Origin of the sequence: uncultured Granulicatella sp., from assembly GCF_963528315.1 — a bacterium.
In the GTDB taxonomy this organism is placed as follows: domain Bacteria; phylum Bacillota; class Bacilli; order Lactobacillales; family Aerococcaceae; genus Granulicatella.
In genome coordinates, this window is the sequence record NZ_CAURVV010000009.1 from 1 (window position 1) to 56,925 (window position 56,925).

A 56,925-nucleotide genomic window follows, 5' to 3' on the forward strand; every position below is an offset into this window, starting at 1 on the left:
AAAAAGAGACGACTTAAGTCGTCTCAAAAAAGTCTAACTTTTTGGGGTCACTACACGCTAGCGAATCTCATGCCTAAAATTTGAGCCTTGGTCTCAAATTTTCCAGTAATAGAAGCCAAACAGGCTTCTATTACTACTGCTACTTTGGAAAGTCTTTGTTGTTTTTGTCATAAAATTTAAAACGGTTAAAATGATTTAGGTATATGACTTTTCTTATATAGCAAGGATGCTAGCAGGTTCTCAATTGAATCTCATGGCTAAAATTTCTACTTTAGAAAGTCATTTTTTTACTTTTTCAATTATTTTGTTCGTGTTTTAGTACATAATGCAAATCTTGTAGGTTTTAATGTTCATAAAACACAGTTTTTTTATTTACATTTTAGTCAAAATAAGTTAAAATATTTCGTGGTAACAGATATGAAACAAATGCTTATTTAAGGAGGTTACCTCATGTTTGAAATGAAAGTTTTTGATTATGAAGATATTCAATTAGTACCGAATAAATGTATTGTAAATAGTCGTTCAGAATGCAATACAACTGTTCAATTAGGGAAACACACTTTTAAAATCCCTGTAGTACCTGCGAATATGCAAACGATTATTGATGAATCAGTTGCAGAATTTTTGGCAGAAAATGGATATTTTTATATTATGCACCGTTTTGATGAAGAAGGAAGAATTCCATTTATTAAAAAAATGCATGAAAAAAATCTTATTGCTTCAATCAGTGTGGGTGTAAAACCTCATGAATATGAATTTATTGAAGAATTAAAAGAGAAAAATTTAATTCCAGATTATATTACCATTGATATTGCCCATGGCCATGCGAATTCAGTTATTGATATGATTGGACACATAAAAGAACATTTACCAGAAACATTCGTAATTGCTGGGAATGTTGGTACACCTGAAGCCGTTCGTGAATTAGAAAATGCTGGTGCAGATGCCACAAAAGTAGGTATTGGACCTGGTAAAGTATGTATCACAAAAATTAAAACAGGATTTGGTACAGGTGGTTGGCAATTAGCAGCTCTTCGTTGGTGTTCAAAAGCTGCCCGTAAACCAATTATTGCAGATGGTGGTATTCGTACTCACGGAGATATTGCGAAATCAATTCGTTTCGGTGCAACAATGGTAATGATTGGTTCATTATTTGCTGGTCATGAAGAATCACCAGGTAAAACAGTTGAAATTAATGGAGAACGATTCAAAGAATATTTCGGTAGTGCATCTGAATTCCAAAAAGGCGAACGTAAAAATGTTGAAGGGAAAAAAATTATTGTTCCTTATAAAGGATCATTAAAAGATACTTTAGTAGAAATGCAACAAGACTTACAATCATCAATTTCATATGCAGGTGGTTCAGACTTAGAATCAATTCGTAAAGTGGATTATGTAATTGTAAAAAATTCAATTTTTAATGGAGATTCTATTTAAAACGATTTTTATTATTCTGAATTCTAAAAACGATTCAATGAGTGATGTTGAATCGTTTTTTCTTTATTTTTTTAGTAAGATTTTTTGCTAATTCTTTCAAAAAAGGGTAGAATAAAAAAGTTGATAGAGGAGGATAATTCGTGAAAATAAAAAATATTTTGGGATTAAGTTTCCTTATGGCTTCACTATTATGTACAAGTGCTATTTTAGCAGAAGAAAATGATTCAAGTACAACAGAGGCTGTGCAAGAAACAACAGTAGAAACAGAATCAACCCAACAAGAAGATAAAACTGAACAAACAACGGTTGCTATTCCATTTAGACAAGATGTAATGGAAGCAATTGCGGAATATGGATATGGTGTTGAAGAACAGTATAGACCAGAAAGTACTATTATGGTCGATGCAGATACGGGAGAAATTGTATTCGGAAGTAATATTGATCAACCATGGGATCCGGCAAGTATTTCTAAAATGATGACTGCATATATGGCTTTTGAAGCGATGAAAGAAGGCAAGTTGTCATTAAATACAATTGTCACTGCAACAGAAGAAGATCGAGCGATTTCAACGATTGGAGAAATTAGTAATAATATTATTGTTGCAGGTGTGGATTATCCAATTGAAGAATTATTGTATATGATGTTTTATCCGTCTTCCAATGTTGCCACACTGATGGTAGCAAGAGCTACAGGGTTATCAGATACTGAGTTTTTAGATAAAATGAATGCTAAATTTAAAGAATGGGGCATGGAAAATACAAAATTCAATAATGCTAGTGGAGCAGTAGCTTCAGCATTTAGAGGATACTATACACCAGAAGGTTATAATAATAATCGATATAATCAGACAACTGCTAGAGATTTAGCAATTTTAGCATATCATTTCTTAAAAGATTTTCCAGAAATTACAAACTTTACAAAAAATCCATTAATTACGGTTATGGTGGGAACACCTTATGAAGAATCGTTTTACACTTATAATAGTTCTATCCCAGGAATGTACCAAGGATTTCCAGGAGTAGATGGATTTAAGACAGGTTCAAGTCCAAGTGCAGCATTTAACCATTTATTGACTGCTAAACAAGAAGATACTCGTTTTATTCAAGTTATTTTAGGAGTTGGAGCTTGGGAAGATAAAGATAATAGTTCTTTCTTTAAGAACCAAATAGGAAATGGATTATTGAAAAAAGCTTTTTCTGAATATGAAACGCAAACTGTGTTAAAAGCAGGAGAACATACCATTGATGGTGTAAAAGTTCAATTAGATAAAGATATTAAAAATTTAGTTCGAATTGGCGAAACACCTAAATTTAGTTTAAAAGAGGATAAGATTGTCATTGAAACAGACCTTCCTCGTATTACATCAAAAATTGAACCATTAGCTTATCCAGTAACTATTATTCCAGAAGAAGTAAAAGAAAATAAAGAGAATAAACAAAATACAACTGCAGAAGCTAAATCAGAATTAACTTTTAATTTTGAAGAATTTTTATTAAGTCTTTCTGATAAACCAATTTTATTAGGTGCAATTATTATTGGATTAGCATGTGTAATTAGTGCGATTATTGTTTCAATCGTATTTATTATTAGAAAGTAATGATTAACGATTTCCTTTTGGAAATCGTTTTTTGTATACAAAATAACTTTTAGGTATGAGACAGCTTTAGCTGGGCGTTCTTTTACGTAAAAACATAAAAGAGTATATGACAAGAAAACAAAATACTTTTTGCAGTAGCAGAAATATCAGAAGCCATAAAAAACGTATTTATGTCATATAACCAAAAATGCCTTTTCATAGTAGCATGAGTACTAGAAACCAGTTGGTTTCTAGTACAGGTAAATTCGAGACTATAGGCTCGAATTTTAGGCAAGAGACTCGCTGTAGCGAGGCTACTGCCGTCCTTTTGCTACTATACCAGAAAAGGCAATTAAAAATTATATTTTACTGTAAGGAATCGATAAACCTTCCAAATGCTTCTTGTCCTTCGGTTGTTTGTTTAAAGACGCCGGCATCTTCTAAACCACGTTCAAAAATTTCACCAACTTTTTGTCGAATCAAAGTTTCAACATTATCAGTTGTAATTTCTTCCTGGTCTTTAATTTCATTCGCCCATTTTTCATGCATTTCAGGCATTTGATGAGGTTGATCAAGTAAGTAGTTTTCAACTTCTTTTAGTTCAGTTTTTAAACGAGGAGGAAGAATCGCTAACCCCATCACTTCAATTAAACCAATATTTTCTTTCTTAATTGGATGTACATCCACATGAGGATGGAAAATGCCATCTGGATATTCTTCAGTCGTGCGATTATTTCTAAGCACTAAATCTAATTCATAAATACCATCACGAACACGTGCAATTGGAGTAATCGTATTATGAGGAGTTTCACCAGTAAATGCTAAAATATCAGAATCTTCATCTGAATAATTTCTCCATTTTTCTAAAATATGAGTTGCTAATTGAACAATTTGTTTTGTATCTTTACTTGCAAGTCGAATTACAGATAAAGGCCAATGTAACCGAGAAACAGTTCCATCAAATCCTTTAAATGTGTAATTTTCTAAAATTGGAGCAACATCCATTGGAAATACATGTCGACCAGATTGATAATGATCGTGGACTAAAATAGAGCCACCAACAATTGGTAAATCAGCATTTGATCCAACAAAATAGTGAGGAAACTGACGTAAAATATCCATTAAATTCTCAAATGAACGTTCTGTAATTTGCATCGGACGAGGTACTTGCGTTAAGAAAATAGAATGTTCATTAAAATAAGAATATGGAGAATACTGGAATCCCCAGTCTTCATGATTAATTTCTAAACGAATAATTCTATGATTACTTCGAGCAGGGTGGTTAAAACGTCCATAGTATCCTTCGTTTGTCATTGTTAATTGAGAAGCAGGATAACTAGATTGTTTTACCAATTTTGCTTGAGCAATTGCTTTTGGATCTTTTTCAGGTTTTGATAAATTAATTGTAATTTCTAAAGTGCCATATTTACCAGAATATGGGAATTGAATATTTTTAGCAATCGCTCTTGTTTGAATGTAGTGATTATTTTGGCTTAATTCATAAAAATAATCAGTTGCTTTTTCTGGATTTTCTTTATAATTTTTCCAAAAATTTTCATTTACTACGGATGGAAGAGGGGTCAATAAATTCATAACAGCTGCTTCAAACGCTTCTTTTTCAGGTAAAATATCTTCAATGACTCCTAATTCAATTGCTAATTCAATAATTTCATCTACCGAATCTTCTAAAGCTGGCAATTGATCTTGTGAAATATCAGTAGGTTTATAATCATCTAATTTTAATAGATGAAGTAATTGATTTGTTGTATAAATTTCGTCAACTGGATCTAATAATTTTTCCAGTTTAGCTTTTTCAATAAAATTTGTAATACTATGATACATATTCCTTTTTCTCCTAACCCATTTCGTTATTTTATATAAAAAATGCAATCGTTATCATTTCTTTCCCCATAAAAATGTAACGGCTTTTATATAAGCCTATTATAAAATGAAAGTATAAAAAAACAAACCATTTTTAGCAAAAAAACTAAAAATAGTTTGAAAAATCAAAAAACTCAAAATTTATTTGAAAAAAGCCCAAATATAATCAATAATCGCTGTTAATCCGTAAGTATATGCCGCCAAAGTAATTGGTTTACAAATTAAAATAATCAGTATGAATTTTTTATAACTCATTTTTGTTAAACCAGCAAGCATACATAGGAAATCATCTGGTGAAACGGGAAAAGCCATCATAAACGTAAAGAAGTAATCAAACTTATTTCCACGATTTAGCCATCCGATATAACGATGATAGGTGCTATCGTTCACCATTGATTTTACAAATAGTTGTCCATAAATTCGAGCTAAATGAAAAGCAATAATGGAACCAATGATAATACCGATATAGTTGTAGACATTTCCAATAAACATTCCGTAAATATAGACTCCAGCAATACTTGTTAAAGCACCTGGAATAATTGGAATAACGGTTTGCAAAATTTGTAATAAGATAAAAATAGGTGGACCCCAAATGCCCGCACGTTGCATGTATTCGCTAAGTGCTTCTTGGGAAGTAAACAACCCTTTTTGATAAGCCCAAATACAAAAGATAACTGTGGCAATTGCTCCAGCAACTGAAGAAGCATGCATCATTCTTTGTGCAAAGGGAGATAAAGGCTTACCTTGTTTAATTTGTGTTTCAGTCATAAATTCTCCTTCATTTCAAATGGTTTTCTACAGCTACTTTATCATAAAAGGCTTGCCATTGTTGGAGTACATTTTCTTTAGAGTAGAATTGTTCTCCTTTTTTAGATTTTTCGCAAGCATCTTGATAGAAAGCCTCATCTTGTTGTAATTGACGTAAAATTTCTTGGAATTGTACTTGAGAATTTCCTTTTAAGTAATAATCAAATAAAATAGGGCGATATTCTCTTAAATCTCTTAATAATAATGGGATATTTGCATTCATGGATTCTAAAATCGTCATAGGGAATAACTCTTCGAATGAAAGTTGTAACATTACATCTCCCATATTAAAGAACTCATTCATACGATTGCGTTCTACAAGCCCTAAGAAATGAACATTACTTGGTAATTCATCCATATGTTCCATAATTTCTTTTCGACCTTCTGAAATACCTTTAAATGCAAAATCACCTGCCCATACAAATTGGATATCTGGCATTTTTTTCGCTAAATCAATAAATTCTAAAACACCTTTTCTCATTTGTAATTGTCCTGCAGAGACAACGGTAAATTTATCTGGATCTAATCCAAAAGATTCTCGTAGAGTGGCTTTTGAACAATCCGTAATTTTATAAAAAGTATCACGTGATACAAAGTTTGGAATGTAAGTGATTCTTTCTTTTGGAATTCCATAATGTTCTAAATCTTCAATAAAACGTGGATTAACGGTTACTAAATAATCTGCTTGTTTATAAAATTGAAGAACATATTTATAAAATAATTCTTTAATCGGACGAGGTAAGGAAATACTTTTTTCTAAAGTTTCCGGTAAAAAGTGAACAGAAGCAATCATTGGACGGTTTTGTCTTGTGATAACAGATTTAATTAAAAAATCTGGATTAATCGTATGAATATGAGTAATATCATATGTTTTTAATTGATTCACTACGACTTGATAGTCTTTTAGACCTTCTGTTACGAGATTAATTTGTTCTTCTGTAGCAGATAGAACACCTTGTCCTTTTACACTATCTGCTCGTGTAAGCATATTGATCGTTAACATATTGACTCCTTTAAGAAACAATTTCGTTTACTATTCTACCATGAAATTAACAATTTGGAAAATAGCTATTGAAATCTTAAAAAAGTTTTGATATTTAAAAATTTTAACGATAACTTTTTGCCTTATGGATGATTTTTTTGTATACTAGATGAAGAGAAATCAAGAGAGGTTATTCATGAAGCGTCAAAAAAATAAACCTAAAGGTAAAGCATCTAAAAATTCAAAAGAAGCAATGACATTAGTGGATTGTTACTATATCCCAACAGCAATTGCAGAACATTTTTGCCTATTACGTGAGCATTGTGCGACCGAAGTAGAACAAACTTTACTACAGCACTTTGCAAAAGTTCAAAGAGAACAACGGGAAGACATTGGCGAAGTAATTGTTGCATATGATGAAGCTGGTGTATGTCATGGCGAGATTAGTTTAAGTCCAACTGAAATATCAAAATTAGAAAAAGAAATTTCAGCCGAGAGATTGGATAAATATTTAGAAATTTATTTCAAATAAGATATTTTAAATAATGGATGAAGTGTAATCTGTAACAACTCCTGTTGGAAATTCCTGCAGGAGTTTTTTTCTTTTTAAGTCGTGTGATTTGCCTCTACAACTAGAGCTTGATATCATCAAATAGAAAGGTAGGAGATACTATGGAATTAGGAATTCGTAATTTTACATTTAGAAACCCAACAAAAATTTTATTTGGAAAAGATCGTATTAAGGACATTGATGGAGAAATTCCAAAAGATGCTAAAGTATTAATTTTATATGGAGGAGGTTCCGTTAAACGCAATGGAGCCTTTGATCGTGCTGTCCAAGCATTAGGAAATCGTGAATGGGATGAGTTTGGAGGAATCGAAGCAAACCCAACTTACGAAACATTAATCAAAGCTGTTGCACGAGTAAAAGAAGAAGGTTTTACTTATTTACTAGCGATTGGTGGAGGTTCTGTCATTGATGGAACAAAATTTGTCGCTGCAGCAAGTGTTTTCGATGGTAATCCATTAGATATGTTTCGAGGCGGATTTGGAAAAGGGCTTCCTGTTACAAAGGCTGTTCCGTTTGGAACGATTTTAACATTACCTGCAACTGCTTCAGAAATGAATAGTGGAGCGGTAATTACCTTTGTAGAATTAAAAGCAAAAGTAAGTTTTAGACCAGATGTAACATTCCCTCAATTTTCAGTATTGGAACCTGAATTAACCTATACATTACCAAAACGTCAATTAGTCAATGGGGTTTTAGATACCTTTATTCATACGATGGAAAACTATTTAACATACCCTGTAGATGCAAAATTACAAGACAGATATGCAGAAGGGATTTTACAAACATTAATTGAAATTGCACCAACAGTCATTGATGAAGAAAATCATGACTTTGCAGCTAGAGCGAACTTTATGTGGTGTGCTACAAATGCATTAAATGGAACAATTTCTGCAGGAGTACCGACAGACTGGGCAACTCATGCTTTAGGACATGAAATTACATTAAATCATGGAATCGACCACGGACGTACATTATCAATTGTATTACCAGCTATGATGAAAGTTCGTAAAGAACAAAAATGGGACAAATTGATTCAATATGGAAAACGAGTTTGGGATTTGTCAGGAACACCTGAAGAAATCGTCAATGGTGCCATTGAAAAAACAGAAGAATTCTTTTCATCATTAGGAGCACCGATTCGCTTTAAAGATGTTTCATTAGATGAATCAGTGATTGAAGCATTAGTGGAAGGCTTAGGACGTCACGAGAAAATTCATTTATCTGAGCATCATAATTTAGAATTAGGAGATGCAAGAATCATATATCAAACTGCATTATAGAATGGGAAGGGAGCGAAAAGATGGCAAGTGAATTAATTGAAGAAAAGTTAAAACAATTGCCTGATTTACCAGGATGCTACTTGATGAAAAATCAAGAGGATGAAATTATTTATATTGGTAAAGCAAAAAACTTAAAAAATAGAGTTCGCTCCTATTTCCGTGGAGCACATAATACTAAAACTGAAAAATTAGTGAGTGAAATTCATCATTTTGAATTTATTGTCACAAAAACGAATAAAGAATCATTACTGTTGGAAATTAATTTAATTAAGAAATACCAACCTTATTATAATATTAAATTAAAACAAGGAACGATGTATCCTTATTTAAAAATTACAAATGAGCGAGATCCTCAACTAGTGATTACAAGTACTGTTGAAAAAGATGGAGGCATGTATTTTGGACCTTATCCGAATGTTTATGCTGCAACAGAAACTCAACAATTGATTCAAAAGATTTATCCATTGAGAAAATGTGGAAAGAATGAAACACGTGCTTGTTTCTATTACCATTTAGGGCAATGTATTGGCTGTTGCGATCATGAAGTTTCACCAGAAATTTACCAACAACAAAAGAAAAAAATTCAACGTTTTCTTGAAGGTGATGTAAAAGAAATTAAGCAAGATTTGCAAAAGAAAATGGATGAAGCTTCAGAACAATTAGAATTTGAACGAGCGATTGATTATCGAAATCAAATTCAATATATCGAAACAACCGTAGAGAAACAGCATATTATGTCTCAAGACTTTACAAATCGTGATGTATTCTCATTTTATATGGATAGAGGATGGATTTCTATTCAAGTCTTCTTACTCAGACAATCAACCATTATTAAGAGAGAAGCAGCTTTATTCCCTATTTATAATTCAGCGGAAGAGGAATTAACATCTTTTATCGTACAATTTTATCAAGAACAAAATCATATTTTGCCAAAAGAAATATTAGTACCAGCAGAAATTGATAAGGAGTTACTAGCTGAAGTATTAGAAGTCAAAGTTTTAACTCCTCAAAGAGGTCCGAAGAAGCGAATGCTTGATTTAGCGACACAAAATAGTGAAGTAGCTTTACTGGAGAAATTCAAGATTGATGAGAATAGTCAGCAAAAAACATTAGGTGCAGTGGAACAATTACGAAAAGCACTTGATTTAAGTCGATTAAGCGTCATTGAGTCATTTGACCACTCGAATATTCAAGGGACAAATCCTGTATCAGCAATGGTCGTTTATCGAGATGGAAAACCAGAGAAGAAAAGTTATCGAAAATTCAATATTAAGACCGTACAAGGGAGTCATGAATTTTTAACGACGCAAGAAGTTGTTAGAAGACGATATTCTAGATTATTAAAAGAACAGAAACCTTTACCGGATTTAATTTTGATGGATGGTGGAAAAGTTCAGATGAGAGCTGCGATGGAAGTTTTAGAAGATGAACTTGGATTATATATTCCGATTGCCGGAATGGTAAAGGATGAGAAACATAAGACTGCTCATTTACTGTATGGGGAAGATTATGAACAAATTGAATTAGATCCAACGAGTCAAGCTTTCCATCTTTTACAAAGAATTCAAGAGGAAGTCCATCGATATGCGATTACATTCCATCGTCAAGTACGAAGTAAAAATGCTTTTTCTTCGATTCTTGATGACATTGAAGGAGTTGGACCAAAAACTCGTACGAAATTATTACAGCATTTTAAAACGATGAAGGGAATCCAGGAGGCAACAGTCGAGGAGATTCAAAAACTAGGAATTTCTGAGAAAGTGGCAAAGAGAATCAAAGAATCAGTTAAATAGAATTATAGGGATTTCTCTGAAAGTTGTGAGGCCGCCAGCAGCCTCGCGAAGCGAGTCTCATGGCTAACATTTGAGCCTATGGTCTCAAATGTTGCCTTAAAAGCTTCCTGATGTCAGGAAGCTTTTATACCACAACTGCGATAAATCCCATGAGTTTCATTCATTAACTTTGGATACGTTTAGGATGTTCTTTACGTGAATATCCTTAATGTTCTTACGTGTGGCAAAGGCGCGCTTTGCGCTGTTTGCCTATTAGGAATATAATAAAGGGCTTTCTCTTGGGGGGGGAGGCCGCCAGCAGCCTCGCAAAGCGAGTCTCATGATATTTCACAACTGCGATAAATCCCATGTGTTCCAATCTGTACCTTTAATTGTTATAAAAAGTTTCAATAATGTTTAAGTGTTTATATAACAGATTTTTCAATCTGTTATATTTTTTTACAAAAATAGTAAAAAATGATTGATTTCCTTCTCAGTATGTGCTATTTTATGTTAGTCAAAAATATATGAAAAAAGGTAGGTAAAATCATGAACAAATGGTTTAAACTAAGTGCAGTTGCTGCAACATTATTTTTAGGAGCTTGTTCTACTTCAACAAGTACTACTACAAGCAAAGATACTGTATCACAAGCACAAAAGAATTGGGATGCAATTGAAAAATCAGGAAAGATTAAAGTTGCAACAGCGGGTACTTTATATCCACAATCATTCCATACAGATAAAGACAACTCTTTAACTGGTTATGATGTTGAAATCGTAAAAGAAGTAGCTAAACGCTTAAACTTAGAAGTTGACTTCACTGAAATGGGTGTTGACGGAATGTTAACAGCTTTAGATAGCGGTCAAGTGGATATTGCGAACTACTCAATCGAAGAAGGTTCAAAATATATTGATAAATATTTACGTACTGAACCTCATAAATATTCATTTACATCAATGGTAGTTCGTGAAAGCGACAATTCAGGAATTTATTCTTGGGCTGATGTAAAAGGTAAAAAAGCTGCAGGTGCTGCAAGTACAAACTATATGAAAATTGCTAAAAAATTAGGTGCAGAATTAGTCATCTATGACAATGTTACAAATGATGTTTATATGTCAGATTTAGTAAATGGTCGTACAGATGTTATCATAAATGACTACTATTTACAAAAAATTGCAGTAGCATTCGGTAAAGATACTTTCCCAATTAAAATTAACGAAGGTGTTTATGCAAACCCATATAGCGCAAGCTTCTCTATTAAATTAGGAAATGACGTTATCCAACAAAAATTCAATGAAGCATTAAAATCAATGAAAGAAGATGGAACTTTAACTGAAATTTCTAAAACATTCTTTGCTGGTGAAGATGTAACTCAACCAAAAGACTTGAAATTAGAAAAAATTGATTTTTCTGATGTAGAATAAGAGGCGATGACGATTGTTTAATCTTAAGTTAGCGATTCATAGTCTTTCCTTTGTATTAAGTGGTTTACAATATACATTAGGAATTGCTGGAGTAAGTTTTATTTTTGGAACAATCTTAGGTTTCATGTTTGTTTTAATGAAACGTTCGAACATAAGAATTTTAAGAATGATTGCTAATTTCCATGTTTCTTTTATGAGAGGAACTCCTACATTAGTATTTTTATTCTTATTATATTTCGGATTACCTTATTTAAAAATTCAACTTCCAGCTCTAGTCTGTGCAATCTTATGTTTTAGTATTGCAAGTAGTGCATATATTTGTGAAGTATTACGTTCTTCTATTGATGCAGTCGACTATGGACAATGGGAAGCTTCTACTTCCTTAGGATTGAATTATTTTCAAACATTAAGAAGAGTCATTGTTCCTCAAGCGTTTAGAATCTCAGTTCCACCTTTAAGTAATGTGTTATTAGATATGATTAAAGGAACATCATTGGCAGCAATGATTACGGTACCGGATATTTTTCAAAATGCTAAAATTGTTGGAGGACGAGAGTTCGACTATATGACGATGTATATTTTAGTAGCTTTAATCTACTGGTGCATCTGTTTAGTGTTTGAACAAGGTCAGAAAATTTTAGAAAAAAGATTATCATTATATTAAAGATGAAGAGGTTGGATTTCCAGCCTCTTTTTGCTTGCAACGAGGATTGCTAGAGATTTTAAGGAAAATATGATAGACTATCCAGGAAGAAAAGGAGTGGTGATCATGAAAAAATTAGCGATTATAGGCACAGGGTGGATATCTTCTTCTTTTGTGGAAGCAGTCCAACAAACAAACAGTTTTGAAGTAGTTTCTGTATATAGTAGAACAATTGAAAAAGCAGAAGAATTTGCCACAAAACATCAGATTCCTTCTTGGACAAATCAATGGAATGAATTTTTATTAGAAAATTGGGATGTTGTCTATATTGGATCACCAAACCATACTCATGGTGACTATTCAAAACAATTATTAGAACATCAGAAAAATATTATTGTTGAAAAACCATCCTTTTTATCTGTTGAAGAGTGGGATGAAGTTCATCAATTAGCGGCTGGAAAAAACTTATTCGTAATGGAGGCTATTCGTCATTATTACGAGCCAGCCTTTCAAGAAATTGGCAAATTCATTGCTCCTAGAATGGATAAAGTAAAAGGAGCGGTTTTATCTTATGCAAAATATTCTTCAAAATATGATGCATTTTTAAAAGGTGAAGTTGCAAGTTCATTTTCATTAGCTTCAGGTGGTGGAGCCTTAATGGATTTAGGAGTTTATCCTATTTACAATGCGATTAGTTGGTTTGGAATGCCGGAAAATGTTCATTATCAAGCTCGTAAATTAGAGAATCAAGCGGATGGACAAGGAATCGTATCGTTGGCGTATCCAACATTTGATGTAACAATTTTTGTAGGAAAAGTGTTGAACGTATGTCTTCCTCAAGAAATCTACTTTGGAAAAGAAACGTTACAAATCAATGATTGCCAAGAAATTAAAGAAGTAAAAACTCTTTATATGAGTGAAGTTCAAGAAACAAAGGAATATGAACTGCGTAAAAATCCATTAGAATGGGAAGCTATTGCTTTTGCTAACATTTTAGAACGTACACCAGAATCACTAGTACAATATGAACAAAGTAAATTAATCAGTCGAAATGTTTTAGAAGTGATTGAAGCATTAAGAAATTCAGCAGGAATTACATTTAATTAAGGAGAAATCATGAAAGAATATATTCAAAATAAATGGAATGAAAAAGGTTTTAAAGCATTAACACCGATTCAAGAAGCAACAAAGGAATTGATTCAAAATGGGGAAGATGTTGTAGCAGTTTCTCCAACTGGAACAGGGAAAACATTAGCTTATCTGTTACCGTTATTAGAAAAAATTGAAGTCAATCATGAATTACAAGCAGTCATTTTAGTACCTAGTCAAGAGTTAGCACAACAAATTGGTGAAGTGATACGTGAATGGAAATTGCCAGAATTAACGATGTTAGTTTTAGCTGGAGGAGCTAATGTAAAACGTCAAATTGAGAACCTAAAGAAAAAACCAGAATTAGTTGTTGGTACACCGGGTCGATTAACGGAATTAGCAAATCAAAAGAAATTAAAACTACACAAAGTTCAAACATTAGTGTTAGACGAAGCGGATTATTTATTAGCGCAAGAACATTTAGAACAAACTCGTTCTTTCGTTAAAAAATGTCCATCACAACGACAAATGATTTGTTTTTCAGCCACTAAAAATGAAATATTAGAATCTATTCACCAATGGATTAATATGACACCAAAATGGGTAGAAAATGAACAAAAAATGGCAGGAAATGGGAATGTAAAACATGTATATATTGAATCTCCTGTTCGAAAAAAAGATGAATTGTTAAGAAAGTTTGCCAATATGAAGGAATATCAAGCCTTAGTGTTTGTAAATTCGTTGGCAAATGCAGGAATTTTAGCAGAGAAATTACAATACCACAATATTCCATGCGCTTTACTAACGAGTAATGAAAATCAAATCAATCGTAAAGCTGCCATTCAAGCCTTTAAAAAAGGAGAAGTTCCTATTTTATTAACAACGGATGTGGCAGCACGTGGATTAGATATTGAAGATTTACCAGTAGTGATTCATTATGATTTACCTGAAAATAAAGAGATATATACTCACCGTTCAGGAAGAACTGGAAGAATGGGAAAAGGTGGCTTAGTCATTATTTTTGTTACAGAAAAAGAAGTGAGAGACTTGAAAAAACTCATTCCAGCTGATGTAAAACTAGAAGCATTCCAAGTTCATTCGAGTCAACTACAAGTTGCTCAAAAGAAAAAAGTAGTGGAAAAGAAACCTTATAAACCAAAAGATAAAAAAGGATCCGCTAAAAAATCTTATCCAGCAAAAGATAAAAAATCCTTTAAACCTAAAAAATTATTAGGAAAGAAAAAGTAAAAAGGAGTTTCTTAGATGCTTACATTGGAGTTTTTGAAAAATCATTTAGAAGAATATCATTTACCCTATGAAGAGAAAGCAGTGTTGATTCAAGTTAAAAGATTAATCCATGAAGAAAATGCTATTTGTTATTGGTCTTCAATGGGATGTGTATTTTTTGAATTAAAAGATGATGCGACTTTTTCTGATACAAGACCGCTACTATTTCCTGTTGAACGAGTAGAGAAAGTACAATATCAAAAGAAATTTTTATCAAATGATGAATTAAGTTTTGAAGTAGAGGGAGAAAAGTTTCAATTTGAAATCCCTCATCGTTCTAAATATTTTTCAAATCAAAAAGAACAATTAAAACTGTTCCGAGTATTGATGGAACAATAAAGGAGACGGACATGGAAATTATTCGTTCGCATCAAAATGCAATGGTTAAAAATTATCAAAAGTTACAAACTTCCAAAGGTAGAAAAAAATTAGAAGCCTATTTATTAGAAGGAGAACATTTGGTAGAAGAAGCGATTCAATCCAATATTCAAATTCAACGTTTAGTGGTGAGTGAGGACACGATTCATCTTTATGAAAAATGGACAAAAAGCTATCCTACAATGTTTGTTTCTAAAGAAGTGTTTGAGAAGTTATCGATGACTCAAACGAATCAAGGTATTTTAGCGATTGTACCATTAGAAAAGAAAACATTGGTTGAAGTTCCTAAGGGACGTTATCTTTTAGCAGATGCTGTCCAAGATCCTGGTAATTTAGGAACAATTATTCGTACTGCTGATGCTGCAGGATTTGATGCTGTTGTGTTAGGAGAAGGCTGTGTGGATTTATATAATGATAAAGTCGTTCGTTCCATGCAAGGAAGCCAATTTCATGTAGCGATTTATCATGAGAATTTAAGTGATGTGTATGGAAAGTTAAAAGAAAATGGCATTCCAATTGCTGTAACAGCACTTCATCGTGATGCAAAAGATTTCAAATGGTTAACTGGTAGAGAATCTGTTGCAATTGTTGTTGGAAATGAAGGAAATGGCGTTCGTGACGAATTGATTGATTCTGCGGATTGTATCATTCAGATTCCTATGTTTGGTCAAGCGGAATCGTTGAATGTAGCGATTGCTAGTGGGGTACTTATGTACCAAACGAGAATTTAAATTGGTTTGGGATTGCGCTTGGGGTTGTGAGGCCGCCAGCAGCCTTGCGAAGCAAGTCTCATGGCTAATTTTTGAGCCTAGGGTCTCAAAAATTGCCTATGAAAGTACTCTGGTATAGAGTACTTTCATTTTCACAACGGCGCCCAATCCCATGTTTTTTCGGTCATAACATGAGGGTACGTTTAGGATGTGGAGTACGGAAATCTCATTAACGTTTTTTCGTGTGGCAGAGGCGCGCTTTGCGCTGTCTGCCTATTTGGGTGCTATTTAAGCTTGTTAGTTAGTTTGGTAGTAGTCCCATTATTGTTTCGCTCATTCGTTTGAGCATTTTGTTTGATTGATATTTTTATCTGTGCTATACTATTTATGAATTAAGATGACGTGGAAAGGAGAGTGAGCAGGAATGCTCACTCTTTTTACGCAGTTATGTAAAGGAGGTTATCTATGAGTAAAGTAGCAGAATTAGTTTCAACACTCGCTTTGCCAGTTATTGAAGCAGAAGGGTTTGAATTAGTCGATTTAGAGTTTGTAAAAGAAGGGAAAAATTGGTTTTTACGTTTTTACCTTGACAAACCAGGTGGAATTGATTTAGATGATTGTGCGTTTATGAGTGAAAAATTTAGTGAATTATTAGATGCACAAAATCCAGATCCGATTCCTCAAGCGTATTTCCTTGAAGTATCTTCTCCTGGTGCTGAACGTCCTCTGAAAACTGAGAAAGATTTGAAAGAAGCGATTGGACAGTATGTTCATTTATCATTCTATCAACAAGTTGAAGGCGAGAAGTTTTTAGAAGGATTTTTAACGGAAGTAACTGATGAGTCAGTGACTTTAGAAGTGAAAATTAAAACACGTAAAAAATCAGTTACGATTGTACGTGAAAATATTGCAAAAGCTCGATTAGCGATTCAATTCTAGGAATCAATTAGAAACATTTTTGACAAAGGAGTCACATTATGAGTAAAGAAATGATTAAAGCATTAAATATTCTTGAAGAAGAAAAAGGGATTTCTAAAGAAGTTGTCATTACAGCTTTAGAAGCGGCTCTTGTTTCTGCTTATAAGAAAAACTATGGACAAGCACAAAATGTTGAAGTTGAATTTGATGCTAAAAAAGGAAAAATGCATGTATACGCAGTAAAAGAAGTTGTGGAATATGTATTTGATTCAACGCTTGAAGTGAGTATTGAAGAAGCTCATGAATTACATAAAGCTTATGAAGTTGGAGATAAAATTCGTTTTGAAATAACTCCAAAAGATTTTGGACGTATTGCTGCTCAAACAGCGAAACAAGTGATTATGCAACGTTTAAGAGATGCTGAACGTACAAATATTTATAATGAATTTATCGAATACGAAAATGAAATTATGACAGGTGTTGTTGACCGTCAAGATTTCCGTTATGTATATGTGAATTTAGGTAAAATTGTTGCAGGAATGACGAAACAAGATCAAATTCCTACAGAAGAATATTTACCAGATCAACGTATTAAAGTATTAGTTTCTAAAGTTGATAACACAACTAAAGGTCCGTTAATTTTCGTAAGTCGAACACATCCAGATTTATTAAAACGTTTATTTGAACAAGAAGTTCCTGAAATTTACGAAGGAGTTGTAGAAATTGTTTCTATCGCTCGTGAAGCTGGAGATCGCGCGAAAGTTGCGGTACGCTCTAGAGATACGAACTTAGATCCAGTTGGTACTTGCGTAGGACCTCGTGGTCAACGTGTTCAAAATATCGTAAATGAATTAAATGGGGAAAATATGGATATCGTTGAATGGAACGAAGATCCATCTGTATACATTGCGAATGCATTAAATCCTGCACAAGTTGTGAAAGTAGATTTTGATTCAGATCGTAATAGCTGCATCGTTGTAGTTCCAGATCATCAATTATCATTAGCAATTGGAAAACGTGGACAAAATGCTCGTTTAGCAGCTAAATTAACAGGATTCCGTATTGATATTAAATCAGAATCAGCTTATCAAGAATATTTAGACCAATTAGATTCAGAATTACCTACAGTTGAAGAAGCTTCAAGTGAAGAAGTTCAAACTGAAGAATAATCAAGAAGGAGGCATCTTATGAAAAAAAGAAAAGTTCCAATGCGTCGTTGTATAGCTTCTGGAGAAATGATGCCTAAGAAAGAATTGGTACGGATTGTTCGTAACAGTGAAGGTGTCGCTCAAATTGATCCTACTGGAAAAGTCAATGGAAGAGGAGCTTATATTACATTAGAACCGACTCTTGTTGAAAAAGCGTGGAAGAATCATTTATTTGAACGTCAATTAGAAATCGAAATCCCAGATAGTTTCTATGAAGAACTATTGCAATATGTGGATCACCAAAAAGCTAGAAAAGAGTTATTTAGTGATGGAAAGCATTGATAAAAAGAAAGCTCTCAATTTATTAGGAATGGCGACTCGTGCTCGTAAACTAATATCTGGAGAAGAGCAAGTACTGCAAAGTATTCAAAAAGAAAAAGTGAATCTCGTTATTTGTACAACAAATAGTAGTGAGAATACCGTAAAGAAAATCAAAAATAAATGTGAATATTATGAAATCCCTTTTATTCAGCAATTTACAACAGAAGAAGTTTCTCAGGCGATTGGAAAACAACGTTCGATTATCGCAATTGCTGATCAAGGTTTTACAAAAAGTCTGATGAAGATGAAAGGATTTAACGATATGAACGAATAGGAAGGTGAACGTATGTCAAAAACACGTGTATATGAACTTGCAAAAGAGTTAAAACTACCTAGTAAGGACATTATCGAAAAAGCAAAACAATTAGGCATTACTTATAACAGCCATATGTCAACAATGGAAGATGGAGAAGTTTCAAAGATTAAAGCTTCCATTTCAACGAAGAAAGAAGCTCCAAAAAAAGTTGTTGAAAAGAAAGAAACTCCTGCGTCTAAAAAAGTAGAGGCGAAAAAAGAAGTAGCGGAACCTAAGAAGGAAACTGCAAAAAAAGAAGAAGTGAAAAAAGCGGAACATAAACCAGCACATTCACCAAAACAACAGGATAAAAATCATCAACCAAATCAAAATAAAAATGGACATAAGAAGGAATTTATGCAAAAACAAGAAAAAGCAGCAAACAAAGGACCAAAACATCAATCTCATGATGAAGAATCATATTCAAATCATCGTGAATCTAAGAAGAATAATGATTTCAAACGTGGAAATCAAAAACGTGGTGGCGAACGTAATCAACAAGAAAACTTTAACAAGAAAAATCGTCATCAAAAAAATAACCGTAAACAACAAAAGAATGCTGAACAAAAACCAGCAGTTCCAGCACGTAAATTCCATGAACTACCAGATGTATTAGTGTATACAGATGGAATGACAGTTGCTGAATTAGCTAAAAAGATTAAACGTGAACCAGCAGAAATTATTAAAAAATTATTCTTATTAGGAGTAATGGCAACATTAAATCAAGGATTATCAAAAGATGCGATTGAATTATTAGCAGCAGACTATGGTATGGATGCTGAAGAAAAAATCGAAAAAGATATTTCTGATTTAGATGTATACTTTGAAGAAGCAGCTGCTGAGAGCGACTCACATGCCGTTCGCCCTCCAGTAGTTACAATCATGGGACACGTTGACCATGGTAAAACAACTTTACTTGACCAATTAAGAAATTCTTCTGTAGTAGCTGGAGAAGCTGGAGGAATTACACAACATATTGGTGCTTACCAAATTAAAATTGACGGCAAACCAATTACATTCTTAGATACACCAGGTCACGCGGCATTTACAACAATGCGTGCTCGTGGTGCGGATATCACAGATATTACAATTATTGTAGTTGCTGCTGATGACGGTGTAATGCCACAAACAATCGAAGCGATTAACCATGCGAAAGCTGCAGATGTTCCAATTATTGTTGCTGTAAATAAAATTGATAAACCAGCTGCTAACCCAGGTCGTGTAATGCAAGAATTATCTGATTTAGGTTTAGTTCCTGAAGCATGGGGTGGAGATACAATCTTTGTTGAAATCTCTGCTAAATTTAATCAAAATATCGAAGAATTATTAGAAATGATTTTATTAGTAGCTGAAATGCAAGAATTAAGTGCAAATGCTAACCGTTTAGCATTAGGTACAGTTATTGAAGCTCGTTTAGATAAAACAAAAGGACCTATCGCAACATTATTAGTTCAAGAAGGAACTCTTAAAGTTGGAGATCCAATCGTTGTCGGAAATACATTCGGACGTGTTCGTGTAATGGTGAATGACCAAGGACGTCGTGTAAAAACAGCTGTTCCAGCAACTCCAGTAGAAATTACAGGGTTAAATGCATCACCACAAGCTGGAGACCGCTTCGTAGTATTTGAAGATGAAAAATCAGCTCGTGCTGCCGGTGAAGAACGTGCGAAACGTGCTTTAATTGAACAACGTAATGCATCAAGCCGTATTACATTAGATAACTTATTCTCAACATTAAAAGATGGAGAAATGAAAGAAGTTAACGTTATTATTAAAGCAGACGTACAAGGTTCTGTAGAAGCTTTAGCTTCAAGCTTACAAAAAATTGAAGTGGAAGGCGTACGTGTGAAAATTATCCATACAGCTGTTGGGGCAATTAATGAAAGTGATATTACTTTAGCCACAGCAAGTAATGCGATTATTATTGGTTTCAACGTAAGACCTACACCTCAAGCGAAAATTCAAGCTGAATCTGATCAAGTAGATATTCGCTTACACCGTATTATTTATAATGTTATTGATGAAATTGAAACAGCGATGAAAGGTATGTTAGATCCTGAATTTGAAGAGAAAATTACTGGTTCTGCTATCGTTCGTGAAACTTATACAGTATCTAAATTAGGTACAATTGCTGGTTCATATGTTACTGAAGGGGTTGTTAAACGTTCTAGTCAAGTTCGTTTAATCCGTGATAACATTGTTATTTACGAAGGTGAATTAGCAAGCTTGAAACGTTTCAAAGATGATGCTAAAGAAGTGAAATTAGGATTTGAATGTGGAATTATGATTGAAGGCTACAATGATATTAAAGTAGATGACATCATCGAAGCATTTGAAATGGTTGAAATTAAAAGAAAATAATCATTAAATAATGGAATGAAGAGAGGAGAGTATCAAATGGCGAATTTCCGTATCGGTCGTGTTTCTCAAGAGATTTTGAGAGAAGTGAATGATATTTTGTCTAAAAAAGTTCGTGATCCTCGTGTGCAAGAAATTACAATTACTGAGGTAGATGTAACGGGCGATTTACAAATTGCGACGGTTTATTATACTACTTTGCAAACTTTAGCGAGTGAGCGCCAAGCAACTGAACGTGGATTGGAAAAATCTAAAGGTTTAATTCGTCGTGAATTAGGGAAACGTTTATCTCTCTATAAAACGCCTGAATTAATTTTTAAACGTGATGAGTCTGTTGATTATGGAAACCATATCGAAGAATTGTTGAAGAGTATCCAACAAGAGGACGAAGAGCGTTAAATACAAATAAAAAAGTTTTTCTATAGTAATATAGGACGCCAGTAGCCCCCTATGGGGTCTCTTGGCTAAAATTTGAGCCAAGGTCTCAAATTTCCCTAGTAAAAGTAGCCAGATGGCTACTTTTACGCATATTACTATAGAATTTTTTATTTGTATTAACCTTAAGAATTAATACTTCTAAGTAGGAAACGTAAAAAAATATAACAAAAAATACTCTCCGTAGTAGTTAAAGTAATGGAATCCTGATGAAGGATTTCATTACGGGAAAAATTGAGACCTTAGGCTCAATTTTTAGCAATGAGACTCGCAAAAGCGAGGCTGCTTGCGTCCCAAGCTACTACAGAGAGTAAATTATTTTTTATTTCAATAACATCGTGAAAAAAATTCTATCTGTGGTATAATAAAAACACTATGAATAAAAGAGGTGTGTTATGATTTCTGCAAATGAGACTTGGATTCTTTGGTCCATTATTATCGTCATTGCAACAGCAAGTATTTATTTAGAAAATCATTATGAGTGGGCTTCAAAAATTAGTGGTCCAATTATTGGTTTATTAGCAGCAGCTACATTAAGTAATGTTGGCATCATTCCTGTTGAATCTCCTGTTTATGATCAAGTCTGGGATGTTGTGGTTCCATTAGCCATTCCAATGTTGCTATTTACATGTGATTTAAAACAAATTTGGAAGGAAAGTGGACGTCTATTGATGATTTTCTTAATTAGTTCTGTAGGAACTATTTTAGGGGCTTTAGTAGGATATGCTTTCTTAGGAAAAATGATTCCGGTATTGAACCATATTGCTGGAATGATGGTTGGAAGTTATATCGGTGGTGGAGTTAATTTCGTGGCAGTTGCTTCTGCGTTTGATATTCCAAAAGAATTAATTTCTGCAGCTACTGTAGCGGATAATTTATTAATGGTCTTTTATTTCTTAATTTTATTAATGATTCCATCTATGGCATTTTTCAAAAAACATTTTAAATCTGCATATTCAACTGAAGAGTTAGAAGATTCAAAAGAATTTCAATCTAAAACAGTAGTAACTTTACAAGATATTGCTTTTGTATTTGCAATTGCAGTAGTGATTGTAACAGTAAGCTTTAGTTTATCAAAAGTAATTGCCACTCTTGGACAAAACAGTGTGGTTCAATTTATCTCTAATAAATATTTGATTCTAACAACTTTAACAGTGGCAGCTTCAACGATTTTTTCTTCATTTTTCAAAAAAATTCATGGAGCAAATGAAATTGGAACTTTCTTAATTTACTTATTCTTTGTTGTAATTGGGATACCAGCTTCCATTGAGGCGATTATTGCAAAATCTCCATTACTTTTAGTGTTCTGTGCTATTATGGTTTTTGTAAATATGTTCGTAACTTTCTTAGGGGCAAAAGTATTTGGCTTTACGATTGAAGAAGCTATTTTAGCATCAAATGCAAATATTGGAGGACCAACAACAGCAGTAGCCATGGCAGTATCAAAAGGCTGGCATCGCTTCGTAGCACCAACTATGTTAGTAGGAACATTAGGATATATATTAGGAACGTATATCGGAATATTAGTAGGAAACTTCCTCATGTAACAGAAAAGACAAACATCAACTTAGACGAAAAAACTAAGAAGATGTTTGTCTTATTTTAATGAAAAAGACTTTCTATAGTAGTATGGGAAATATAAGCCAAAGCTTATATTTCAGGAAATTTTGAGACCCAAGGCTCAAAATTTAGGCATGAGACCGAAGGTCTGCTGCCGTCCTAATACTACTATCACAGGAAGTCTATTAAAGATATATTATTTCTCTAGGTAAGTAACCGCCATCGCATCTACGCCTGTATGGCTCATAATAATTGGGGAAGTCATTACAATTGTAAGTTTAGCCTCAGGGAATAACTCACGTAAAGTATCGATTTGAGTTTGATTAAACTCATTTAATCCAGCATGCATAATCCCAATTTCTTGGATACCAGTAGGGGAAGCTTTCATTTCCTCAAAAACTTCATCATATTTCTTTTGAAGAGATTTTAAACCTCTCCCTTTTTGAACAATCTCAATTTTACCATTGATAACTTCTAAGAAAAGTTTGATATTTAATAAATTAGAGAATGCTCCCATGACACGACTAATACGGCCACCCTTAATTAAATTGTCTAAATTTAAAACAGTTAAATATAATTTTGTACGTTGACGAGTACTTTCAATAACTGCTAAAACTTCTTCAGCACTTTTACCTTCTTTTGCAGCTTGAGCAGCTTCACGAACAATAATTCCCATTGAACGAGAAGTGAAGTCTGAATCAACAACCGTTACAGTTGACTCCGTAATATCAGCTGCTTGTCTTGCAGCATTTACAGTTCCACTAATCGAATTCATTAAGTGAATCGAAATAATTTGTGAACCATCTTTTCCTAATTCATCATACAGTTCTACAAAACGACCAATAGATGGTTGAGCAGTCATTGGTAATTCAGAACTTGCAATCATTTTATTTTTGAATTCTTCTTTTGTAATAGTTTCACCGTCTAAATAATGTTCCTCTTGAATTGTAATATTTAATGGAACTACATGAATATTGAAATCTTGGATTTCTTGTTCGGTTAAATCAGCAGTTGAATCTGTCACTATGATTATACGAGACATGTTGTCACTCCTTTTAACTTAATGTATTTCTATCATATCATATTTTTTTGTCAAACGCCTAGCATTAATATTTTTTACTGAGAATAGCCACTTGTTCTAGTATAGGATTTGTTTGTTTTTAAGAAAATCTATGATAAAATATGAAAGGTTATTAAGTTAAATTTATTGAAAAAGGAAGAAATCAATGGACGGAATTTTACCTTTATGGAAAGAAAAAGGAATGACTTCATTCGACTGTGTTTTTAAAGTGAGACGCTTATTACAAACGAAAAAAGTTGGGCATTCAGGAACTTTAGATCCAGAAGTAGATGGCGTTTTACCAATTTGTGTTGGAAAAGCAACAAAAGTGGTAGAGTATTTATTAGAATCCAATAAAGTCTATCAAGGAGAAATCTGTTTAGGAATCGCAACTGAAACAGAAGATGCTCATGGAGAAATCGTGAAGCAAGATGTGATTATGACTCCATTTACAATTGAAGAAATTGATGCCATGATGGAAACTTTCAAGGGAGAAATTATTCAAATCCCACCAATGTATTCTGCTGTAAAAGTTAATGGTAAAAGACTATACGAATATGCTCGTAAAGGGGAAACTGTAGAACGTCCAGAAAGAAGAGTGAAAATTTACGAGTTTAAACGAACTTCGACTCCTGTTTATGATGAAGCTTCTAAAACACAAAAATGGGAATTTGAAGTTAGTTGCAGTAAAGGGACTTATGTTCGAACATTAGCAGTTGATTTAGGAGAAAAACTAGGCGTTCCTGCTCATATGTCTCAATTAACGCGTATTAAAAGTGGACCATTTGTTTCAGAACAATGTGTGACATTATCACAATTAGAAGACTTTGTAGAAAAAAATCAAGCACAATCTGTTCTTCGTCCTTTAGAAGAAGTGTTTGAAACATACCCTAGGGTGGATGTTCCAGAGGAGTTCATTACAAAAGTGAAAAATGGCGCCATTTTAACAACAGCAGAATTACCTCAAGTGATAGAACCTTCAACTTTTTATATTGAAGGTGAATTAATAGCCTTATACGGGCTACATCCTGAGAAAAAAGGACTATTAAAACCGATTAAAATGTTTTAAGGAAAGAGAGATAACATGCAAATTATAAAAATCACCCATCCTTATGAACCTTCTCAAATTGTTCAAGAACCGATTGTGTTAGCGCTTGGATTTTTTGATGGAATTCATTTAGGACATCAGGAAGTGATTCAACAGGCAAAGGAAAAAGCTCAAGAATTAGGCGTGAAATTAGCGTTAATGTCATTTGATCATCATCCTTCCATTATTTTCCAAGGAGCAGATCCAGACGAATTACAATATCTATCCCCCTTTGAAAGAAAGGTAGAGTTATTGGAAGAGTTTGGAGTAGATATTTTTTACGTTATCGATTTTACAAAGGAATTTGCTTCATTAACTCCTCAAGAATTTGTTGATCAATACATGGTTGGGTTAAATGCTGTAACGGTTGTTGCTGGATTTGATTACACTTATGGAAAAAAAGAGATTGCCAATATGGAATTATTACCCACTTATGCAAAAGAAAGATTTTCAATTGTTACGATTTCAGAACAACAGACAGAAAATCAAAAAATTGGTTCAACAGCGATTCGACACTATTTAGAAACGGGTCAAATTGAAGAAGCAAATGCCTTATTAGGCTATGAATATACAATGATTGGGAAAGTTGTTCATGGTTTTGGACGTGGAAGTGCCTTATTAGGATTTCCAACAGCGAATATTGATGTTTCAACGGACACTTATTTATTGAAAAAAGGAGTTTACATTGTAGAAATTCAAGTAGAAGATAAGTGGTATCCTGCGATGGCTTCGATTGGAGTGAATCCAACGTTTAATGATGTAACGAAAATTACCATTGAAGTCTATATTTTAGATTTCCAAAGAGATATTTATGAATTTCCTGTAAGAGTAAAATGGTTACATTATTTACGAGACGAATTAAAATTCGATGGAGTAGAAGCACTTATTGCTCAATTAAAAGAAGATGAAGTAAATACTAAAAAATATTTTGAAAAATAATGGTGAAAAATATGTGGTACTTGAAAAATTTTGACGAATTATCTAAGAAAGAAGTCATTGAAATTTACAAAGCAAGAATTCAAACCTTTATTGTTGAACAACAATTAAATTATCAAGAAATTGATGAGATTGATAAAAGAGCGTGGCATTTATTTGAAACAGATGAAAATGGTAAAGTGATTGCTTATTTACGAATTTTCCAAGAAGTGGATGGAGCTCATATTGGACGTGTTATTGTTGATGAAGCTTATCGTAGACAAGGAAAAGGAACTGCACTGATGGAAAGAGCGTTAGAAATTTGTCAAGAATGGTATGTCGATCAGCCGATTATGATTCATGCACAAACGTATTTACAGCAGTTTTATGAATCTTTAGGCTTCGAAGTTTGGTCACAACCTTATCAGCTAGTTGGAATTGAACATATAGATATGATTTTAAAATAGGAGGCATTTGTATGATTACTCGTTACACAAGACCGGAAATGGCCAATATTTGGTCAGATGAAAATCGTTATCGTTGTTGGTTAGAAGTTGAGATTTTAGCTTGCGAAGCTTGGGCAGAGTTGGGAGAGATTCCAAAAGAAGATGTCCAAAAAATTCGTGACAATGCTAGTTTTTCAGTGGAAAGAATTTTAGAAATTGAAGAAGAAACAAGACACGACGTTGTAGCTTTTACTCGTGCAGTGAGCGAAACGTTAGGGGAAGAACGAAAATGGGTTCATTATGGTTTAACAAGTACAGACGTTGTGGATACTGCCTATGGTTATCAATTAAAACAAGCGAATGATATTTTACGCAAAGATTTAAGACGTTTCTTAGAGATTATCCAACAAAAAGCACTTGAACATAAATATACCGTCTGTATGGGAAGAACGCATGGGGTACATGCAGAGCCAACGACTTTTGGATTGAAGCTTGCATTATGGTATTCAGAAATGAAACGTAATATCGAACGATTTGAACGTGCTGCCCAAGGTGTTGAAGCTGGAAAAATTAGTGGAGCCGTTGGAACTTTTGCCAATATTCCAACTTCTGTAGAAGCGTATGTATGTGGGCAGTTACAAATTCGTCCTCAAGAAATTTCAACACAAATTTTATCGAGAGATTTACATGCGGATTATATTTCAACGATTGCTTTAATTGCGACTAGTATTGAAAAATTCGCCACTGAAATTCGTGGCTTGCAAAAATCAGAAACACGTGAAGTCGAAGAATTTTTTGCAAAAGGTCAAAAAGGTTCTTCTGCAATGCCACATAAGAGAAACCCGATTGGTTCAGAAAATATGGCGGGCTTATCAAGAGTGATTCGTGGACATATGGTAACAGCGTATGAAAATGTCAATTTATGGCATGAAAGAGATATTTCGCATTCTTCAGCAGAACGTATTATTATTCCAGATAGCACAATTTTGCTAAATTATATGTTAAATCGTTTTGGTAATATTGTTAAAAACTTAACGGTATTTCCTGACCGTATGCTTAAAAACATGGATGCAACATTTGGATTAATTTATAGCCAACGTGTTCTATTAAAATTAATTGATAAAGGATTAAGCCGTGAAAAAGCTTATGACTTAGTACAACCGTGTACAGCATTAGCGTGGGATGAACAACGTTCATTTAGAGAAATTATTGAAAACCATGAAGAAATTATGTCACATTTAACGACTGAAGAATTGAATGATGCCTTTGATTATCACTATCATATTCGACAAGTTGATGAAATTTTCCACAGAGTTGGACTTGACTAGTGCATTTTTCTAAAAAATATGGTATAAACGTATAGTAAACAAAATATGAAGGAGAGTTAACATGATTAACGTAAGTGATTTAAAAGCAGGAATGACTTTCATTCTTGATGGAAAATTAATTAAAGTGTTGGAAATCAGCCACCACAAACCAGGTAAAGGAAATACTGTAATGCGTATGAAAATCCGTGACGTTCGTAACGGATCAACAGTTGATACTACTATGAGACCTGATGAAAAAGTAGAACGTGCTCACATTGATACAAAAGACGTTCAATACTTATACAGCCAAGATAACGTTGGTGTATTCATGGACTTAGAAAGCTATGAACAATATGAAATTCCAGAAGAAACAATCGAAAACGAATTGAAATACATTTTGGAAAACATGGAAGTTAAAATCCAATTCTACGGAACAGAAGTAATTGGGGTGTCATTACCTTCAACAGTTGTATTACAAGTAACTGAAACTCAACCATCTATTAAAGGTGCTACAGTTACAGGTTCTGGTAAACCAGCAACAATGGAAACAGGATTAGTCGTAAACGTTCCAGACTTCATCGAAGCTGGCGAGTACTTAGAAGTAAACACTTCAGAAGGTACATACGTACGTCGTGCAACTAAATAATGAAATGAAGAATAACAGTTTGCATTTGCGAGCTGTTATTTTTTTAGGCTCATCGACAAATTCTGTTGGTGAATCAAATGTAACACCAAATTAAGTATTTAATTTTTAATAAATAAGGTGGGAGAAACTGAAATATTTAGTCTATTGATGAATCCACCACAAACATAACTATGAATGAAATCTAGTTTTAACTTTATAATGAGCAGGGGCATGTTATCCGCGATTAGCGGTTTGGGGGCTGTGAAATTTAATCTTATTTTTCGCTTCCCCCAATTCAACATGCCCATGGAGGCTCATTGTCAAGTTAAAACGACTCTATACAACCTTTCTTAAATCATAATGACTTTCTATTGACCGGGGTAAAGAAACACCCTTTGATAATCTTAATTCTTAATTTCATATTCTCAAAATTTCGATATCCATATGCCACACGTTTAATCACTTTAATGAAATTATTCGCTCCATTGGAATATCCTGTCATAAATGCTTGATAAATCCCATCCTTAAAGCGTTTGAATACTTCAAACTTCTTCTTAAATTCATAAGGTAATTGTTTTGGAATCTGTTTTATACATGTCATAAATACCTCATAATCTTTCTTCTTGTAGGCTTTTCTAAGTTCTTGAATGAAATCATATGCGTCTGATAACACTTCATCAAAACTCAATAGTTTTTCCACTAATTGTGCTTGGGTGAGATGCGTTTTAAAGTGATAGTTATAGCGTAGCTTTTCTTCATCCAATTCTTCACTTGGTTTTAACAGTAGTTTCCAGTAGCGTTTTAATGTCTTCTGTTGTGTTGATTTAGCAGAGAATTGCTTCATAATTACAACTCGAAGTTGATTAAAATTACGATTCATATGTTGGACAATATGGAATCGATCTACTACGATAACAGCGTTTGGAAATACTGCTTTAATAAGGTTTTGATAAGAAGCATTCATATCCATCACTAAATATTTTACTTTTAAACGTTGTTTACGGGAGAACTTCATAAAGAAAGAAATCAATTCATGAAGTGTTCTACCAGGTAAAATATCAATTAATTGGCGATTTTCTCCATCTAAACAAATGAAATTCATTTTCCCTTGTTGCGTTTTAACGCCTCTAAATTCATCTAAACAAAGCACTTTAGGTAAATAGTTATATCGTTGCATTGTTTTTATTTTAAACTTTTTCATCACTCTTTCGACTGTCTTGTCAGAAATTGAAAGAAGTTTGGCAATTGTTTTTCTAGAAAAGTTTTCTTTTAAGTACAACATAATTTGGCACGCTAAATCATAAGAAATATTACTATTTTTAGGAACAAGAGGGCAATCTGTAACCCAAGTTTTACGACAATCTTTACAGATAAATCGTTGTACTTTTAATTCTAAAAGAGTTTTATTCCCGTATAGATGTGGAATTCTAATTTTATGTTCCATTGGAGAATGTTTAATGACATTTTTACTAGAACAATATGGACAAGAAGTACAAGTATTTGTCCAAGTTCCTTTAACTTTATGAACAATTTCGTGGTTTTCTGTCACCGTTTCTAACCAATTTTCATCCGCAATAAAATTTTTTTCTGTTAATCCTAGTAATTTTCGTATACAATAGTCCATGAGAGAAATCCTCCTTTGATTGGTTTTGGTCGACTTAATCATAACCTGGATTTCTCTTTTTTGCATATAAAAAATCCTGTCGGTGATTTCTCACCAACAGGATTTGTCGAACAACCAAAAAAGCATCTCATTTTATGAATGAGATGCTTTTTTTAATGATTGAATAATCGGTTGATGTTTATAAGAATAATATAACTGAATCGTCATTGGAACCCAAATTAGTGGTTCGCAGAAGATAACACCCATATATCCTGTTGATGGAATAATCAATAGCACAAATAATATTTTTCCAAATAATTCAATGAAACTTGAAATTAATGGCGTAATTTTTTGTCCTAATCCTTGCAAACTATTTCGAAGGACTAGTAAAACGGCTAATACCGGATAAAATGATGAACTAATACGATTATAAAGAGATGCATTCGAGATTAGTTCAGGATCAGTTGAACCAGAAATTAATTCATTTAATGCAGGACTTGCAAAAAATAATGTAATGGCGATAAAAATTGTCCATATAATTGCAACCATACTTCCTAAATAAATTCCACGTTGAATTCTTTGAGGACGATTAGCTCCTAGATTTTGAGAAGTAAAGGTCGTTAAGGATGAAGCAATGGCTGATACAGGTAGCATCGAAAATGACATAATTCTTCTAGCAGATGTTTGTGCACTAATAATGGTTGCTCCAAGTGCATTAATCGAAGTTTGTAACGTTACTGTTCCGATAGAAACAATTGAAGTCATTAGTCCCATTGCCAGACCTTGTCCTAGTAAATCAAGATATAATTCTTTATCCCATATAAAGTGTTCTTTTTGAGGGAGTAAAAAACTTGCTCTTCTTCGAATGTAAAAGAAACAAAGGATAGCAGATATTCCTTGAGAAATAATCGTTGCTAAACCGGCAGATTGTACTCCTAAATGTAATTGAGTAATAAATAAAATATCTAAAATAATATTAATGATTGCAGAAAAAATTAAGAAATATAATGCAGCTTGACTATCTCCAACGGCACGAAGTAAACCGGCACAGAGATTATAAGCGAATGTAACACCAACGCATAAAACAATCATATGAATATATTGGTACGATAAATCAATGATTTCAGTTGGAGTTCCTAAAAACTCTAGCAGTGGATACATTCCAAAATGACCTAGAGTAGAAACGATTAAGCTAAGCCCAAAACCTATGACTAATGTTGAAGCTACAGCGTGTTTTAATTGGGTCATATCTTGTGCACCAAAACAGCGCGCAATAACTACTCCCATCCCATTTCCAACACCAAGGGCAAAACCAATTACAAGTTCAAAAATTGCAGCAGTTGCTCCAACTCCTGCAAGTGCATTTGGCCCCAAATAGCGACCAACGATCATAATATCTGCTGTATTATATAATTGTTGAAATATATTTGAAATTAAAATCGGAATTGCAAAGGCAATGATGGAACGTAATATGGGTCCATCTAATAAATTAACGGATGTTTTTTTTAACATAATCATATCATACAAGTAGAAATTTATTGTTCTACTTGGCTAGAATCTTCCTCCTTATTTGCAATGAAATTTTCGATCGTTTGTTTTAATTGATTGTTTAATGCTACGAGTTCTTTTGCTTTTTCAAAATCAAACCCTTCTACGTTAGCAAAACAAGATTTTAAATGTTGTTCTAATTCATCATGAAGTCTCTTTCCGTTAGCACTTAGGCGAATCGTTAATTGACGTTTATTGGCTGCAGGACGTTTACGGATAATGAGTTTTTTATCTTCTAATCGTTTTAGTAGAGGAGTCAGTGTGTTACTTTCCAGTCCTACTCTTTGTCCAATTTCATTTAGGGAAAGTTTTTCCTCTTCCCACAAAGTTTCTAAAACAATAAATTGTGTATAAGTTATATGATAAGGTGCTAATGCGTGTTGATAATATTTATTTACGAGTTTTTGAGTGGAATAAATAGAATAGCATAGTCTTTTAGATAATGGATAATCAGTTTTCATAAAAAACCTCCTGTCTTTTTTGAATTGGTACTATTTTATCAAAAAAACATTATGTTTGACAATGGTTATAGTAATGTTTAATATAATTTAATTAATAAAAGGATATATTTTGGAGGAATGAATCATGTCAATGATAACGACAATTTTAGGAAGTTTAGTAGCTTTAGAGTTTTTTTATATTTTTTACTTGGAAACAATCGCGACAACATCTTCCAATACAGCAAGAGTTTTTAAAATGCAGGAAGAAGAATTAAGCCGACCATCAGTGACTACACTATTTAAAAATCAAGGAGTATATAACGGATTGATTGGAGTATTAATTCTTATTGCAATTTTTGTAATTCCGAGTATTACTTGGCTTGTTCTTTTATTAGTGTATATCATTTTAGTAGCATTATATGGTAGTTTAACAAGTGATAAAATGATTCTCTTAAAACAAGGTGGATTAGCCATTTTAACATTAATATCATTATTATTTTAAGAAAAAAAGAAAGCAAGCTTTGAATGGCTTGCTTTCTTTTTATAATCGAATAATAGAATGTTCTACAAATGTTCGATAACACATCATTTATTTCAAAAAAATCTCCTTATTAAGCTCAATTCCTGCATGAGCAGAAGATTACTCAGCTTCATATTGTCTTTACGTGGTAGAATTATTTACAATGTCCACATTTATTAGCCTTAAATTGCAATTATTACAACAATATGGGAGATTTATTTAAACGTCAGCAAGGAGGAAGATTTTGATGTTCATCTAGTTGTTTAACAATTAGATGTTTTTTTAATTTCTTTTGATATACTAGAAGGATTCTTCTAAATTATCGACTAACAGTCGAAAAAAACTTGACAGTCAGTAAGAAACGTTTTAGAATAAAACCGACCGTTAGTCAAAAAAGGAGACAGAAATGAAAAAAGGTAAAAAAAGAAAACAGGAACTTCTAAATCTTGCCTATCATATGTTCATAGAAAAAGGATATGAGAATACAAGTATTGATGAGATTGTGGCTAAGTCCGGTATAGCAAAAGGAACTTACTATTATTATTTTGAAAGTAAAGAGGCAACACTGGAAGCGGTTATTGAAATGATGATAAAGAAGAATAGTACAGCAGCCAAAGAGATTCTTACGGCAGAGCTTTCAATACCGGAAAAGTTGGTTTCGGTTGTGGATGCCTTTCGTCCTGATAAAGAGGAATCGGTCATCACTAATGTTTTGGAAAGAAAAGAAAATATTATTATGCATGATAAAATTTGCAAGAAAATTGTAGAGGTGGCAGTACCGATTCTTGCAGAGATTGTTAAAGAAGGTATAGCACAGGGGATATTTTTGTGTACACATATTGAAGAGCGAGTGAAGATGCTCCTTGTTATGAGTCAACATATGTTTGATTATGGTTTTTTTGGTGAAAGAGATGTAGAGGTATACATTGATATGCTGGAAAAGTCTCTAGGGGCAAAATCAGGAACCATGCATTTTATCAGCAAGGTCTTAGTAGAGGGGGCAAAGGAATGAATAAGGAACAGTCAATGTATCACAAAAAAATGAATCTATTTTTGCGGGTATTATTTATCTTTCTTATCATAGCGATATTAGGGGCGGCAATACTACAGATTTTTGCTCCGGAATATATGGGAAGGAACTCCGCATATGGCATTTCTATAGGCTGGCAAAGAGAAATCGGATTTTGGAATATTGCTGTTTTGGTTATATTGATTACGGCATATAGGAATTACAATTGGACCTATTTAAAGTCCATTTTACTTGCTCTGATCCTAGGAGGAATCGGCATTGGCAGCAATCATTTTGTCCATTATCTAAAGATGCATCAAATGGTAAATTTAATCGGTGCTGTGGAAAATTATCTTCTGGTTCTTGCTTGGATTATCGGATGGAGAATAGAAGAGAGAATGAAGGAATTTTGAAAATACGCATAGTAGGACTTTTCGTCATACGGGCTTTTGTTTCAAAAAGTAGGGCATCAAGTCGAATATTTGCTGTGAGCAGAGAAAAAAATCGAAGGTACCGGAAAGTTTAAATATTAGTTTATTAGATGGACGCTATAACAAAAAAGGTGAAGAAAAACAGGAATCAATATATTGATTGGAGTATTAATTCTTATTGCAATTTTTGTAGTTCCGAGTATTACTTGGCTTGTTCTTTTATTAGCGTATATTATTTTAGTAGCATTATATGGTAGTTTAACAAGTGATAAAATGATTCTCTTAAAACAAGGTGGATTAGCCATTTTAACATTGATAACATTGTTATTTTAGGTAACAAAAAAGCATGAAAGTTGCAGTTAACTTTCATGCTTTTTTTTATAATCGAACAATAGAATGTTCTACAAATGTTCGATAACACATCATTTGTTTATTATTATATGAGTCAATGACTTTTAATAACATTTGAAAGGCACTTCTACCAAGTTCTAATGTATGAATATTGACGTAGGCAGTCATTGGAAGTAGAGGTGGATTTGAATCATATGTAATAACAGGAAGACTTATTTTTTGTTCATTTAAATATCTTAAAGCCCCTTCTGTAATTAAAGCGTCGGTTGTTACAACACCATCAATCGATTCTCTTTCAATGATTGATTTCATTGTTTGATATCCACGTTCTCTTGTAAATTCCCCAACATGTGAAATTAAACCTTCTTTGAAAGGAATATGATAATGTTCTAAAGCACGTTGATAACCAATTAAACGATCTTGCGAAACGAATAATTGATGACGACCGCTTACGAATGCAATAGAAGAACACCCTTCTTGAATCATGTATTCAGTAGCGTCGAATCCAGCTTTTTCATTATTGTTATCGACAAATGAAATAAATGGAGATAAAGATTTCCCGATGACAACACTAGGGAATTCTTGTTCAATTGCTAATTCCACTAAAGGATCATCTGTTTCCCCATAAAGAAAAATAATTCCATCGACACGTCTCCCTAAAATAGTGTCTTTTAAAATACGTAGACGTTGTTCATCATCTTTCCCTGTACATAACTGAATTAAATAATGATGGTCAGCAGCAATTTGAGAAATCCCTCGAATAACTTCAGGGAAGAAAGAGTTTTGATAAAACGCATCTGTATCCCTTGGAAGAACAACGCCAATGACATTTGTTTTATTACTAGCTAAACTTCGTGCATTGAAATTAGGATGATAATTAAGAGTTTCCATTGCTTGTCGAACTCTTTTTTTAGTTGCTTGACTAATACTTGATTTATCTTGAATTACTCGTGTAACCGTTGAAGGTGATACTTCCGCTAGACGTGCAACATCCTTAATCGTGACAGCCATTTATGTTCCTCCTTTTTTTGAAAAAATTAACCATAAAAAATCTGGGCAGGAAAACAAAGTTAACCGGCCCAGAGTAAAAATCATCTTAAGATTTGATAGCTCCGTCAACCATACCTTTCATGATATGTTTTTGAGCGATTAAGAATAGGATAATGACTGGTAACATAATTAATAGAGTAGATGTTAAAATCATATCCCATTGTTTTGTAAATGATCCTGCAAAGTTAGATACTGCGATTGGAAGTGTTTGAATTGCGTTCCCTTTACCTAATAATAATAGAGGTAATAAGAAGTCGTTCCAAATCCAAATACCATTTAAAATTAAAATTGTGACATAGATTGGTTTTAAAATTGGTAATACAACATAGAAGAATGTTTGCATTTTATTACAACCATCTAATTCAGCAGCTTCTTCGATTTCTAGAGGCACACCTTTGATAAATCCATGGAACATGAATACTGATAGAGACATCCCAAAACCAGTATAAGCGAAGATGATACCTGGATAAGTACGTAATAAGCTAAATCCAAATAATGGATTTGTAATTGTGTCACTTAAAATTTTGAACCAAGTAACTAATGGATACATGACAACTTGGAATGGAATTACCATTGATGCTACAAAGATAAAGAATACAACAGTTGATAATTTAGAACGGTAACGAACTAATCCCCAAGCAGCTAATGCTGAGAATAGAGTGATTGTTACTAAAGAAATAACTGTAATAATTGTTGAAGCAAAGAATGATGATGGGTATTTAATGGAAGGGTTGTTCCAAATTGTTACCGCATTTGTCCAAAGTTGTCCGAAACTTGCTGGCCATGATAATGGACTTGCTAAGATTTCAGCAGAGCTTTTAGCTGAGTTAACCACTAATAAAAAGATTGGACTTAAGAATAATAGGAATAAAACAGCTCCAAAAATTTCTAAAAGTAATAAGCCGAGTTTTTGTTTTTTCATTATAAGTCAATCTCCTTCCGTTTAGTGATTGTTGTTTGAACAACACTAATAACTACTAAGATGAAGAATAGAATAACTGCACGAGCTTGACCTTGTGCCATTAAGTTATCTCCAGAGGCAGTGTTATAAATGTTCATTGTAATAAACTCTGTACTTTGGATAGCTTTATCATGCCATAATAGAGATGGTCCACCACCAGTAAGTGAGAAGTTTACATCGAAAATTTTAAATGAGTTTGTAATTGTTAAGAATAGTGATACCGTAAATGCAGGCATTACCATTGGGATAATAATATGTTTTAATCTTTGGAAAGCATTTGCTCCATCAAGAGAAGCAGATTCTACTAAACTTGAAGGTACATTTTGTAATGCTGCAAAGTAAATCATCATAATATAACCAGCATATTGCCAAGTATTTGTAATAATTAATGCCAATACAGCTAATTTAACGTCACCTAAAAATAGATTTTCTACTAAGAACTGACTACCAATTGCTGAACCTAAAGCAGGGAATACTGAGTTATAAATGAATTGCCAAATATACCCTAATACAAGTCCCCCGATAAGGTTAGGAATAAAGAATCCAGCTCTGAAAATTTCACTTAATTTAATTTTACTAGATACTAGTAAAGCTAAACCGAATGATACAAAGTTTACAACGACTACGTTAAATAATGCGAAAATTACAGTAATCATTAATGAATATTGGAAATGAGTATCAGCAAAGCTGTCTGTAAAGTTTTTTAATCCAACAAAGTTAATTTTAGTTTGTGTTACACTCTTCCAGTCTGTTAGGGAATAATAGAAACCTAAGAAGAAAGGTACAATAATTACGAGTGCGAAAATGATAAATGCCGGTAGCACAAGCCAGTAAAAGGTACGTCTTGCGCGATCGTCACGACTAAGAGCTTTTTTATTCTTAGACATGTTAGGGTTCCTCCTTTTATGTATTGCTGAGGTATTAATAACAGCAAACCCACAACGACCGTTGTAAGTAGTTGTGGGCCTGTGTTACATACTTAATTGTTATTTTTGAAGTAAGCTTGGTACTTCTTTGATTTGATTTGTGATCAATTCTTGGAATTTAGCTTTGTCGATTGAACCTTGAGCGTATTGTCCGTAGATTGGTCCTAATTTACCCATTAAGAAGTTATCAGGCATGAAGTATGGGTTATCAAATGAATATACTGGTTTTTTAGCAGCAACCCATTCAGCTAAGAATTTAGATAATGGAGCGCTAGGCATTTCTTTAGAAGTAGTGAATGCTGAGATCATGTTAGCTTTGTTTACTGTGTAATCTTGACCTTCTTTAGTATCAACTAAGTCAGAGAAGAATTTGTTGATTGAATCTAAAGCTTTAGTATCTTTGTTAACTACATAGTAAGATGGAGCACCAATGAATAATCCATCAGCATTTTTGTCTTTACCTAAAGTTTGGTAAGGGATGAATCCCATTTCGAATTTAGCATTTAATTGTTTTAAGTTAGGATCTTTCCAGTTACCTTGGTGTAAGAATGCTGCTTTACCACTAGCAAATGCAGAGTCCATATCTTCTTGTGTACCAACTGTTAATAATTTTTTCTCAGTGTGTTTGAATAATAATTCAACCCAGTCAGCATAGTTTGATAAACGAGCTGGATCAGTTTCACCTTTAACTACTTGTTGAGTAATTGTACGGTCGCCGTTTGGTAAACCAGAACTTAAGTAAGCAGCGAAGTCGTGGATACCCATGATCCAAGTTTCACCTTCTTTAGTAGCAGTAGCTACTACTGTAGATAAACCTAATTCATCTTTTTTGCTTTCTAATGTATCCATTGCTTTTTGAACTGCATCAAATGAAGTTAATGAAGCAGGGTCGATTCCAGCTTTAGATAATACTTCTTTATTATAAGCTAAACCATAACCTTCAACAGATACTGGGAATCCATAAACGTCATTTCCTTGTTTGAATTCGAATTCTGTTTTGTCAATCCAGTCACCTTTAAGTGGTTGTAAGTTGTCTTTCCATAAGTCGTATCCAGCTTGACCTTCAATTACGAATACGTCTGGAGCAGTTCCAGCAGTAAATTCAGTTTTTAATTGATCTGAAATTTTACATGAACCAGAACATGTTTTAATATTTACTGTAACTCCGTTTTTGTCGCCCCATTCTTTAGCGTATGCTGTTAAGGCATCTTGAATTTCACTCTTGTTACTATATAAAGTGAATTCTTTTTTACCTTCAGAAGATCCTCCTTTTGAAGAGTCTGTTGATTTGCTGCCGCAAGCTGCTAATGCTAAACCAGCTAAGCCGACAACGAATGATTTTTTAAGCCATGTGTTTGCCATTATTTTTTCCTCCCTTGAGATATATTCAGTTAACGCAAACGATTTCTTAACTGGCTTTAGTATACCCCTTTCAGAAATCGTTTGCAAGAGTTTTTTTGCAAAAAAATAAAAAAAATTTAGCGTTTACATTTTTGGTGAGGGAATTTAATTCAAAAAAATCAAGCTATATATAGAAGAGATTTTTTCTTTTTAGTGACAATTTTTTTATGGCTTTTATAAAAAAATAAATTTCTACTTGCATTTTTATTTTTTTTCTACTAGTATTAAAGCAAACGATTGCGTAATTGAAAGACTACGTATCTAAAATTAATAAAGAAAAGAGGAGTAATACTTATGAAGGAAAGACAATCTGGTGTGTTAATGCATATTTCATCTTTACCAGGGAAATATGGAATTGGTTCATTCGGAAAATCTGCTTACGATTTTGTTGATTTTTTAGTACGTAGTAAGCAAACTTATTGGCAAATTTTACCATTAGGAACAACTAGTTATGGAGATTCGCCATACCAATCATTTTCAGCATTTGCTGGGAATACACATTTTTTAGATTTTGAGACTTTTGTAAAAGAAGGTTTATTAACTGAAGATGAATTAGCAGGAAATTGGGGAGATGATTCTACTACTGTTGATTATGCTTTGGTTTATGAAAAAAGAAGACCTATTTTAGAAAAAGTAGTTCAACGTTTCTTAGAAAAAGAAGATTTAACAGATTACCATCGTTTTGTGGAAGAAAAAGCAGAATGGTTAGAACCATTTGCTGAGTATATGGCGATTAAAGAGAGTTTTGATATGAAGAGTTGGTCGAAATGGACTGATGAAGATATTAAACGTCGTAAACCTGAAGCTTTAGCTACTTATCGTGAAAAATTAGCAGATAAATTGGAGTATCATCGTGTGACTCAATATTTGTTTGATAAACAATGGAAAGCATTAAAACAATATGCGAATGAACATCATATTCAAATTATTGGAGATATGCCGATTTATGTAGCCGAAGATAGTGTAGAAATGTGGGCTACCCCTCATTACTTTAAAACAGATGAAGTTGGAAATGCAGCTTGTGTAGCAGGTTGCCCGCCAGATGGCTTCTCACCATTAGGACAATTATGGGGAAATCCAATTTATAATTGGAGAGCGATGAAGTTAGACGGCTTTACTTGGTGGATTAAACGATTGAAAGCGAGCTTTGAATTGTTTGATGTAGTCAGAATTGACCACTTCCGTGGATTTGCAGCTTATTGGGAAATTCCTGCAGGTGCAACAGATGCTACTGGTGGTGAATGGGTAAAAGGTCCAGGATTTGATTTGTTTGAAGCGGTGAAAAATGAACTTGGTGATTTACCGATTATTGCTGAAGATTTAGGTTTTATGGATGATGCAGTTATTGAATTACGTGAAGCAACTGGTTTCCCTGGAATGAAAATTTTAGAATTTGGATTCATGGGTTCAGAGCCAAGTAGCACGGATTTACCTCATTATTATCCAGTAAATTCTGTTTCATACACTGGAACGCATGACAATGATACAGTACTAGGATGGTATGATTCTGCATCAGAGGAAGAACGCGATTTCTGTAATCGTTATTTAAACCGTACAGAAGAACCAATTAGCTATGCTATGTTAAGAAGTTTATACGGTTCAGTAAGTAAGATGACCATAGCAACAATGCAAGATTTATTACAATTAGATACATCAGCTCGTATGAATATTCCAAGCACTCTTGGTGGAAATTGGGTGTGGAGAATGCAAGAAGGAGATATTACACAAGAAGTGGAAGATTTCCTATTAGAGATTACAGAATTGTATGATCGTTCAAACGAACAGTTGTAGGGTAAACAAATAGAAGGAGACAAAAATGCAAACATTAAAACAATATGTAGAAAGTAATTATCATAAATCATTAGGAGAATGTTCAAAAGAAGAAGTATATGTAGCGTTATTACACTATACAAAAGAAAAAAGTGCAGCATTACCATCAAATGAAGGAAAGAAAAAAGTATATTACATTTCTGCAGAATTTTTAATTGGTAAATTGTTGTCAAATAATTTAATCAACTTAGGAATTTATGATGAAGTTAAGGAAGAATTAGAAGCTGAAGGTCATACTTTAGCAGAAATCGAAGAAATTGAATTAGAACCATCATTAGGAAACGGCGGATTAGGACGTTTAGCAGCATGTTTCTTAGATTCTATCGCAACTCTTGGTTTAGCAGGAGATGGAGTTGGGTTAAATTATCACTTTGGATTATTTGAACAAAAATTCAAAGATAATCAACAAAATGCAGTGCCAAATAACTGGTTAACTCCAGATAGTTGGTTAGTTCCAACTTCTGTTTCATACGAAGTGCCATTTGCAAACTTTACATTGAAATCAAAAATGTTCAATATTGATGTTTTAGGGTATGAACAATCTCATAAAAACCAATTACATTTATTCGATGTAGATACAATTGATGAATCATTAGTACATGATGATTCAATCGCATTTGATAAAACAAAAATTGCTGAAAACTTAACATTATTCTTATATCCAGATGACAGTGATGAGCAAGGTGAATTATTACGTATTTACCAACAATACTTCATGGTAAGTAATGGAGCTCAATTATTATTAGACGAAGCAGTTGCTAAAGGAAGTAACTTACATGACTTAGCAGAATATGCAACAGTTCAAATTAATGATACTCACCCATCAATGGTAATCCCAGAATTAATTCGTTTATTAGGCGAACGTGGAATTGAATTTGATGAAGCAGTTGAAATTGTTCGCTCAATGACAGCTTATACAAACCACACAATTTTAGCAGAAGCATTAGAAAAATGGCCTTTACATTACTTAGAACAAGTAGTACCTCACTTAGTGCCAATTATTAAAGAATTAGATGCTCGTGTAAGAGCCCAATTTAATGATGCAAGTGTAGCCATTATTGACGAACATAACCGTGTTCACATGGCGAATATGGATATCCACTATGGATATAGCGTAAATGGTGTGGCAGCATTGCATACAGAAATTTTAAAACAAAGCGAATTGAAGAATTTCTATGAAATTTATCCAGAGAAATTCAATAACAAAACAAATGGTATTACTTTCCGTCGTTGGTTATTACACGCTAACCCAGAATTAGCAAAATTATTAGATCGTACAATTGGAAAAGAATATCGTCATGATGCAACTAAATTAGAAGCTCTAAAAGCTCATACACATGATTTAGAATTCCAAGAAGCATTAAAAGGTATTAAACGTAACAATAAATTACGTTTGAAACACTTCTTACAAGAACACCAAGGTGTAACTGTGAAAGAAGATTCAATTTTTGACGTTCAAATTAAACGTATGCATGAATATAAACGTCAACAAATGAATGCATTATATGTAATTTACAAATACTTAGACATTAAAAATGGAAACATTCCTGCAAAACCAATCACAATTATCTTTGGAGGGAAAGCTGCTCCTGCCTATGTAATTGCGCAAGATATTATTCATTTAATTTTATGTTTATCTGAATTAATTGCAAATGACCCAGAAGTAAGTCCACACTTACAAGTTGTGATGGTAGAAAACTACAATGTTACTGCAGCAACTCATTTAATTCCTGCAGCAGATATTTCAGAGCAAATTTCATTAGCTTCAAAAGAAGCAAGTGGAACAGGAAATATGAAATTCATGTTAAACGGTGCGTTAACATTAGGAACATTAGACGGAGCGAATGTGGAAATCCACGAATTAGTTGGAGATGAAAACATTTATGTCTTTGGTGAAGATAGCGACACTGTTATTAAACATTATGAAAATAGTGATTATCATTCACATTCATACTATGAAAGAGAAGCGATTCGTCCATTAGTAGACTTTATCGTAAGTGATGCTTTAGTATCATTAGGAAATAGAGAACGTCTAGAAAGATTATTCAATGAATTAATCAATAAAGACTGGTTCATGACTTTATTAGACTTAGAAGACTATATCCAAACAAAAGAACGTATGTTAGTAGACTATCATGATCGTGAAAATTGGATTGCAAAAGTAATTACAAATATTGCAATGGCTGGTTTCTTCTCAAGTGACCGTACAATCGAAGACTACAACCGTGATATTTGGAAATTAAACTAATATTACGAAAAATGAAGAAGTAAGAAATAGCGAGAGTTGTTTCTTGCTTCTTTTTTGAGTTAAAATAAAACAAATTGAAATGGAAAGGAAGATCAGATGAAAATTATTATGTCACCCGCAAAAGAAATGGCAACAGATGCACCTGTGCAAAAAGATTGGGTGTTAACGGAAGATAGTCAAAAAATTGTATCTTTATTATCGAATTATAGTAAGGAAGAACTGAAGAAATTATTGAAAGTTAGTGATGCTTTATTAGAAGAAAATTGGGATAAAATTCAAAAATTTCAAGAAAATGTTACTTATCATGCAATGGATTTATATCAAGGATTAGCATTCCGTAGTTTTAAGCAAGTAGCTGATTGGAAAGAACATAAAGCTTATGCAGTGCAACATCTTAGAATTCTTTCAGCATTATATGGAGCAATCAGTCCAGATGAATGTGTGAAGCCGTATCGATTAGATTTAACGATGAATTTAAAAGTAGAGGGAGAAACTCTGAAAAAATATTGGAAAGAACGAATTGTAAGTACTTTTGAAAAAGAAGAATGTATCATCAATTTAGCAAGCAGTGAGTTTTCTTCGTTATTTAATAAAAAACAATATGATTGGGTAGATGTTGACTTTTATGAGAAAAAAGAAGGGGCATTAAAACAACATTCTACTATTTCAAAAAAAGCTAGAGGAAAAATGGCAGCTTGGATAGTACTTCATCAAATTCAAGATAAAGCTGTGTTAAGAAATTTTGATGTAGATGGATATATATTTGATGAATCGATTTCAAAAGAAAATCACTATTGTTTTGTAAAAGAGGTTTAAAATAGAGTATAAACTCTATTCGAAAAAAGGTTTAGAATATACGCAAAAACTATAAAAAGAAATAGTTTAGACCCATTGACGAACTTGAATAATTATGGTACTATGTCAAAGGTGCTTTTATACCTGATTCCTGATTAGAAATCATATCAGTCGTGCTGACTGGTAAAAAGGCCACTGAGAGAGACATTTATGTGTCTTTTAATTTTTACAAAAAAATGGACCACCAGGATGTGTGGACCAAGAAGAACCCGATAGGGAAGGAGGAAGAGCTAAATGCCAACAATTAACCAATTAGTCCGTAAACCTCGTAAATCAGCAGTTGAGAAATCAGCTTCTCCAGCGTTAGGTAAAGGATATAACAGCTTTAAAAAATCACAAACGAATACAAACTCTCCACAAAAACGTGGTGTATGTACTCGTGTAGGTACTATGACACCTAAAAAACCTAACTCAGCGTTACGTAAATATGCCCGTGTACGTTTATCAAACTTAATCGAAGTAACTGCGTACATTCCAGGTATCGGTCACAACTTACAAGAACACAGCGTAGTATTAATCCGTGGTGGACGTGTAAAAGACTTACCAGGGGTACGTTACCACATCATCCGTGGTGCATTAGACACTGCTGGAGTTAACAACCGTATGCAAGGTCGTTCTAAATACGGTACAAAACGTCCTAAAAAATAATTTAGGTTAACAAAATAATAAACAATAAACAATAACTCAAAATGATGAAAGGAGGATTATAAATGCCTCGTAAAGGTCCTGTCGCAAAACGTGATGTTTTGCCTGATCCAATTTATAATTCAAAATTAGTTACTCGTTTAATCAACCGTTTAATGGTAGATGGTAAACGTGGTAAAGCAGCAACAATTTTATACAATGCATTTGACATCGTTAAAGAACAAACTGGAAATGATCCAATGGAAGTGTTCGATCAAGCTATGAAGAACATTATGCCAGTATTAGAAGTTAAAGCTCGCCGTGTTGGTGGTTCTAACTATCAAGTACCAGTTGAAGTTCGTTCAGACCGTCGTACTACATTAGGTTTACGTTGGTTAGTAAACTACTCACGCTTACGTGGTGAAGACACTATGGAAGTTCGTTTAGCTCGTGAAATCATGGATGCTGCGAACAACACAGGTGCTTCTGTTAAAAAACGTGAAGATACTCATAAAATGGCAGAAGCAAACAAAGCGTTTGCTCACTATCGTTGGTAAGATTCAAAAAGCCTTCGGGCTTTTTAATCTATGCATAAATTAATCATAAAATAAAGAGGTGTAGAACGAAGATGGCAAAGAGAGAATTTACTCTTGAAAACACGCGTAATATCGGTATCATGGCTCACATTGACGCAGGTAAAACTACAACAACTGAGCGTGTACTTTATTACACTGGTAAAATCCATAAAATTGGTGAAACTCACGAAGGTGCTTCACAAATGGACTGGATGGAACAAGAACAAGAACGTGGTATCACTATTACATCTGCTGCTACAACAGCACAATGGAAAGGTCACCGTATCAACATCATCGACACTCCAGGGCACGTGGACTTCACAGTTGAAGTAGAACGTTCTCTACGTGTATTAGATGGAGCTGTTGCGGTACTTGATGCACAGTCTGGGGTTGAACCTCAAACAGAAACTGTATGGCGTCAAGCTACAACATATGGTGTTCCTCGTATCGTATTTGCTAACAAAATGGACAAAATTGGTGCAGACTTCTTATATTCTGTACGTACAATTCATGAACGTTTACAAGCAAATGCTCACCCAATTCAATTACCAATCGGTGCTGAAGATGAGTTTTCAGGTATCATCGATTTAATTAAAATGAAAGCTGAAATCTATACTAATGACTTAGGTACAGATATCCAAGAAACAGATATCCCTGAAGATTTACAAGATTTAGCAGAAGAATGGCGTGAAAAATTAGTGGAAGCAGTAGCTGAAACTGATGAAGAATTAATGGAACGCTATTTAGAAGGCGATGAAATTTCACAAGAAGAATTAAAAGCAGCTATCCGTAAAGCTACATGTGCTGCTGAATTCTACCCAGTATTATGTGGATCAGCTTTCAAAAACAAAGGGGTACAATTAATGTTAGATGCAGTAGTTGACTACTTACCATCACCATTAGACGTACCAGCTATTAAAGGGATTGACCCTAACACTGATGCAGAAGTAGAACGTCATTCTTCAGACGAAGAACCATTCTCAGCATTAGCATTTAAAGTTATGACTGACCCATTCGTAGGTCGTTTAACATTCTTCCGTGTGTACTCTGGTACTTTACAATCAGGTTCATACGTTAAAAACTCAACTAAAGGTAAACGTGAACGTGTAGGACGTATCTTACAAATGCACGCTAACTCACGTCAAGAAATTCCTGAAGTATTCTCAGGAGATATCGCTGCAGCAGTAGGTCTTAAAGATACAACTACTGGGGACACATTATGTGATGAAAAAGCAGAAGTTATCTTAGAGTCTATGGAATTCCCTGATCCAGTTATCGAAGTAGCGATTGAACCAAAATCAAAAGCTGACCAAGATAAAATGGGTATTGCATTACAAAAACTTGCTGAAGAAGACCCAACATTCCGTGCTTACACTAACCAAGAAACTGGTGAAACAGTTATCGCTGGTATGGGTGAGTTACACTTAGACATTATCGTAGACCGTATGCGTCGTGAATTCAAAGTTGAAGCTAACGTAGGTGCTCCTCAAGTATCTTACCGTGAAACATTCCGTGCTTCTACTCAAGCAGAAGGTAAATTCGTTCGTCAATCAGGTGGTAAAGGTCAATACGGTCACGTATGGATTGAATTTGCTCCTAACGAAGAAGGTGCTGGATTCGAATTCGAAAATGCTATTGTCGGTGGGGTAGTTCCTCGTGAATACATCCCAGCTGTAGAAGCAGGATTGAAAGATGCTATGGAAAACGGGGTATTAGCTGGTTATCCATTAGTTGACATTAAAGCTAAATTATATGATGGAAGCTACCATGATGTCGATTCATCAGAAACTGCCTTCAAAGTTGCTGCTTCAATGGCATTGAAAGCTGCTGCTAAGAAAGCACAACCATCTATCTTAGAACCAATGATGGCTGTAGAAATTACAGTTCCAGAAGAATACTTCGGAGATGTAATGGGTCACGTTAACGCTCGTCGTGGACGCGTTGAAGGTTCTGAAGTTCGTGGTAACGCACAAATCGTTAAAGGTATGATTCCTTTATCAGAAATGTTCGGTTACGCAACTACATTACGTTCTGCAACACAAGGTCGTGGTACATTCTCAATGACATTTGACCACTATGAAGATGTTCCTAAGAGCATTGCAGAAGAAATCATTAAGAAAAATGGCGGAAATGGCGAATAATTAATCGCTTAAAACGCAACTTCATCAAAGAATCTAGGTCGACTGGTTACCTAGTGTAACCAGTTGATTTTTATAGGTATTCTTTGGTATAATTCAAATCGGTAGATACTGTTATAGAATCTAACAAAAATACTCAAACATTTAGGAGGAATTATTTAAAATGGCAAAAGAAAAATTTGACCGCTCAAAACCACACGTTAACATTGGTACAATCGGCCACGTTGACCACGGTAAAACAACTTTAACTGCAGCTATCACAACTGTTTTAGCTAAGAAAGGTTTCGCACAAGCTCAAGATTACGGTTCAATCGATAAAGCTCCAGAAGAACGCGAACGTGGTATCACTATCAACACTGCTCACGTTGAGTATGAAACTGACACTCGTCACTATGCTCACGTTGACTGCCCAGGACACGCGGACTACGTTAAAAACATGATCACTGGTGCTGCTCAAATGGACGGTGCTATCTTAGTAGTATCTGCAGCTGACGGTCCAATGCCTCAAACACGTGAACACATCTTATTATCACGTCAAGTAGGTGTTCCTTACATCGTTGTATTCTTAAACAAAGTTGACATGGTTGACGATGAAGAATTATTAGAATTAGTAGAAATGGAAGTTCGTGACTTATTATCAGAATACGATTTCCCAGGAGACGACACTCCAGTTGTTTCTGGTTCTGCTTTACGCGCTTTAGAAGGCGATGCAGCTTACGAAGAAAAAATCTTAGAATTAATGGCTGCTGTTGACGAATATATCCCAACTCCAGAACGTGACACTGACAAACCATTCATGATGCCAGTCGAAGACGTATTCTCAATCACTGGTCGTGGTACTGTAGCTACAGGACGTGTTGAACGTGGACAAGTTCGTGTTGGTGACGAAGTAGAAATCGTTGGTATTTCTGAAGAAACTTCTAAAACAACTGTTACAGGTGTTGAAATGTTCCGTAAATTGTTAGACTACGCTGAAGCAGGGGATAACATTGGTACATTATTACGTGGTGTTACACGTGACAACATCGAACGTGGACAAGTTCTTTCTAAACCAGGAACAATCACTCCACATACAAAATTCAAAGCTGAGGTTTACGTATTAACTAAAGAAGAAGGCGGACGTCACACTCCATTCTTCTCTAACTACCGTCCTCAATTCTACTTCCGTACAACAGACATCACTGGTGTTTGTGTGTTACCAGAAGGTACTGAAATGGTAATGCCTGGTGACAACGTAACTATGGAAGTTGAATTAATTCACCCAGTTGCGATCGAAGAAGGTACTAAGTTCTCTATCCGTGAAGGTGGACGTACTGTAGGTGCTGGTATCGTAGCTAACATCGAAAAATAATTTTTATTAAATTGATTTTCAATCCTCCCTTTTGGGAGGATTTTTTTGTTTTTATATAAAAAATCTAATTGATAACTGTTCTCATTCTAGATTGCTGGTTTTGAGTGGCGATATTTTAAAATTTATGCTACTCTATATCAGTATATTTTAATGAAAGAATAGGAGGCGTTTGGAATGATAGAGCTGATTGCAACAGTTGAATCAATCCAACAAGCGCAAGCACTACTTGAAGCAGGAGTAGATGTATTGTGCTTTGGTGAAGACTTATTTGGTTTAAGATTACCAATGTCGTTTTCACGAGATGAACAAAAAGAATTAACAGAATTAGCACATCGCTATGGAAAAAAAGTAAATGTAGCGGTTAATGCGATTTTTCATAATGAAGGAATTGCGAAAGTTCCAGAATATTTACAATTTTTAAAATCTATTAATGTAGATATGATTACAGTAGGAGATCCTGGTGTTGTTCAAATCATGAAGAACCTAGAATACTCAATTCCTTATTATTATGACGCTGCTGTTTTAGTAACAAGTAGTCGTCAAGTTAATTTCTGGGCTAAACGTGGGGCAATAGGTGCAGTAATTGCTAGAGAAATACCAAGAGCAGAAATGGAAATTTTAGCAAGCCAAGTTGAAGTTCCAATTGAAGTGTTAGTTTATGGTGCAACATGTATCCATCATTCTAAACGTCCATTATTACAAAATTATTTTAACTATATTGAGAAAGAAGAGAGTGTTGAGAAAAAACGTGGATTATTTGTCAGTGAACCTGCAGATGAAGATTCTCATTATTCAATCTATCAAGATATTAATGGGACACATATTTTCGCCAACAATGATGTTTCTCTAGCTCCTTACTTATTAGAATTAGCTGAAATGGGTGTTCCTCAATGGAAATTTGATGGAGTTTTAACTCCAGGGGAAAACTTTGTTAAAGTGGTTCAATTATTTGATAATGCACGTAAAGAAATCGAAGCAGGTACTTGGACAGTTGAAAAGAGTGCAAGCTTAGAATTACAAGTTAGAGAACTACATCCAGAACAACGTGGTTTGGATGCAGGATTTTATATTTTAAATCCAGAAGATGTGAAATAGGAGAGAGACGAATGGGAAGAAAAATTTTGAAAAAACCAGAAGTTCTTGCTCCAGCAGGAACACTTGAAAAATTAAAAACAGCAATTTTATATGGTGCAGATGCAGTATTTTTAGGAGGAGAAGCGTACGGACTAAGAAGTCGTGCAGGGAACTTTGATTTCGAAGAAATGAAAGAAGCCGTTGAATTTGCACATAGCCATAATGCTAAAGTATATATTGCAGCAAATATGGTGACTCACGAAGGAGATGAAAAAGGTGCGGGTGAATTTTTCCGTACAGTTCGTGACCTTGGAATTGATGCAGCGATTATAAGTGATATGGCATTAATGGATATTTGTGCTTCTGAAGCTCCAGGATTACCAATTCACCTTTCGACACAAGCTTCTGCTGCAAACTGGGAAACATTAAACTTCTGGAAAGATGAAGGTTTAGAACGTGTTGTATTAGCACGTGAAGTTTCTATGGCAGAAATTCAAGAAATGCAAGAAAAAGTGGATGTTGAAATTGAAGCATTCATTCATGGTGCGATGTGTATTTCTTATTCAGGTCGTTGTGTATTATCTAACCACATGGTACGTCGTGATGCGAACCGTGGGGGATGTGCGCAATCATGTCGTTGGAAATATGGTTTGTTTGATATGCCATTTGTAAATGAGAAAAATATGGTTGGTGCTGGTGAAGAAGGTATCGAAGAGAAATTCTCTATGAGTGCGGTTGACTTATCAATGATTCACAATTTGCCAGATTTAATTGAAGCTGGAGTAGATAGCTTAAAAATTGAAGGTCGTATGAAGTCTATTCACTATGTTTCAACAGTGGCCAATGTATATCGTGCTGCAGTAGATAGTTATTGTGAAGATCCAGATAACTATGTATGTAAGCAAGAATGGGTTGACGAATTATGGAAAGCAGCTCAACGTGAGTTAGCAACAGGATTCTATTATCAAATCCCTACTGAAGAAGAGCAATTATTTGGTGCTCGTCGCCAAATTCCACAATATGCATTCGTAGGTCAAGTGTTGGAATATGATCCAGAAACTCAAATTGCAACGATCCAACAAAGAAATAACTTTAAAGTTGGAGACCATATTGAGTTTTATGGACCAGGAATGCGTCATCATGAAGAAGTATTAACAACTTTATGGGATGAAAATGGGGAAGAAATTGAAGCAGCTCCTCATGCAATGATGATTTGTAAAATGAAAGTAACGGAACCAGTGAAACCATTAGACATGATTCGAAAAAGAAGGTAAAATATATAAAAAATAATTGATAGAAAAGGAGACGGTTATGTCATTACCAAATTGTCCAAAATGTAGTTCAGAATACACATATGAAGATGGTGTATTATTAGTTTGTCCAGAGTGTGCTCATGAATGGGAACCAGGACAAGAAGTTGAAGAAGATGGAGTAGTTGCCATTGATGCAAATGGAAACCGTTTAGAAAATGGAGATACTGTAACAGTTATTAAAGATTTAAAAGTTAAAGGTGCTCCAAAAGATATTAAACAAGGAACTCGTGTGAAGAACATTCGTATCGTAGAAGGAGACCACAATATTGATTGTAAAATTGATGGTTTCGGTGCGATGAAATTAAAATCAGAATTTGTAAAAAAAATCTAATTCATTAGAAGAGCTGAGGAGAAATCCTCAGCTCTTTTATGATTTGTTAAAAATCTTAAAAATATTTCAAAAGAGGTTTGACGGGAAATTTTCCAGAGAATATAATGGAGAGGACAACAAATTAAAGGATGGAAAAATTCACGTGGCTCAACAAAATGTGATGCAAGAATCTCAAAAAAATTCTAAATATAAACGTGTAGCAGCCCTTGATGGTTTTAAAGGGATGATGATTCTTGCAATTATAGGATATTATTATTTTCAAAATTATTTGCCAGGTGGTTTTTTTGCGGTAAATGCATTCTTTGTAATCGGTGGTTACTTAGCCTTTCGAGATAATAAGCATTTATTCCATAAAAAACCAGTAGAATGGCATTTGTCATCAAAATTATCTCGATTATGGCTTCCAATGTTGTTTATGATTATTGGGACGGTTGCATTTTTATTTATTGCATTACCGGAACAGTTAAAAAATATTCGAATGATGTCTTTATCGTCTTTAGTATTTTTCAATAATTACTATCAAATTATTAATCAACAATCTTACTTTGTACAATCGATAAATCCAAGTCCATTTGTTCATTTATGGTATGTATCCCTTTATTTACAATTAATGCTAATAGCTGTTGGAATTCGGAAAGTATTTCATCGTTTAAACTTATTGCGTATGCAGGAAAGTTTAGTCTTGTTGATTCTTAGTGCTGTTTCAGCAGTGTTAATGACTGTCATGTATATGATACAAAAGGATCCTTCTTATATATACTATGCAATTTCGACTAGGATTTTTTCGTTCTTATTAGGAGGAGTTTTAAGTTATTTTACAGAAGGGCAATTGTCTCTTCGTTTGCCTAGGGGTAAATCGTCCTCATTATTTATTCAATTGATAGGATTGGTTAGTCTTTTATTAATGGGATGGATGGCATTAAGTTTTAATGGTGTCCAAGATGAAACTTACTTATATGGAATGCAATTATTTTCGATTGTTTCTATTGTATTTTTATGGAGTATCTTGTATGAAAATTCTGTATTAAATTATTTCTTACGTTTTAGAGGATTTACAATCTTTGGAAGAAGAAGTTTCTCTTATTATTTATGGTTTTATCCTGTGCATATGTTTGCGCCTTATTTCCTAAGTGGTGAAGAATCAAATCTTATATTTTTAGTTGCTCAAATGCTATGTATAGTAGTGTTAGCTGAAATTACTTATAAAGTATTTGAAACGAAAAAATGGTTGGTGCCTTTTGGACAATCATTTAGTTTGATGAGTATTCATCATTTTACGGTGAAGGAGTTACCTCCAGTTAAAAAAATAATGGGAATGGCCTTTTCTTTTACTTATATTATTTTAATTGGATTAGCATTTGTTGGATTTTTCCAATCCTCGACGGAAACCAATTTAGTTGCACAGCAATTAGAAAGTGTGATTAAACGTAACCAAGAACTGATTGAACAAACAACTCAGGAAGAAAGTACGACAGTAGATCCAAATAAAGAAATTGAATTAAAAGAACAAGTTGCTCAAGAGCCAGTAACATTTGTAGGGGATTCGATTTTATTAGCAGCAGCAGATAAAGTTCAAGAATTATTCCCTAAAGCTATTATCGATGGAAAAATTGGAAGACAATTATATTCTAGTTCGGCAACTTTACAAGACTTAATTTCTAAAGGAAAAATGGCAAATAGAGTTGTAACTGTTTTAGGAACGAATGGTACTTTTTCTCAAAAACAAGTCGATGAATATATTCGTATTCTTGGAGAAGACCGAGAGTTATACTTTGTGACAATATTTGCTCCAGTGAAATGGAATAATGAAGTGAATCAACAATTGCATGAAGCGAAAACTCGTCATGCAAATGTACATATTATTGATTGGTATGAATTAGCAAAAAATCATGCTGAATGGTTCTATGAAGATAAGATTCATCCGAACAATCAAGGAGCGGAAGAATTTGCAGAGTATTTATTAGAGTCTATTACTCAAATGAAAATAAATGAATAAAAATATAAACACCTTTTTTGATAGTTTATGGCTATTTTAGAAGGTGTTTTTTTGTTATAAAAAGCAGAACAGTTGTGTAAATGTGTACTTATTTTATATGAAGCAATGTGAGTAGATGAGCTAAATAGCTTGAGAAAACTCCATTGTTTTGGTATATTAATAGTAAATGCAAAAGGAAAGAGGAAATTGTTTGCAAAGTGCTAGTCACAGTCTTCGATTAATGGGGGCGTCTATTACATTAACGGTTTTCCATGAGGACGCACAGAATTTATTGTTACAGAGTGAGCAACTGTTGCACCTTTATAAAAATCGTTTTAGTGCAAATGATGCTGATTCAGAACTAATGGCGATTAATTTACAAGCTGGAAAGAAAGCAGTTCGAGTTCATCCAGAATTATTTGAATTAATTGCGTTAGGAAAGAAACATAGTATTGCAACGAATAGTCATCTCAATATTGCGATTGGACCATTAGTTCAAACGTGGAGAATTGGTTTTTCAGATGCTAAACTTCCTTCAAAAGAAGAGATTCAAACTTTATTACAAATAACGAATCCTGAGGACATTATATTAGATGACTCAAAACAGGAAGTGTATTTATCCAAAGTTGGAATGAGAATCGATTTGGGAGCTTTAGCAAAAGGATATATCGCTGATAAATTAAAAGAATTTTTGGTAGAACAAGGTGTTCAATCAGGAATTATAGATTTAGGTGGAAATATTCTTACGATTGGAGAAAATCCAACTTTTCAAAGACCTTGGAGAATTGGAATTCAAAATCCTATATTAGATAGAGGCGAGCATGTTGCAGTTATTGCTGTGTCGGATGCGTCTGTTGTAACTTCAGGGATTTATGAACGTCAATTGGTAGTAGATGGAAAAACCTATCATCACATTTTTGATAGAAAAACAGGATATCCAATGGAAACAGAAGTTGCAAGCATTACAATTGTAGCTGAAAAATCAGTAGATTGCGAAATATGGACGACACGTTTGTTTGGACAAAATCCATATGACATTATCGAAGAAATCGAACAACAACCTGGACTGGAAGCATTTGTGATTACAAAAAATCAAAAAATGATGTATACATCTGGAATTCAATTCGTTTAATCAGAGATGTATAGAAAGGAATTATTATGACAAAATTTATTGCACTTGTAGGAACAAACTCACAACGTTCTACAAACCGTACTTTATTACAATATATGCAAAAACATTTTGCAGATAAAGTTGAAATTGAATTAGTGGAAATTAAAGATATTCCATTATTCAACAAACCAGCAAATAAACAAGTACCAGAACTTGTAACAGAAATTGCTGCTAAAATCGAAGCTGCTGATGGAGTAATCATTGGTACTCCAGAATATGACCACGCTATTCCAGCTGTATTAATGAGCGCACTAGCATGGTTATCATATGGTATTCATCCATTATTAAATAAACCTGTAATGATTACAGGAGCATCTTATGGAACATTAGGTTCTTCTCGTGCTCAATTACAATTACGTCAAATTTTGGACTCTCCAGAATTAAAAGCAAATGTAATGCCAGGATCTGAGTTCTTATTATCTCACTCACTTCAAGCATTCGATAAAAAAGGTGATTTAATCGATTTAGATACAATCAAAAAATTAGATGCTTTATTTGATGATTTCCGTTTATTCGTGAAAATTACTCAAAAATTAAGAAGTGCTCAAGATTTATTACACAAAGAAGCAGAAAACTTTGATTGGGAAAATATTTAATATCATAATAAGAGAGGAAAAGACATTATGAAATTTGTAGGGATTGTAGGTTCAAATGCTGAACTATCATATAACCGTAAATTATTACAATTCATTCAACGTGAATTTAAATTAAAATTTGAATTAGAAGTTCTTGAAATTGATGAAGTTCCAGTATTCAATCAAGATGAAAAATGGGATGATTGCTTCCAATTGCGTTATTTATATAACAAAATTACTCGTGCTGATGGTGTTATCATTGCAACTCCAGAACACAACCATACAATTACAGCATCACTAAAAAGTGTTTTAGAATGGTTATCATTTAAAGTGCACCCATTCGAAAATAAACCAGTTATGATTGTAGGTGCTTCATACCACGATCAAGGTACATCACGTGCGCAAGTACACTTACGTAAAATTTTAGATGCTCCAGGTGTAAATGCATATACTTTACCAGGGAATGAATTCTTATTAGGAAAAGCAAAACAAGCATTTGATGAAAACGGAAATATCATTAATGAAGGAACAGTGAAGTTCTTAGAATCTTGTTTAGATAACTTCGTAAAATATGTGGAGGTCGTTTCTAAATTGAAAAAACCAAAACCAATTGAACCAGAAGATTTATATTGTACTAACCCAATTGCAACTACTATTCAAGGTGTTGATCCAGATGATCCAGATTGGGTAGAAAAAGCAGCTGAAATTGTAGGTGCCGTATCTGGAGACACTTATGTTAAATTAGACCACGGTATCTTAACAGTTAACCAAATTGACATGTTCTTAAAAGCAATGCCATTTGAGTTAACATATGCAGATGATAACAACCAATTCTTGTATTACAATAACGCTCATCAAGAACCAAGCACAATGTTTGGTAAACGTGTACGTGTTCAAGCAGGTAGCAGATTAGGAACTGTTCATGCTTCATTACCACCAGCAAGAATGAAAAATGTTGAGTGGGTTGTAGGAGTATTACGTAACGGTGATCAAGAATATGTTCGTACAATTGTACCAGGAACACCAGAAGGAGTTATTAATACACATAACTATAAAGCTATGTATTATCCAGATGGCTCATATGCTGGAATTAATGAAATTATCTTTAACTTCCAACCATGGTTAGATTGGTATTTAGAAACAACTGGTCAACGTTTAGTTGGAGGAAATGCTCCAGCTGCAGCAGCACATGGTTCACATGGAAGTGCAGATGCAACATCAGGAGCTTCATCAGATACTCCAAGTCATGGTGCAGCAGACGCAACTTCAAGTGCAAGTAACTAAAAATAATAATAAAAGGCAAGCGAAATTTTCGTTTGCCTTTTTTAGTGTTAAAAATATTGTTTTAAGATTTGGAGTTCGGAAAAATTTAAAGGTCGATACTCACCCGGGAAAAGAGATTCATCTAAAAGAAATTCACCAAAACGAATTCTTTTAAGGAAAGTGACTTTAACCCCAACACATAAAAACATCTTTTTAATTTGATGAAATTTTCCTTCTGAAATCGTAACAGTAGCTTTGCTAAAGGAAGGAGACGATTCAAGAATTGATAATTTAGCAGGTTTACAAATCGTTCCATCATGAAACATAATTCCATCGTAAAATCTCTGAATACAGGAATCGTCTAAAGGCCCATTAACTTCTACATAATATTCCTTTTCAATATGTTGAATAGGATTTAATAAACGATATCCTAAAGGTCCGTTATTCGTAATGATTAAAAGCCCTTCAGTATCTCTATCTAGTCGTCCAATGGGATATAATCCTTCGACATTTTCATTTTTAAATAAATCAATAACTGTAGGAAGTTGAGAATCGGTGGTAGCAGTGATGAATCCTTTAGGTTTATTTAATAAATAATACTTTTGGGAGTTGTCTTCAATTCGACTTCCTTGAACGGTAATCACTTGAATTTGTGGATCGACATTATTACTTACATGAGTTGCGGGAATTGAATCGATTAGTACTTCACCAGAAGAAATCAATTTTTTCATTTGCTTTCGAGAAATATCAAAATGCTTCATTAATAAATGCTCAAGACGCATAAAAACCTCCTTAATAAATATTCGAAAAAATTATAGCATATTTTTATAAAAAAAGGGTTGACGATGAAGTATATCTATGATAAATTATTAAACGTTGTTGCGAAACAACAAAAACGACTCTGAAATAATTTTCAAAAAATGAAAAAAGTTATTGACAGAGAAAAACGACTATGATAATATATAGGAGTTGTCGCGATAAGCGACGT

53 protein-coding genes are annotated in these 56,925 nt (G+C 33.7%); 41 read left to right on the forward strand and 12 right to left on the reverse strand.

Going from position 1 to position 56,925, the window contains the following annotated elements:
* Positions 1 to 459 precede the first annotated feature (459 nt).
* The gene (gene guaC / locus RYK07_RS03535; protein ID WP_006702572.1) at positions 460 to 1,437 is read left to right on the forward strand and encodes a GMP reductase; all 978 of its coding nucleotides are present in this window, start codon (positions 460 to 462) and stop codon (positions 1,435 to 1,437) included.
* A gap of 140 nt (positions 1,438 to 1,577) precedes the next feature.
* On the forward strand, positions 1,578 to 3,035 hold the full coding sequence (locus RYK07_RS03540) for a serine hydrolase (RefSeq protein ID WP_314852430.1): 1,458 nt from the start codon (positions 1,578 to 1,580) through the stop codon (positions 3,033 to 3,035).
* 345 nt (positions 3,036 to 3,380) lie between these two features.
* Here the strand turns inward: RYK07_RS03540 and galT are convergent, their stop codons facing one another.
* The 3 genes from galT to RYK07_RS03555 form a co-directional block, all read right to left on the reverse strand.
* Positions 3,381 to 4,856, reverse strand: coding sequence for a UDP-glucose--hexose-1-phosphate uridylyltransferase (galT, locus tag RYK07_RS03545; RefSeq protein ID WP_314852431.1), 1,476 nt, complete (start codon positions 4,854 to 4,856; stop codon positions 3,381 to 3,383).
* 180 nt (positions 4,857 to 5,036) lie between these two features.
* Positions 5,037 to 5,663 carry a TVP38/TMEM64 family protein gene (locus RYK07_RS03550; RefSeq protein ID WP_314852432.1) on the reverse strand — a complete coding sequence of 209 codons (627 nt, stop codon included), beginning with the start codon at positions 5,661 to 5,663 and terminating at the stop codon, positions 5,037 to 5,039.
* Positions 5,664 to 5,673: 10 nt separating this feature from the next.
* Positions 5,674 to 6,705, reverse strand: coding sequence for a glycosyltransferase family 4 protein (locus tag RYK07_RS03555; protein WP_314852433.1), 1,032 nt, complete (start codon positions 6,703 to 6,705; stop codon positions 5,674 to 5,676).
* 175 nt (positions 6,706 to 6,880) lie between these two features.
* On the opposite strand from RYK07_RS03555, the gene RYK07_RS03560 reads away from it, so the two are divergent.
* The 16 genes from RYK07_RS03560 to RYK07_RS03635 all read left to right on the forward strand — a co-directional run bounded on the left by RYK07_RS03560 (position 6,881) and on the right by RYK07_RS03635 (position 22,921).
* Positions 6,881 to 7,216 carry a hypothetical protein gene (locus RYK07_RS03560; protein ID WP_314112663.1) on the forward strand — a complete coding sequence of 112 codons (336 nt, stop codon included), beginning with the start codon at positions 6,881 to 6,883 and terminating at the stop codon, positions 7,214 to 7,216.
* A gap of 140 nt (positions 7,217 to 7,356) precedes the next feature.
* Positions 7,357 to 8,535, forward strand: coding sequence for an iron-containing alcohol dehydrogenase (locus RYK07_RS03565; protein WP_314852434.1), 1,179 nt, complete (start codon positions 7,357 to 7,359; stop codon positions 8,533 to 8,535).
* Positions 8,536 to 8,555: 20 nt separating this feature from the next.
* Positions 8,556 to 10,328 (forward strand): excinuclease ABC subunit UvrC, encoded by a 1,773-nt coding sequence (gene uvrC, locus RYK07_RS03570; RefSeq protein ID WP_314852435.1) that lies wholly within the window; start codon positions 8,556 to 8,558, stop codon positions 10,326 to 10,328.
* A gap of 528 nt (positions 10,329 to 10,856) precedes the next feature.
* A complete protein-coding gene (locus RYK07_RS03575; RefSeq protein ID WP_314852436.1) occupies positions 10,857 to 11,732 on the forward strand; it encodes a transporter substrate-binding domain-containing protein in 876 nt (291 codons plus the stop codon).
* Between the two features lie 13 nt (positions 11,733 to 11,745).
* Positions 11,746 to 12,396 carry an amino acid ABC transporter permease gene (locus RYK07_RS03580; protein ID WP_314852437.1) on the forward strand — a complete coding sequence of 217 codons (651 nt, stop codon included), beginning with the start codon at positions 11,746 to 11,748 and terminating at the stop codon, positions 12,394 to 12,396.
* Between the two features lie 105 nt (positions 12,397 to 12,501).
* A complete protein-coding gene (locus RYK07_RS03585; protein ID WP_314852438.1) occupies positions 12,502 to 13,482 on the forward strand; it encodes a Gfo/Idh/MocA family oxidoreductase in 981 nt (326 codons plus the stop codon).
* A 9-nt stretch (positions 13,483 to 13,491) separates the two neighbouring features.
* Entirely contained in the window at positions 13,492 to 14,712 is a 1,221-nt protein-coding gene (locus tag RYK07_RS03590) for a DEAD/DEAH box helicase (RefSeq protein WP_314852439.1), read from the forward strand.
* A 15-nt stretch (positions 14,713 to 14,727) separates the two neighbouring features.
* Positions 14,728 to 15,090 carry a hypothetical protein gene (locus RYK07_RS03595; RefSeq protein WP_314852440.1) on the forward strand — a complete coding sequence of 121 codons (363 nt, stop codon included), beginning with the start codon at positions 14,728 to 14,730 and terminating at the stop codon, positions 15,088 to 15,090.
* 11 nt (positions 15,091 to 15,101) lie between these two features.
* Complete coding sequence (locus RYK07_RS03600; RefSeq protein WP_314852441.1) at positions 15,102 to 15,860, forward strand: RNA methyltransferase; 759 nt, start codon at positions 15,102 to 15,104, stop codon at positions 15,858 to 15,860.
* A gap of 444 nt (positions 15,861 to 16,304) precedes the next feature.
* A complete protein-coding gene (gene rimP / locus RYK07_RS03605; RefSeq protein WP_314852442.1) occupies positions 16,305 to 16,778 on the forward strand; it encodes a ribosome maturation factor RimP in 474 nt (157 codons plus the stop codon).
* Positions 16,779 to 16,816: 38 nt separating this feature from the next.
* A complete protein-coding gene (gene nusA / locus RYK07_RS03610) occupies positions 16,817 to 17,926 on the forward strand; it encodes a transcription termination factor NusA (RefSeq protein WP_314852443.1) in 1,110 nt (369 codons plus the stop codon).
* Positions 17,927 to 17,944: 18 nt separating this feature from the next.
* Positions 17,945 to 18,247, forward strand: a complete 303-nt coding sequence (rnpM, locus tag RYK07_RS03615) for an RNase P modulator RnpM (RefSeq protein ID WP_006702589.1) — start codon at positions 17,945 to 17,947, stop codon at positions 18,245 to 18,247.
* Complete coding sequence (locus RYK07_RS03620; RefSeq protein ID WP_006702590.1) at positions 18,234 to 18,560, forward strand: ribosomal L7Ae/L30e/S12e/Gadd45 family protein; 327 nt, start codon at positions 18,234 to 18,236, stop codon at positions 18,558 to 18,560. The genes rnpM and RYK07_RS03620 overlap by 14 nt, the downstream gene beginning before the upstream one ends.
* Before the next feature lie 12 nt (positions 18,561 to 18,572).
* Positions 18,573 to 20,942, forward strand: coding sequence for a translation initiation factor IF-2 (infB, locus tag RYK07_RS03625; protein WP_314852444.1), 2,370 nt, complete (start codon positions 18,573 to 18,575; stop codon positions 20,940 to 20,942).
* 36 nt (positions 20,943 to 20,978) lie between these two features.
* Positions 20,979 to 21,338, forward strand: a complete 360-nt coding sequence (rbfA, locus tag RYK07_RS03630) for a 30S ribosome-binding factor RbfA (protein ID WP_314852471.1) — start codon at positions 20,979 to 20,981, stop codon at positions 21,336 to 21,338.
* 431 nt (positions 21,339 to 21,769) lie between these two features.
* The gene (locus RYK07_RS03635; RefSeq protein WP_314852446.1) at positions 21,770 to 22,921 is read left to right on the forward strand and encodes a DUF819 family protein; all 1,152 of its coding nucleotides are present in this window, start codon (positions 21,770 to 21,772) and stop codon (positions 22,919 to 22,921) included.
* A 209-nt stretch (positions 22,922 to 23,130) separates the two neighbouring features.
* Here the strand turns inward: RYK07_RS03635 and RYK07_RS03640 are convergent, their stop codons facing one another.
* Positions 23,131 to 23,976 carry a DegV family protein gene (locus RYK07_RS03640; protein ID WP_314852447.1) on the reverse strand — a complete coding sequence of 282 codons (846 nt, stop codon included), beginning with the start codon at positions 23,974 to 23,976 and terminating at the stop codon, positions 23,131 to 23,133.
* A 184-nt stretch (positions 23,977 to 24,160) separates the two neighbouring features.
* Between RYK07_RS03640 and truB the strand changes: the two genes are divergently transcribed.
* The 5 genes from truB (at position 24,161) to efp (ending at position 28,395) form a co-directional block, all read left to right on the forward strand.
* Entirely contained in the window at positions 24,161 to 25,063 is a 903-nt protein-coding gene (truB, locus tag RYK07_RS03645) for a tRNA pseudouridine(55) synthase TruB (RefSeq protein WP_314852448.1), read from the forward strand.
* Between the two features lie 15 nt (positions 25,064 to 25,078).
* On the forward strand, positions 25,079 to 26,020 hold the full coding sequence (gene ribF / locus RYK07_RS03650; RefSeq protein WP_314852449.1) for a riboflavin biosynthesis protein RibF: 942 nt from the start codon (positions 25,079 to 25,081) through the stop codon (positions 26,018 to 26,020).
* Positions 26,021 to 26,031: 11 nt separating this feature from the next.
* Entirely contained in the window at positions 26,032 to 26,463 is a 432-nt protein-coding gene (locus RYK07_RS03655) for a GNAT family N-acetyltransferase (RefSeq protein ID WP_314852450.1), read from the forward strand.
* An 11-nt stretch (positions 26,464 to 26,474) separates the two neighbouring features.
* Positions 26,475 to 27,770 (forward strand): adenylosuccinate lyase, encoded by a 1,296-nt coding sequence (purB, locus tag RYK07_RS03660; RefSeq protein WP_314852451.1) that lies wholly within the window; start codon positions 26,475 to 26,477, stop codon positions 27,768 to 27,770.
* A 61-nt stretch (positions 27,771 to 27,831) separates the two neighbouring features.
* Positions 27,832 to 28,395, forward strand: a complete 564-nt coding sequence (gene efp / locus RYK07_RS03665; RefSeq protein ID WP_006702601.1) for an elongation factor P — start codon at positions 27,832 to 27,834, stop codon at positions 28,393 to 28,395.
* 334 nt (positions 28,396 to 28,729) lie between these two features.
* Here the strand turns inward: efp and RYK07_RS03670 are convergent, their stop codons facing one another.
* From RYK07_RS03670 to RYK07_RS03680, 3 genes are all read right to left on the reverse strand, one after another.
* Complete coding sequence (locus tag RYK07_RS03670) at positions 28,730 to 29,998, reverse strand: ISL3 family transposase (protein WP_314852452.1); 1,269 nt, start codon at positions 29,996 to 29,998, stop codon at positions 28,730 to 28,732.
* Positions 29,999 to 30,130: 132 nt separating this feature from the next.
* Entirely contained in the window at positions 30,131 to 31,489 is a 1,359-nt protein-coding gene (locus tag RYK07_RS03675) for an MATE family efflux transporter (protein WP_314852472.1), read from the reverse strand.
* 23 nt (positions 31,490 to 31,512) lie between these two features.
* Positions 31,513 to 31,986, reverse strand: coding sequence for a MarR family transcriptional regulator (locus RYK07_RS03680; RefSeq protein WP_314852454.1), 474 nt, complete (start codon positions 31,984 to 31,986; stop codon positions 31,513 to 31,515).
* A gap of 124 nt (positions 31,987 to 32,110) precedes the next feature.
* On the opposite strand from RYK07_RS03680, the gene RYK07_RS03685 reads away from it, so the two are divergent.
* The 4 genes from RYK07_RS03685 (at position 32,111) to RYK07_RS03700 (ending at position 34,258) form a co-directional block, all read left to right on the forward strand.
* Positions 32,111 to 32,467 (forward strand): DUF1304 family protein, encoded by a 357-nt coding sequence (locus tag RYK07_RS03685; RefSeq protein ID WP_314852455.1) that lies wholly within the window; start codon positions 32,111 to 32,113, stop codon positions 32,465 to 32,467.
* A 424-nt stretch (positions 32,468 to 32,891) separates the two neighbouring features.
* Positions 32,892 to 33,497 (forward strand): TetR/AcrR family transcriptional regulator, encoded by a 606-nt coding sequence (locus RYK07_RS03690; protein WP_314852456.1) that lies wholly within the window; start codon positions 32,892 to 32,894, stop codon positions 33,495 to 33,497.
* 29 nt (positions 33,498 to 33,526) lie between these two features.
* On the forward strand, positions 33,527 to 33,907 hold the full coding sequence (locus RYK07_RS03695; protein ID WP_314852473.1) for a hypothetical protein: 381 nt from the start codon (positions 33,527 to 33,529) through the stop codon (positions 33,905 to 33,907).
* A 174-nt stretch (positions 33,908 to 34,081) separates the two neighbouring features.
* A complete protein-coding gene (locus RYK07_RS03700; RefSeq protein WP_399546330.1) occupies positions 34,082 to 34,258 on the forward strand; it encodes a DUF1304 family protein in 177 nt (58 codons plus the stop codon).
* Positions 34,259 to 34,303: 45 nt separating this feature from the next.
* Here the strand turns inward: RYK07_RS03700 and RYK07_RS03705 are convergent, their stop codons facing one another.
* From RYK07_RS03705 to RYK07_RS03720, 4 genes are all read right to left on the reverse strand, one after another.
* A complete protein-coding gene (locus RYK07_RS03705) occupies positions 34,304 to 35,287 on the reverse strand; it encodes a LacI family DNA-binding transcriptional regulator (RefSeq protein WP_314852457.1) in 984 nt (327 codons plus the stop codon).
* Between the two features lie 85 nt (positions 35,288 to 35,372).
* Positions 35,373 to 36,248, reverse strand: a complete 876-nt coding sequence (locus tag RYK07_RS03710) for a carbohydrate ABC transporter permease (protein ID WP_314852458.1) — start codon at positions 36,246 to 36,248, stop codon at positions 35,373 to 35,375.
* Complete coding sequence (locus RYK07_RS03715; protein WP_314852459.1) at positions 36,248 to 37,174, reverse strand: sugar ABC transporter permease; 927 nt, start codon at positions 37,172 to 37,174, stop codon at positions 36,248 to 36,250. The genes RYK07_RS03710 and RYK07_RS03715 overlap by 1 nt, the downstream gene beginning before the upstream one ends.
* A 99-nt stretch (positions 37,175 to 37,273) precedes the next feature.
* The gene (locus RYK07_RS03720; RefSeq protein WP_314852460.1) at positions 37,274 to 38,575 is read right to left on the reverse strand and encodes an ABC transporter substrate-binding protein; all 1,302 of its coding nucleotides are present in this window, start codon (positions 38,573 to 38,575) and stop codon (positions 37,274 to 37,276) included.
* 309 nt (positions 38,576 to 38,884) lie between these two features.
* Here RYK07_RS03720 and malQ point away from each other — a divergent pair, with 309 nt between their 5' ends.
* From malQ to RYK07_RS03790, 14 genes are all read left to right on the forward strand, one after another.
* Complete coding sequence (gene malQ / locus RYK07_RS03725) at positions 38,885 to 40,405, forward strand: 4-alpha-glucanotransferase (RefSeq protein WP_314852474.1); 1,521 nt, start codon at positions 38,885 to 38,887, stop codon at positions 40,403 to 40,405.
* A gap of 25 nt (positions 40,406 to 40,430) precedes the next feature.
* Complete coding sequence (locus tag RYK07_RS03730; RefSeq protein ID WP_314852461.1) at positions 40,431 to 42,692, forward strand: glycogen/starch/alpha-glucan phosphorylase; 2,262 nt, start codon at positions 40,431 to 40,433, stop codon at positions 42,690 to 42,692.
* Between the two features lie 96 nt (positions 42,693 to 42,788).
* Positions 42,789 to 43,508, forward strand: a complete 720-nt coding sequence (gene yaaA / locus RYK07_RS03735) for a peroxide stress protein YaaA (protein ID WP_314852462.1) — start codon at positions 42,789 to 42,791, stop codon at positions 43,506 to 43,508.
* Positions 43,509 to 43,781: 273 nt separating this feature from the next.
* Positions 43,782 to 44,195 carry a 30S ribosomal protein S12 gene (gene rpsL / locus RYK07_RS03740; protein ID WP_005607493.1) on the forward strand — a complete coding sequence of 138 codons (414 nt, stop codon included), beginning with the start codon at positions 43,782 to 43,784 and terminating at the stop codon, positions 44,193 to 44,195.
* A 62-nt stretch (positions 44,196 to 44,257) separates the two neighbouring features.
* Complete coding sequence (gene rpsG / locus RYK07_RS03745; RefSeq protein ID WP_227931867.1) at positions 44,258 to 44,728, forward strand: 30S ribosomal protein S7; 471 nt, start codon at positions 44,258 to 44,260, stop codon at positions 44,726 to 44,728.
* A gap of 71 nt (positions 44,729 to 44,799) precedes the next feature.
* Positions 44,800 to 46,887, forward strand: coding sequence for an elongation factor G (fusA, locus tag RYK07_RS03750; protein WP_006703606.1), 2,088 nt, complete (start codon positions 44,800 to 44,802; stop codon positions 46,885 to 46,887).
* A gap of 160 nt (positions 46,888 to 47,047) precedes the next feature.
* Positions 47,048 to 48,235: an elongation factor Tu gene (gene tuf, locus RYK07_RS03755; protein ID WP_314852463.1), complete on the forward strand. Its 1,188-nt coding sequence runs from the start codon at positions 47,048 to 47,050 to the stop codon at positions 48,233 to 48,235.
* 174 nt (positions 48,236 to 48,409) lie between these two features.
* Complete coding sequence (locus RYK07_RS03760; RefSeq protein ID WP_314852464.1) at positions 48,410 to 49,330, forward strand: peptidase U32 family protein; 921 nt, start codon at positions 48,410 to 48,412, stop codon at positions 49,328 to 49,330.
* A gap of 11 nt (positions 49,331 to 49,341) precedes the next feature.
* Positions 49,342 to 50,583, forward strand: a complete 1,242-nt coding sequence (locus RYK07_RS03765) for a U32 family peptidase (RefSeq protein WP_314852465.1) — start codon at positions 49,342 to 49,344, stop codon at positions 50,581 to 50,583.
* Between the two features lie 37 nt (positions 50,584 to 50,620).
* A complete protein-coding gene (locus tag RYK07_RS03770; protein WP_314078617.1) occupies positions 50,621 to 50,953 on the forward strand; it encodes a zinc ribbon domain-containing protein YjdM in 333 nt (110 codons plus the stop codon).
* 142 nt (positions 50,954 to 51,095) lie between these two features.
* Entirely contained in the window at positions 51,096 to 52,949 is a 1,854-nt protein-coding gene (locus RYK07_RS03775; protein ID WP_314852466.1) for an acyltransferase family protein, read from the forward strand.
* 190 nt (positions 52,950 to 53,139) lie between these two features.
* Positions 53,140 to 54,060, forward strand: a complete 921-nt coding sequence (locus RYK07_RS03780) for an FAD:protein FMN transferase (RefSeq protein WP_314852468.1) — start codon at positions 53,140 to 53,142, stop codon at positions 54,058 to 54,060.
* Positions 54,061 to 54,086: 26 nt separating this feature from the next.
* Positions 54,087 to 54,695 carry an NADPH-dependent FMN reductase gene (locus tag RYK07_RS03785; RefSeq protein WP_314354834.1) on the forward strand — a complete coding sequence of 203 codons (609 nt, stop codon included), beginning with the start codon at positions 54,087 to 54,089 and terminating at the stop codon, positions 54,693 to 54,695.
* A 27-nt stretch (positions 54,696 to 54,722) separates the two neighbouring features.
* A complete protein-coding gene (locus tag RYK07_RS03790) occupies positions 54,723 to 55,958 on the forward strand; it encodes an NAD(P)H-dependent oxidoreductase (protein WP_314852469.1) in 1,236 nt (411 codons plus the stop codon).
* A 47-nt stretch (positions 55,959 to 56,005) separates the two neighbouring features.
* On the opposite strand, the gene RYK07_RS03795 is transcribed toward RYK07_RS03790, so the two are convergent.
* The gene (locus tag RYK07_RS03795; protein ID WP_314852470.1) at positions 56,006 to 56,719 is read right to left on the reverse strand and encodes a pseudouridine synthase; all 714 of its coding nucleotides are present in this window, start codon (positions 56,717 to 56,719) and stop codon (positions 56,006 to 56,008) included.
* Positions 56,720 to 56,925: the final 206 nt, after the last annotated feature.

Bases quoted from the DNA above. Each gene is read 5' to 3' on its own strand.
- guaC (WP_006702572.1), top strand. From the start codon at position 460: ATGAAAGTTTTTGATTATGAAGATATTCAATTAGTACCGAATAAATGT.
- galT (WP_314852431.1), bottom strand. From the start codon at position 4,856: ATGTATCATAGTATTACAAATTTTATTGAAAAAGCTAAACTGGAAAAA.
- RYK07_RS03550 (WP_314852432.1), bottom strand. From the start codon at position 5,663: ATGACTGAAACACAAATTAAACAAGGTAAGCCTTTATCTCCCTTTGCA.
- RYK07_RS03555 (WP_314852433.1), bottom strand. From the start codon at position 6,705: ATGTTAACGATCAATATGCTTACACGAGCAGATAGTGTAAAAGGACAA.
- RYK07_RS03560 (WP_314112663.1), top strand. From the start codon at position 6,881: ATGAAGCGTCAAAAAAATAAACCTAAAGGTAAAGCATCTAAAAATTCA.
- RYK07_RS03565 (WP_314852434.1), top strand. From the start codon at position 7,357: ATGGAATTAGGAATTCGTAATTTTACATTTAGAAACCCAACAAAAATT.
- uvrC (WP_314852435.1), top strand. From the start codon at position 8,556: ATGGCAAGTGAATTAATTGAAGAAAAGTTAAAACAATTGCCTGATTTA.
- RYK07_RS03575 (WP_314852436.1), top strand. From the start codon at position 10,857: ATGAACAAATGGTTTAAACTAAGTGCAGTTGCTGCAACATTATTTTTA.
- RYK07_RS03585 (WP_314852438.1), top strand. From the start codon at position 12,502: ATGAAAAAATTAGCGATTATAGGCACAGGGTGGATATCTTCTTCTTTT.
- RYK07_RS03590 (WP_314852439.1), top strand. From the start codon at position 13,492: ATGAAAGAATATATTCAAAATAAATGGAATGAAAAAGGTTTTAAAGCA.
- RYK07_RS03595 (WP_314852440.1), top strand. From the start codon at position 14,728: ATGCTTACATTGGAGTTTTTGAAAAATCATTTAGAAGAATATCATTTA.
- RYK07_RS03600 (WP_314852441.1), top strand. From the start codon at position 15,102: ATGGAAATTATTCGTTCGCATCAAAATGCAATGGTTAAAAATTATCAA.
- rimP (WP_314852442.1), top strand. From the start codon at position 16,305: ATGAGTAAAGTAGCAGAATTAGTTTCAACACTCGCTTTGCCAGTTATT.
- nusA (WP_314852443.1), top strand. From the start codon at position 16,817: ATGAGTAAAGAAATGATTAAAGCATTAAATATTCTTGAAGAAGAAAAA.
- rnpM (WP_006702589.1), top strand. From the start codon at position 17,945: ATGAAAAAAAGAAAAGTTCCAATGCGTCGTTGTATAGCTTCTGGAGAA.
- RYK07_RS03620 (WP_006702590.1), top strand. From the start codon at position 18,234: ATGGAAAGCATTGATAAAAAGAAAGCTCTCAATTTATTAGGAATGGCG.
- infB (WP_314852444.1), top strand. From the start codon at position 18,573: ATGTCAAAAACACGTGTATATGAACTTGCAAAAGAGTTAAAACTACCT.
- rbfA (WP_314852471.1), top strand. From the start codon at position 20,979: ATGGCGAATTTCCGTATCGGTCGTGTTTCTCAAGAGATTTTGAGAGAA.
- RYK07_RS03635 (WP_314852446.1), top strand. From the start codon at position 21,770: ATGATTTCTGCAAATGAGACTTGGATTCTTTGGTCCATTATTATCGTC.
- RYK07_RS03640 (WP_314852447.1), bottom strand. From the start codon at position 23,976: ATGTCTCGTATAATCATAGTGACAGATTCAACTGCTGATTTAACCGAA.
- truB (WP_314852448.1), top strand. From the start codon at position 24,161: ATGGACGGAATTTTACCTTTATGGAAAGAAAAAGGAATGACTTCATTC.
- ribF (WP_314852449.1), top strand. From the start codon at position 25,079: ATGCAAATTATAAAAATCACCCATCCTTATGAACCTTCTCAAATTGTT.
- RYK07_RS03655 (WP_314852450.1), top strand. From the start codon at position 26,032: ATGTGGTACTTGAAAAATTTTGACGAATTATCTAAGAAAGAAGTCATT.
- purB (WP_314852451.1), top strand. From the start codon at position 26,475: ATGATTACTCGTTACACAAGACCGGAAATGGCCAATATTTGGTCAGAT.
- efp (WP_006702601.1), top strand. From the start codon at position 27,832: ATGATTAACGTAAGTGATTTAAAAGCAGGAATGACTTTCATTCTTGAT.
- RYK07_RS03670 (WP_314852452.1), bottom strand. From the start codon at position 29,998: ATGGACTATTGTATACGAAAATTACTAGGATTAACAGAAAAAAATTTT.
- RYK07_RS03675 (WP_314852472.1), bottom strand. From the start codon at position 31,489: ATGTTAAAAAAAACATCCGTTAATTTATTAGATGGACCCATATTACGT.
- RYK07_RS03680 (WP_314852454.1), bottom strand. From the start codon at position 31,986: ATGAAAACTGATTATCCATTATCTAAAAGACTATGCTATTCTATTTAT.
- RYK07_RS03685 (WP_314852455.1), top strand. From the start codon at position 32,111: ATGTCAATGATAACGACAATTTTAGGAAGTTTAGTAGCTTTAGAGTTT.
- RYK07_RS03690 (WP_314852456.1), top strand. From the start codon at position 32,892: ATGAAAAAAGGTAAAAAAAGAAAACAGGAACTTCTAAATCTTGCCTAT.
- RYK07_RS03695 (WP_314852473.1), top strand. From the start codon at position 33,527: ATGAATCTATTTTTGCGGGTATTATTTATCTTTCTTATCATAGCGATA.
- RYK07_RS03705 (WP_314852457.1), bottom strand. From the start codon at position 35,287: ATGGCTGTCACGATTAAGGATGTTGCACGTCTAGCGGAAGTATCACCT.
- RYK07_RS03710 (WP_314852458.1), bottom strand. From the start codon at position 36,248: ATGAAAAAACAAAAACTCGGCTTATTACTTTTAGAAATTTTTGGAGCT.
- RYK07_RS03715 (WP_314852459.1), bottom strand. From the start codon at position 37,174: ATGTCTAAGAATAAAAAAGCTCTTAGTCGTGACGATCGCGCAAGACGT.
- RYK07_RS03720 (WP_314852460.1), bottom strand. From the start codon at position 38,575: ATGGCAAACACATGGCTTAAAAAATCATTCGTTGTCGGCTTAGCTGGT.
- RYK07_RS03730 (WP_314852461.1), top strand. From the start codon at position 40,431: ATGCAAACATTAAAACAATATGTAGAAAGTAATTATCATAAATCATTA.
- yaaA (WP_314852462.1), top strand. From the start codon at position 42,789: ATGAAAATTATTATGTCACCCGCAAAAGAAATGGCAACAGATGCACCT.
- rpsL (WP_005607493.1), top strand. From the start codon at position 43,782: ATGCCAACAATTAACCAATTAGTCCGTAAACCTCGTAAATCAGCAGTT.
- rpsG (WP_227931867.1), top strand. From the start codon at position 44,258: ATGCCTCGTAAAGGTCCTGTCGCAAAACGTGATGTTTTGCCTGATCCA.
- fusA (WP_006703606.1), top strand. From the start codon at position 44,800: ATGGCAAAGAGAGAATTTACTCTTGAAAACACGCGTAATATCGGTATC.
- tuf (WP_314852463.1), top strand. From the start codon at position 47,048: ATGGCAAAAGAAAAATTTGACCGCTCAAAACCACACGTTAACATTGGT.
- RYK07_RS03760 (WP_314852464.1), top strand. From the start codon at position 48,410: ATGATAGAGCTGATTGCAACAGTTGAATCAATCCAACAAGCGCAAGCA.
- RYK07_RS03765 (WP_314852465.1), top strand. From the start codon at position 49,342: ATGGGAAGAAAAATTTTGAAAAAACCAGAAGTTCTTGCTCCAGCAGGA.
- RYK07_RS03770 (WP_314078617.1), top strand. From the start codon at position 50,621: ATGTCATTACCAAATTGTCCAAAATGTAGTTCAGAATACACATATGAA.
- RYK07_RS03785 (WP_314354834.1), top strand. From the start codon at position 54,087: ATGACAAAATTTATTGCACTTGTAGGAACAAACTCACAACGTTCTACA.
- RYK07_RS03790 (WP_314852469.1), top strand. From the start codon at position 54,723: ATGAAATTTGTAGGGATTGTAGGTTCAAATGCTGAACTATCATATAAC.
- RYK07_RS03795 (WP_314852470.1), bottom strand. From the start codon at position 56,719: ATGCGTCTTGAGCATTTATTAATGAAGCATTTTGATATTTCTCGAAAG.